Source organism: Streptomyces sp. NPDC006314 (assembly GCF_040613075.1).
Classification (GTDB): Bacteria; Actinomycetota; Actinomycetes; order Streptomycetales; family Streptomycetaceae; genus Streptomyces.
The window spans coordinates 56075-112343 of the sequence record NZ_JBEXRL010000011.1 but is presented as its reverse complement, the minus strand read 5'-3'; the positions used below and the strand labels follow the sequence as shown (position 1 = coordinate 112343).

The 56269-nt window shown below is 71.9% G+C and carries 53 protein-coding genes and 2 pseudogenes (2 of these 55 cut by a window edge); 23 read left to right on the top strand and 32 right to left on the bottom strand.

The features are described from left to right. A protein-coding gene (locus tag ABZ079_RS21620; RefSeq protein WP_356941045.1) for a phage holin family protein crosses the window boundary here: on the bottom strand, nt 1–507 show its beginning. It extends 1707 nt beyond the left edge of the window; the window shows 507 of its 2214 coding nt (coding positions 1–507); its start codon is at nt 505–507; its stop codon lies beyond the left edge, outside the window. A 113-nt stretch (nt 508–620) separates the two neighbouring features. Next, a complete protein-coding gene (locus ABZ079_RS21615; protein ID WP_356941044.1) occupies nt 621–1052 on the bottom strand; it encodes a hypothetical protein in 432 nt (143 codons plus the stop codon). Between the two features lie 84 nt (nt 1053–1136). Between ABZ079_RS21615 and ABZ079_RS21610 the strand changes: the two genes are divergently transcribed. Continuing rightward, nucleotides 1137–1910 (top strand): MBL fold metallo-hydrolase, encoded by a 774-nt coding sequence (locus ABZ079_RS21610; protein ID WP_356941176.1) that lies wholly within the window; start codon nt 1137–1139, stop codon nt 1908–1910. Further along, nucleotides 1907–2539 (top strand): VTT domain-containing protein, encoded by a 633-nt coding sequence (locus tag ABZ079_RS21605; RefSeq protein ID WP_356941043.1) that lies wholly within the window; start codon nt 1907–1909, stop codon nt 2537–2539. Before ABZ079_RS21610 ends, ABZ079_RS21605 begins: the two co-directional genes overlap by 4 nt. A gap of 103 nt (nt 2540–2642) precedes the next feature. Here the strand turns inward: ABZ079_RS21605 and ABZ079_RS21600 are convergent, their stop codons facing one another. The 3 genes from ABZ079_RS21600 to ABZ079_RS21590 all read right to left on the bottom strand — a co-directional run bounded on the left by ABZ079_RS21600 (nt 2643) and on the right by ABZ079_RS21590 (nt 6468). Next, a complete protein-coding gene (locus ABZ079_RS21600; RefSeq protein ID WP_356941042.1) occupies nt 2643–3728 on the bottom strand; it encodes an MBL fold metallo-hydrolase in 1086 nt (361 codons plus the stop codon). Then, complete coding sequence (locus ABZ079_RS21595; RefSeq protein ID WP_356941041.1) at nt 3725–4981, bottom strand: aminotransferase class I/II-fold pyridoxal phosphate-dependent enzyme; 1257 nt, start codon at nt 4979–4981, stop codon at nt 3725–3727. The genes ABZ079_RS21600 and ABZ079_RS21595 overlap by 4 nt, the downstream gene beginning before the upstream one ends. Nucleotides 4982–5313: 332 nt before the next feature. Continuing rightward, nucleotides 5314–6468 (bottom strand): hypothetical protein, encoded by a 1155-nt coding sequence (locus ABZ079_RS21590; protein ID WP_356941040.1) that lies wholly within the window; start codon nt 6466–6468, stop codon nt 5314–5316. A 440-nt stretch (nt 6469–6908) separates the two neighbouring features. On the opposite strand from ABZ079_RS21590, the gene ABZ079_RS21585 reads away from it, so the two are divergent. From ABZ079_RS21585 to ABZ079_RS21570, 4 genes are all read left to right on the top strand, one after another. Next, nucleotides 6909–8705 (top strand): thiamine pyrophosphate-requiring protein, encoded by a 1797-nt coding sequence (locus ABZ079_RS21585; protein WP_356941039.1) that lies wholly within the window; start codon nt 6909–6911, stop codon nt 8703–8705. 105 nt (nt 8706–8810) lie between these two features. Further along, complete coding sequence (locus ABZ079_RS21580) at nt 8811–9188, top strand: DUF2795 domain-containing protein (protein WP_356941038.1); 378 nt, start codon at nt 8811–8813, stop codon at nt 9186–9188. Next, entirely contained in the window at nt 9185–9838 is a 654-nt protein-coding gene (locus ABZ079_RS21575; RefSeq protein ID WP_356941037.1) for a diguanylate cyclase, read from the top strand. The genes ABZ079_RS21580 and ABZ079_RS21575 overlap by 4 nt, the downstream gene beginning before the upstream one ends. Nucleotides 9839–9843: 5 nt before the next feature. Beyond that, nucleotides 9844–10386 (top strand): type 1 glutamine amidotransferase domain-containing protein, encoded by a 543-nt coding sequence (locus ABZ079_RS21570; protein ID WP_356941036.1) that lies wholly within the window; start codon nt 9844–9846, stop codon nt 10384–10386. Nucleotides 10387–10454: 68 nt separating this feature from the next. On the opposite strand, the gene ABZ079_RS21565 is transcribed toward ABZ079_RS21570, so the two are convergent. Beyond that, a complete protein-coding gene (locus ABZ079_RS21565; RefSeq protein WP_356941035.1) occupies nt 10455–10712 on the bottom strand; it encodes a DUF6158 family protein in 258 nt (85 codons plus the stop codon). 131 nt (nt 10713–10843) lie between these two features. On the opposite strand from ABZ079_RS21565, the gene ABZ079_RS21560 reads away from it, so the two are divergent. After that, nucleotides 10844–10999: a hypothetical protein gene (locus ABZ079_RS21560; protein WP_356941181.1), complete on the top strand. Its 156-nt coding sequence runs from the start codon at nt 10844–10846 to the stop codon at nt 10997–10999. Nucleotides 11000–11092: 93 nt separating this feature from the next. Here ABZ079_RS21560 and ABZ079_RS21555 read toward each other — a convergent pair whose 3' ends face one another. Next, the gene (locus ABZ079_RS21555) at nt 11093–12712 is read right to left on the bottom strand and encodes an ATP-binding cassette domain-containing protein (RefSeq protein WP_356941034.1); all 1620 of its coding nucleotides are present in this window, start codon (nt 12710–12712) and stop codon (nt 11093–11095) included. 390 nt (nt 12713–13102) lie between these two features. Next, nucleotides 13103–13759, bottom strand: coding sequence for a histidine phosphatase family protein (locus ABZ079_RS21550; protein ID WP_356941033.1), 657 nt, complete (start codon nt 13757–13759; stop codon nt 13103–13105). Nucleotides 13760–13841: 82 nt separating this feature from the next. Here ABZ079_RS21550 and ABZ079_RS21545 point away from each other — a divergent pair, with 82 nt between their 5' ends. Then, complete coding sequence (locus ABZ079_RS21545) at nt 13842–15335, top strand: phosphatase PAP2 family protein (protein ID WP_356941032.1); 1494 nt, start codon at nt 13842–13844, stop codon at nt 15333–15335. A 122-nt stretch (nt 15336–15457) separates the two neighbouring features. Continuing rightward, nucleotides 15458–16285 carry a class I SAM-dependent methyltransferase gene (locus ABZ079_RS21540; RefSeq protein WP_356941031.1) on the top strand — a complete coding sequence of 276 codons (828 nt, stop codon included), beginning with the start codon at nt 15458–15460 and terminating at the stop codon, nt 16283–16285. 31 nt (nt 16286–16316) lie between these two features. On the opposite strand, the gene ABZ079_RS21535 is transcribed toward ABZ079_RS21540, so the two are convergent. The 13 genes and pseudogenes from ABZ079_RS21535 to ABZ079_RS21475 form a co-directional block, all read right to left on the bottom strand. Continuing rightward, nucleotides 16317–16607 (bottom strand): gas vesicle protein K, encoded by a 291-nt coding sequence (locus tag ABZ079_RS21535; protein WP_356941030.1) that lies wholly within the window; start codon nt 16605–16607, stop codon nt 16317–16319. Then, nucleotides 16604–16792, bottom strand: a complete 189-nt coding sequence (locus tag ABZ079_RS21530) for a gas vesicle protein (RefSeq protein ID WP_356941029.1) — start codon at nt 16790–16792, stop codon at nt 16604–16606. Before ABZ079_RS21530 ends, ABZ079_RS21535 begins: the two co-directional genes overlap by 4 nt. Before the next feature lie 13 nt (nt 16793–16805). Continuing rightward, entirely contained in the window at nt 16806–17561 is a 756-nt protein-coding gene (locus ABZ079_RS21525; RefSeq protein WP_356941028.1) for a GvpL/GvpF family gas vesicle protein, read from the bottom strand. Next, complete coding sequence (locus ABZ079_RS21520) at nt 17558–17896, bottom strand: gas vesicle protein (RefSeq protein ID WP_356941027.1); 339 nt, start codon at nt 17894–17896, stop codon at nt 17558–17560. Before ABZ079_RS21520 ends, ABZ079_RS21525 begins: the two co-directional genes overlap by 4 nt. Beyond that, nucleotides 17893–19062: an SRPBCC family protein gene (locus tag ABZ079_RS21515; RefSeq protein WP_356941026.1), complete on the bottom strand. Its 1170-nt coding sequence runs from the start codon at nt 19060–19062 to the stop codon at nt 17893–17895. The genes ABZ079_RS21520 and ABZ079_RS21515 overlap by 4 nt, the downstream gene beginning before the upstream one ends. Beyond that, the gene (locus tag ABZ079_RS21510) at nt 19059–19670 is read right to left on the bottom strand and encodes a DNA primase (RefSeq protein ID WP_356941025.1); all 612 of its coding nucleotides are present in this window, start codon (nt 19668–19670) and stop codon (nt 19059–19061) included. The genes ABZ079_RS21515 and ABZ079_RS21510 overlap by 4 nt, the downstream gene beginning before the upstream one ends. A gap of 1 nt (nt 19671) precedes the next feature. Continuing rightward, nucleotides 19672–19929, bottom strand: coding sequence for a gas vesicle protein GvpG (locus ABZ079_RS21505; RefSeq protein WP_356941024.1), 258 nt, complete (start codon nt 19927–19929; stop codon nt 19672–19674). A 30-nt stretch (nt 19930–19959) separates the two neighbouring features. Further along, complete coding sequence (locus ABZ079_RS21500; RefSeq protein ID WP_356941023.1) at nt 19960–20730, bottom strand: GvpL/GvpF family gas vesicle protein; 771 nt, start codon at nt 20728–20730, stop codon at nt 19960–19962. Beyond that, nucleotides 20727–21149, bottom strand: coding sequence for a gas vesicle structural protein GvpA (locus ABZ079_RS21495; RefSeq protein ID WP_356941022.1), 423 nt, complete (start codon nt 21147–21149; stop codon nt 20727–20729). Before ABZ079_RS21495 ends, ABZ079_RS21500 begins: the two co-directional genes overlap by 4 nt. A gap of 58 nt (nt 21150–21207) precedes the next feature. Next, a complete protein-coding gene (locus ABZ079_RS21490) occupies nt 21208–21588 on the bottom strand; it encodes a gas vesicle protein (protein ID WP_356941021.1) in 381 nt (126 codons plus the stop codon). Nucleotides 21589–21692: 104 nt separating this feature from the next. After that, nucleotides 21693–22350, bottom strand: a pseudogene (locus ABZ079_RS21485) (hypothetical protein). Further along, nucleotides 22347–24500 (bottom strand): transketolase, encoded by a 2154-nt coding sequence (locus ABZ079_RS21480; RefSeq protein ID WP_356941020.1) that lies wholly within the window; start codon nt 24498–24500, stop codon nt 22347–22349. The pseudogene ABZ079_RS21485 and the gene ABZ079_RS21480 overlap by 4 nt, the downstream one beginning before the upstream one ends. After that, nucleotides 24466–25869, bottom strand: a complete 1404-nt coding sequence (locus tag ABZ079_RS21475; protein WP_356941019.1) for an NAD(P)/FAD-dependent oxidoreductase — start codon at nt 25867–25869, stop codon at nt 24466–24468. The genes ABZ079_RS21480 and ABZ079_RS21475 overlap by 35 nt, the downstream gene beginning before the upstream one ends. Nucleotides 25870–26081: 212 nt before the next feature. Between ABZ079_RS21475 and ABZ079_RS21470 the strand changes: the two genes are divergently transcribed. Beyond that, nucleotides 26082–27038, top strand: coding sequence for an LLM class F420-dependent oxidoreductase (locus ABZ079_RS21470; RefSeq protein WP_356941018.1), 957 nt, complete (start codon nt 26082–26084; stop codon nt 27036–27038). Nucleotides 27039–27323: 285 nt separating this feature from the next. On the opposite strand, the gene ABZ079_RS21465 is transcribed toward ABZ079_RS21470, so the two are convergent. The 10 genes from ABZ079_RS21465 to ABZ079_RS21420 all read right to left on the bottom strand — a co-directional run bounded on the left by ABZ079_RS21465 (nt 27324) and on the right by ABZ079_RS21420 (nt 40576). Further along, complete coding sequence (locus ABZ079_RS21465; protein WP_356941017.1) at nt 27324–27770, bottom strand: phage holin family protein; 447 nt, start codon at nt 27768–27770, stop codon at nt 27324–27326. A gap of 248 nt (nt 27771–28018) precedes the next feature. Beyond that, the gene (locus ABZ079_RS21460) at nt 28019–28570 is read right to left on the bottom strand and encodes a GNAT family N-acetyltransferase (protein ID WP_356941016.1); all 552 of its coding nucleotides are present in this window, start codon (nt 28568–28570) and stop codon (nt 28019–28021) included. A gap of 17 nt (nt 28571–28587) precedes the next feature. Further along, nucleotides 28588–29511 (bottom strand): LD-carboxypeptidase, encoded by a 924-nt coding sequence (locus ABZ079_RS21455; RefSeq protein ID WP_356941015.1) that lies wholly within the window; start codon nt 29509–29511, stop codon nt 28588–28590. Continuing rightward, nucleotides 29508–31475 carry an LpqB family beta-propeller domain-containing protein gene (locus tag ABZ079_RS21450; protein ID WP_356941014.1) on the bottom strand — a complete coding sequence of 656 codons (1968 nt, stop codon included), beginning with the start codon at nt 31473–31475 and terminating at the stop codon, nt 29508–29510. Before ABZ079_RS21450 ends, ABZ079_RS21455 begins: the two co-directional genes overlap by 4 nt. 4 nt (nt 31476–31479) lie before the next feature. Continuing rightward, nucleotides 31480–32784, bottom strand: a complete 1305-nt coding sequence (locus tag ABZ079_RS21445; protein WP_356941013.1) for a M20/M25/M40 family metallo-hydrolase — start codon at nt 32782–32784, stop codon at nt 31480–31482. Next, the gene (locus ABZ079_RS21440) at nt 32777–33610 is read right to left on the bottom strand and encodes a M55 family metallopeptidase (protein WP_356941012.1); all 834 of its coding nucleotides are present in this window, start codon (nt 33608–33610) and stop codon (nt 32777–32779) included. The genes ABZ079_RS21445 and ABZ079_RS21440 overlap by 8 nt, the downstream gene beginning before the upstream one ends. 430 nt (nt 33611–34040) lie before the next feature. After that, on the bottom strand, nt 34041–34763 hold the full coding sequence (locus ABZ079_RS21435; RefSeq protein WP_356941011.1) for a methyltransferase domain-containing protein: 723 nt from the start codon (nt 34761–34763) through the stop codon (nt 34041–34043). Between the two features lie 141 nt (nt 34764–34904). Then, nucleotides 34905–37358 (bottom strand): SpoIIE family protein phosphatase, encoded by a 2454-nt coding sequence (locus ABZ079_RS21430; protein ID WP_356941010.1) that lies wholly within the window; start codon nt 37356–37358, stop codon nt 34905–34907. Nucleotides 37359–37523: 165 nt separating this feature from the next. Next, nucleotides 37524–39980, bottom strand: coding sequence for an MFS transporter (locus ABZ079_RS21425; protein ID WP_356941009.1), 2457 nt, complete (start codon nt 39978–39980; stop codon nt 37524–37526). Nucleotides 39981–40132: 152 nt separating this feature from the next. Then, nucleotides 40133–40576 (bottom strand): SRPBCC family protein, encoded by a 444-nt coding sequence (locus ABZ079_RS21420; RefSeq protein ID WP_356941008.1) that lies wholly within the window; start codon nt 40574–40576, stop codon nt 40133–40135. Nucleotides 40577–40712: 136 nt separating this feature from the next. On the opposite strand from ABZ079_RS21420, the gene ABZ079_RS21415 reads away from it, so the two are divergent. From ABZ079_RS21415 to ABZ079_RS21400, 4 genes and pseudogenes are all read left to right on the top strand, one after another. Beyond that, a complete protein-coding gene (locus ABZ079_RS21415) occupies nt 40713–41765 on the top strand; it encodes an Rv2578c family radical SAM protein (protein WP_356941007.1) in 1053 nt (350 codons plus the stop codon). Between the two features lie 136 nt (nt 41766–41901). Further along, entirely contained in the window at nt 41902–43482 is a 1581-nt protein-coding gene (locus ABZ079_RS21410) for an alpha/beta hydrolase (RefSeq protein ID WP_356941006.1), read from the top strand. 64 nt (nt 43483–43546) lie between these two features. Then, a complete protein-coding gene (locus ABZ079_RS21405; protein WP_356941005.1) occupies nt 43547–43945 on the top strand; it encodes a RidA family protein in 399 nt (132 codons plus the stop codon). Nucleotides 43946–43985: 40 nt separating this feature from the next. Then, nucleotides 43986–44517: pseudogene (locus tag ABZ079_RS21400) on the top strand (GNAT family N-acetyltransferase). A gap of 7 nt (nt 44518–44524) precedes the next feature. On the opposite strand, the gene ABZ079_RS21395 reads toward ABZ079_RS21400, so the two are convergent. After that, complete coding sequence (locus tag ABZ079_RS21395; protein WP_356941004.1) at nt 44525–45109, bottom strand: adenylosuccinate lyase; 585 nt, start codon at nt 45107–45109, stop codon at nt 44525–44527. Nucleotides 45110–45483: 374 nt separating this feature from the next. Here ABZ079_RS21395 and ABZ079_RS21390 point away from each other — a divergent pair, with 374 nt between their 5' ends. From ABZ079_RS21390 to pssA, 9 genes are all read left to right on the top strand, one after another. Then, complete coding sequence (locus ABZ079_RS21390; protein WP_356941003.1) at nt 45484–47298, top strand: 3-hydroxyacyl-CoA dehydrogenase family protein; 1815 nt, start codon at nt 45484–45486, stop codon at nt 47296–47298. A gap of 145 nt (nt 47299–47443) precedes the next feature. Next, nucleotides 47444–48265 carry a TetR family transcriptional regulator gene (locus ABZ079_RS21385; RefSeq protein ID WP_356941002.1) on the top strand — a complete coding sequence of 274 codons (822 nt, stop codon included), beginning with the start codon at nt 47444–47446 and terminating at the stop codon, nt 48263–48265. Nucleotides 48266–48697: 432 nt separating this feature from the next. Continuing rightward, nucleotides 48698–50035 carry a crotonyl-CoA carboxylase/reductase gene (ccrA, locus tag ABZ079_RS21380; protein ID WP_356941175.1) on the top strand — a complete coding sequence of 446 codons (1338 nt, stop codon included), beginning with the start codon at nt 48698–48700 and terminating at the stop codon, nt 50033–50035. A gap of 9 nt (nt 50036–50044) precedes the next feature. Continuing rightward, nucleotides 50045–52072 carry a protein meaA gene (locus ABZ079_RS21375; protein ID WP_356941001.1) on the top strand — a complete coding sequence of 676 codons (2028 nt, stop codon included), beginning with the start codon at nt 50045–50047 and terminating at the stop codon, nt 52070–52072. Further along, nucleotides 52069–53028 (top strand): CoA ester lyase, encoded by a 960-nt coding sequence (locus ABZ079_RS21370; RefSeq protein WP_356941000.1) that lies wholly within the window; start codon nt 52069–52071, stop codon nt 53026–53028. Before ABZ079_RS21375 ends, ABZ079_RS21370 begins: the two co-directional genes overlap by 4 nt. Before the next feature lie 5 nt (nt 53029–53033). Then, a complete protein-coding gene (locus ABZ079_RS21365) occupies nt 53034–53546 on the top strand; it encodes a MaoC family dehydratase (protein WP_189980545.1) in 513 nt (170 codons plus the stop codon). Further along, on the top strand, nt 53546–54751 hold the full coding sequence (locus ABZ079_RS21360; protein ID WP_356940999.1) for an acyl-CoA dehydrogenase family protein: 1206 nt from the start codon (nt 53546–53548) through the stop codon (nt 54749–54751). Before ABZ079_RS21365 ends, ABZ079_RS21360 begins: the two co-directional genes overlap by 1 nt. A 169-nt stretch (nt 54752–54920) precedes the next feature. Then, nucleotides 54921–55577 (top strand): phosphatidylserine decarboxylase, encoded by a 657-nt coding sequence (locus ABZ079_RS21355; protein ID WP_356940998.1) that lies wholly within the window; start codon nt 54921–54923, stop codon nt 55575–55577. Between the two features lie 22 nt (nt 55578–55599). After that, nucleotides 55600–56269 carry the 5' portion of a CDP-diacylglycerol--serine O-phosphatidyltransferase gene (gene pssA / locus ABZ079_RS21350; protein ID WP_356941174.1) on the top strand. It continues 149 nt past the right edge of the window, so only the first 670 of its 819 coding nucleotides appear in the window; its start codon is at nt 55600–55602; the stop codon falls past the right edge of the window.

The following is a 56269-nucleotide window of genomic DNA, read 5'->3' as shown; positions in this document are numbered from 1 at the left end:
GACCAGGCCGGGGGCGGACGGGCAGGGCGGCTGGGCCCGGCGGCTGCGGGTGGCGAGCCGGTGCAGACGCCGCCGGTAGGCCTCGTCGTCCCGTACGGCGAGGGCCGCGCCGGTGGCCGAGGCGACGGCGGACATCACGGCGGCGACGATGACGGCGGTCTCCGGGGCTGCCTCGCCGCGGCCGGAGGGGTTGATGCGCAGGGCGAGCAGCAGCAGGGAGCCGTTGAGGAAGAAGACCAGCAGGCCGAGTACCAGGGCGGGTACGAGCAGCAGCAGCCGGACCAGGACCGGCCAGACGACCGCCGAGAACACACCGAAGGCGCCGGCACCGCAGGCGGCGGTGACGGCGATGCGGGTGGCGCTGTCACCGTCGGCGGACTGAAGCTGGAAGTCGGGCAGGAGCGCGGCGAGGACCAGCATGGTGAGTGCGGAGACCGCCCATACGGCGACGCTCCGTCCGACCTGACTGGCGATCCGCCGCCACCGCACCCCTCGCACGCCCCGCATACCTCACGTCCCGGCCCGCTCGACCAACCGGGCCGGGCTCCACCTTGTCATACCGGGCAGGGCCCGCCGGGGGTCGTACCGGGCAACGCCCGTCAGGGCGGACCACGGGGGCGTCACCGTCCGTCGTAGCCGGCCGTCGGCATGGACAGGCGCCGGTGCACGCGGGCCTTCATCTGCGCGTCGTACAAGGGCTCGGCCCGCCCCACCGTCTCCACGCGCACGCCCCGGCGCGCGCACTCGGCGGTGAACTCCTCCACCGACGACAGGGCCCGCTCCAGCACCCGCAGACTGGGCGCGACGAACACGTCCACACCGGGCCGTACCCCGTCCCACAGGGCGCAGTGGTCGAACCGCAGGCCGCCGACGAGGAGTTCCCGGGCGACCACGTACCCGTGCTCGGCCGCCCAGCGGGCGCACATCGCGTGCTGGCTGCGGGAGTCCACCAGGAAGGGGTCGGCCTCCAGCTCCTCCAGAGGTGTCAGGCTCGCGATGGCGGTGACCCGCACCGGCATGACCGCACCGAAGGCACCCCGCAGCTGTCCCATGGCGTCCCCCTCACCTCAGGGTTTCGCCGCCGACCCTACTCCTGCCCGTAGGCTTCGGGGAGTCGCGTGAAGGAGGCGAAGAAGGTGCCGGTGGAGATCACCTGGTGGGGTCACGCCACCTGCACGGTGGAGGATGCGAACACACGGGTGCTCACCGATCCCCTGTTCGCCCGTCGGCTGGCGCATCTGCGGCGCCGCCGCGGTGCCGTACCGCCGCCCGGGGCCCGCCGTGCCGACGTCGTCCTCGTCAGCCACCTGCACGCCGATCATCTGCATCTGCCCTCGCTGGCGGCCCTGGCCCCGGGCACGCGCCTGCTCGTGCCCCGGGGCGCACCACGGGCGGTACCCGGTCTGCGCCGGCTGCGGCGGCTGCGGATGACCGAGGTGGTCCCCGGGGACGAGGTGCGGATAGGTGACCTGCTGGTGCGGGTGGTGCCCGCGCTGCACGACGGGCGGCGGCTGCCGGTGGGCCCGCACCGCTCACCGGCGCTCGGCTACGTCGTGACGGGCGAGGCACGCACCTACTTCGCCGGTGACACCGGGCTGTTCGACGCCATGGCCGAGCAGGTCGGGCCGGTGGATGTGGCGCTGCTGCCGGTGGGCGGCTGGGGGCCGTATCTCGGTGAGGGACATCTGGACGCGGGGCGGGCGGCACGAGCACTGGCCCGGCTGGCGCCGCGGGTCGCGGTGCCGGTGCACTACGGGACGTACTGGCCGATCGGCATGGACCTGGTGCGCCCGCACGAATTCCACGCGCCCGGCGACGAGTTCGTGCGGCTGGCGGCCGTGGCCGCGCCGCAGGTGGCGGTGCACAGGCTGGGGCACGGGGAGAGTGTCCGGCTGGAGGTCGCGCGGTGAGCCGGCTGGTCTCGGCTGCGGCGCTCGCCGCCGCGTTGCCCGTGTCGCCGGAGACGAGGCAGCAGGCGCTCGGCTGTCCGTCGTTGTTCCTGCTGGTGCTGATCGGCGCGCTGGTGCCGGTGGTGCCGACCGGGGCGCTGGTGAGTTCGGCGGCGGTGGTGGCGTTCCATCAGACGGCGCCGTTCTCGCTTGTCCTGGTGTTCGTGACGGCGTCGCTGGCCGCGTTCCTGGGGGATGCGTCGCTGTACTGGCTGGGGCGGCGCGGAATGCGGTCGAAGAACGGCTCACGGTGGCTGGAGGCGATACGGTCGCGGGCGCCGGAGGAGCGGCTGGCGCAGGCGCGGGAGAAGCTGGCCGGGCATGGGGTCGCGGTGCTGGTGCTGTCCCGGCTTCTCCCTGCGGGGCGGATACCGGTGATGTTGGCTTGTCTGATGGCCGACTGGCCGCTGAGGAGGTTCGCGCGGGGAAACCTGCCCGCGTGTCTGGCGTGGGCGGTCACGTATCAGGTGATCGGGATTCTGGGTGGGTCGCTGTTCAAGGAGCCGTGGGAGGGGGTGGTCGCGGCGGTCGCGCTGACCGTCGTGGTCAGCGCGGCGCCGGGTTTCGTGCGACGCGTCCGTGGGGGCTGACCGGTAGCGCCGCGGGAGACCCGGGCCGTCTTCGGAGTGCGGGTCGCGTGTGGCTCGTCACGCCCACGCGGCGGAGCCGCACCTCGGCACCGTCCCGCGCCCCTTACGTGGCGCTGCACTCCAGCACCTTCGATCCGCCCACCGGTAGATCCCACAGGTCTTCCCTTTCCAGACCGGCCTTCTCCCAGGCCGCCAGCGCCCGCGTGAGCGGTTCCAGGACCGGCTCGGCCGAGAGGATGAAGGTGCCCCAGTGCATGGGGGCCATACGTCGGGCGCCGAGGTCGAGGGTGGCCTGGACCGCTTCTTCCGGGTCGCAGTGAACGTCGCTGAGCCACCAGCGGGGGTCGTAGGCGCCGATGGGCATCAGGGCGAGGTCGATGCCGGGGTAGCGGCGGCCGATGCGGGCGAACCAGTGGCCGTAGCCGGTGTCACCGGCGAAGTACAGGCGCTGTCCGTCGGAAGCGGTGAGGACCCAGCCGCCCCAGAGGCTGTGACAGGTGTCGGTGAGGGTGCGCTTGGACCAGTGGTGCGAGGGCACGAAGTCGAAGCGGACACCGGAGAGTTCGGCGCCTTCCCACCAGTCCAGCTCGGTGATGCAGGTGAACCGGCGGCGGCGGAACCAGCGGCCGAGGCCGGCGGGCACGAACACGGGGGTGTCGCGCGGGAGCCGGCGCAGGGTGGGGGCGTCGAGGTGGTCGTAGTGGTTGTGGCTGATGACGACGGCGTCGACGCGGGGCAGGGTGTCCCAGGCGACGCCGACGGGGGTGATGCGGGCCGGGGTACCGAGGATGCGGCGGGACCAGACGGGATCGGTGAGGACGGTCAGGCCGCCGATTTGGATGACCCAACTGGCGTGTCCCGCCCAGGTGACGGCGAGGGTGCGGCTGTCGACGCGGGGCAGCGGGGCGGGTGCGTACGGGAGCCGGGGGATGTCGGCCAGGCCTTCCGGACCGGGGCGTACGGCACCCTCGCGGGCGAAGCGGGCGAGGGCCTTGAGGCCGGGCAGGGGGGCGGTGAGCCGGTCGTGGAAGCTGCGTGGCCAGACCCGGTGCTCGCCGAGGGGGCGAGGCTCGGCCGGCGGTGGCAGAGGGTGCACGAGTGGGACCGGCGTGTCGGCTGCGCCGACCGCCGCGGTGGTGGTCGCGGCGGTCGTGGTGGTCGATCCGGGCTCATCCGTCTGCTGCGTCATCGAGGAGGCTCCCATCGCTGAGCGTCGTCGCGGAGATCGTCGAGGACCGACCTCAGAGAGACCAACGCCCTTTGCACCTGCGGCAGTTCCAACGGCGTGGGTGACGTGAGGCATTCCGTGCGTTCCTCGTCCGTGCCGCCCAGCAGGGGCCCGGTGGCGAGGCGTACGCGCAGGGCCCCGAGATCGTCGCCGAAGCGGTGGCCGCCGGGCGCGGGCATGCCGAGCCGGGCGGTGAGGAGGTCCTCCAGTTCCTGTGCGTCTCCGACGCCTTGAGCGGCGAGCGGTTCGCGCAGCGGGCCGAGGTCGGCGTACAGGTGACGGCCGGCCTGGGGCGGGCGGGCGAGCGCGCCGGCGGCGACGACCGCGGCGTGCGCGGCGGCGGCTACGCGCGCGTGCAGCCGGACGGTGGCCTCGCGGCGCTCGGTGACGGGCGGGGGTTCGTCGAGGGCGTATCCGGCGGCCGCGGCGACGGGGGCGGCGATCCGGGCGCCGAGCGCGGTGAGGATGTCGAGCACGCGGGCGTGGAGGTGCAGCCCGGTCTCGGTGGCCGGGAAGCGGGCGATGGCGGCGGGCCAGCCGGGGGGCAGCAGGGCGCCGGCCAGGTCGGTGACGACGGTGACCCGGTCGGGCTGCATCTCGGCGGGGCTGAGCAGCACCGTCTCGTGCGGGGAGTGCAGTGTGTCGCGCCAGGTCTCGTCGCTGACCAGGTGCAGGCCCTCGGCCGTGGCGGCCTCGAGGGTCTCGTGCAGCAGTTCGGGCGGGGCGACGGTGGCGGTGGGGTCGTCGGCGACGGACAGCACCAGCAGCCGTGGGTCGCCGCCCTCGGCGCGGACCCGGCGGACGGTCTCCAGGAGGGCGTACGGGTCGGGGACGCCGCCGCTCTCGGGGGGCGTGGGCACGTGGTAGGCGGGCCGGCCGAGCAGGCGGGCGTAGGGGGCCCACCAGGCGGCGCAGGGGCGGGGTACGAGGACGTCGGCGCCGTCCCCGGCGAGGGCGGCGGTGAGGGCGAGCAGCAGTGCCGGGGCGCCGGGGCCCGCGGCCACCCGGTCGGGGGCGCAGGGCAGTCCGCGGCGGGTCCAGTAGCCGCAGGCCGCTTCCAGCAGGGCGGGGGCGCCGCCGACGGGCTGGGCGTCGGCGCGGTGCGCGGCGGCGGCGAGCACGGCGGACAGCTCGGGGAGCACGGGAAGGCCGTCGGCGGGCAGGGGCGGCCCGTAGCGGACGGGTCCGTGGCCCTCGGGGTCCGTCCGCCGCATGTCCGCCTCCGCGCAGTCCGTGGTGCCGGGTGCCGTCCCGTCCGGGCCGTGGTGCCGTCGGGAGCTGCTGTGAGCTGTCGTGTGAGGTGCGTGTGCCCGCCGGCCGCTGTCAGTCGTCGCGCCGGGCGCCGTAGTCGCCGGTTCCGCTGTGTCGGTGCGCCTTCCCGCGTCGGCTGCCGTTTGCCGTCGCGCCCGGATCTGTGCTCTCCTCGCCGTCTGCCGCTGTGCTGCCCCAGGTGCGGTGGTGCGTGTGGTGCCCGTTGCCGGTGTGTCCTCGGGAAGGTGTGTACCCGCCCGACGGCGCTCCATGGCCGGCGCCCCGAGTTTCCGGGTCACATACCCGTGGGCCGGCCCGCCGTGGACCGCCTGCGGAGGTGGAGCCGGTAGACGGCTGCGCCGCAGGCGGCGGCGATGCACACACCGCCGGCGACGAGGGCCGGGACCGAGTCGTTGAAGGTGCCTCCCGCTCCGGCCTCCACGCCGCGCTGCCCGGATTCCTGGGCGCATCCGTCGGTGCCGTGGGACTCACGGCAGGTCTGTCCGTCCGGGCAGGGGGCACCGTGGGACTCCCCGCACTTGTTGCCGCCACCAGTGCAGGGTGCGCCGTGGGACTCCGCCTGGGACTCGCCGTGGGACTCCCCGCACCGGCCGCCGCCGTCGGTGCAGGGTGCGCCGTGGGACTCCCCGCACCGGCCGCCGCCGTCGGTGCACGAGTCGGCTCCGGCGCACTCCCGCGCGGCGCCCTGGCACGGCTCCCCCTCCTTGCGCGGAGACTGGTCCGGGCACGCCTCACCCTTCTGGTAGTGCCCGTCGTCCCCGGGCCGGCAGGACTCCGTCTCCCGGCACTGGCCGCCGTCGCCGCACGGCTCGGCGTCCGCGCAGGCCCGGGTGGTGCCGCACGGCCCCGGTTCGGCGCACGGAACGCCGTCGTCACCGCGGGTGACGCTGTAGGGCGCGTTCCACGGCGTGCCCGTCCCGCCGGTCGCGGGCGGGCAGGTGCCGTCGACGGTCCATGCGGCGTCCGGGCCGGTGCCGGCGGGGTCTTCCTCGGCCGTGACGCCGTCGGGGTGGTCATCGGCCGTGTCACCCACGGGGCGGTCCTCGGCCGCATCAACTACGGGGCGGTCCTCGGCCGTATCACCCACGGGGCGGTCCGCGGCCATGTCACCGACGGAGCGGTAGTGGGCGGTGACGCGGGCGGTGCCCCGGTAGGCGAGGCCGGTCGCGCCGGTCTCATGGTCCGCGTTGCCGGTGACCCGGCTCAGGTGCACGGTGCCGCCCTCGAAACCCGGCGAGGCGGCGTCGAGAGTCTCCGGCACCGGGCCGGCGACGGCATCGCAGATCACGGACACGGCGACGGTGCCGCCGGGCGGGACGGTGCCGGGACGGGCGTCGGCGGCGGGGTCCGCGAAGGCGGCGGGCCCGGCCAGGGCGAGCGCGGCACCGGCGACGAAGGCGACGGACAGGGCACGGGCGGTGCGGCGCATGGGACGGGCTCCTCGACGGCTACGGCGTATCGGCCGGGCGGCGGGACGACCGGGCGGCGCCACGGGTACGGGGCACGGGTCGTGCCCTCACCGCCATCACAGCCCGCGCCGCGGCGTACCGCGCGCGGCCGGAGCCCATTCGCGGGACGCGGACGGCCAGGCGGGTGACAGACCGGCGCTCCGGCAGGCAGGTGACGCGCAGCCGTGCCGGCCGGCAGCGCAACGACAGCCGGCCGCAACGGCGGACGGGTGACCGCACAAGGCGGCGAGCAGGCGCACGCCCGCTGGCGAAGCGGCCGCCGGCCCCCTCCTCCCCTCCCGGGCGAGCAGGTGGCGTCCGGCACCCGGACGGGCCCCCACAGGTTTTCCGTCTGGCCCGCAGGTGACTCGGTATCCGCTGACCGGATCGTCCGTTTCGTACCCCACCGGGGAGGTCCTCCATGAGCACCAAGGTCTCCGACCACATCCTCGAGCGCCTGCGCGCCTGGGGCGTGGAACAGGTCTTCGGCTATCCGGGCGACGGCATCAACGGGCTGCTCGCCGCCTGGGGCCGCGCCGACGACCAGCCGCGGTTCATCCAGTCGCGGCACGAGGAGATGTCCGCGTTCGAGGCCGTCGGGTACGCCAAGTTCAGCGGCAGGATCGGGGTGTGCGTGGCGACGTCGGGGCCGGGCGCGATCCATCTGCTCAACGGCCTGTACGACGCCAAGCTGGACCATGTGCCGGTGCTGGCGATCGTCGGCCAGACCAACCGGACCGCGATGGGTGGTTCCTACCAGCAGGAAGTGGACCTGCACACGCTGTACAAGGACGTCGCGTCGGAGTTCGTGGAGACGGTGACGGTCCCCGAGCAGCTGCCGAACGTGCTGGACCGGGCGATCCGCACCGCTTACGCGCGCCGCTGCCCCACCGCGCTGATCATCCCGGGTGACGTGCAGGAGCTGGATTACTCGCCGCCGTCGCACGAGTTCAAGATGGTGCCCTCCAGCCTGGGCATGAGCGACTACACGGCGACCCCGTCGGACGAGGCACTGCGCCGGGCGGCGGACGTGCTGAACGAGGGCGACAAGGTCGCCGTCCTGGTCGGGCAGGGCGCCGCGAGCGCGGTCGTGGAGGTACAGGAGATCGCCGAGCTGCTCGGCGCGGGTGTCGCTAAGGCACTGCTCGGCAAGGACGTGCTGAGTGACGAACTGCCCTACGTCACCGGGCCGATCGGTCTGCTGGGCAGCAGGCCGTCGTACGAGATGATGCGTGACTGCGACACGCTGCTGACCATCGGTTCCTCGTTCCCGTACACGCAGTTCTTGCCGGACTTCGGCAAGGCGCGGGGCGTGCAGATCGACATCGACCCGCACATGATCGGCATGCGCTACCCCTACGAGGTGAATCTCGTCGGTGACGCCAAGGCGACCCTGCAGCGGCTGATTCCGCTGCTGAAGGCCGATCGGAGCGGGCGCGAGTGGTACGACACGGTGTGCGCGAACGTGCGCCGCTGGCACGAGACGATGGAGCGGCGGGCCGGTCTGTCGGCCGATCCGATCAACCCCGAGTACGTGGCCCGCGCCCTCGATCCGCTGTTGCCGGACAACGCGATCCTCACCTCCGACTCCGGATCGGTCGCCAACTGGTACGCCCGGCACATCACCATGCGGCCGGGCATGCGCGGTTCGCTGTCCGGGACGCTGGCGACGATGGGGCCGGGTGTGCCGTACGCGATCGGCGCGAAGTTCGCGCATCCGGACCGGCCGGTGGTCGCTCTGGTCGGGGACGGTGCGATGCAGATGAACGGGCTGGCGGAGATGATCACGGCGGCTAAGTACCAGGACCGCTGGTCGGATCCGCGGCTGGTGGTGGGCGTGTGGAACAACCGCGACCTGAACCAGGTGACGTGGGAGATGCGCGCGATGGAGGGTGCGCCCTCGTTCCTGCCGTCACAGGAGATCCCGGACGTGCGGTACGCGGCGTTCGCCCGTTCGCTCGGCCTGACAGGCATCCGGGTGGAAAAGCCCGAGGAGGTGGAGGCGGCCTGGCGGGCGGCCCTGAAGGCCGACGGGCCGGCCGTGGTGGAGTTCCTCACCGACCCCGCCGTACCGCCGATCCCGCCGCACGCCACCTGGGAGCAGATGGAGGCGACGGCCGCCTCGATCCTCAAGGGCGATGCCGACCGGGGTTCGATGATGAAGCAGGGGCTGAAGGCGAAGGTGCAGGAGTTCCTGCCGGGCCGGGGCAAGCAGTAGGCGAAGCGACCGGAAGTGAAACGGCCGGTTTCCGGCGGACGGAGCGGGTGTCGGTCTCTGGACGCCGGGTACGCGGTGCGGACCTTCGACCCTCTGGAGGGAGACATGCAGCGAGGCAGTGACCGGCTGAGCGTCCACCGGGACGACGAGATGAAGCACGAGCTGCAGGGCCTGCTGAGGTCCGGGCATCCGACGCGCGTCGAGGAGTGGCACGATCCGGAGCCGGCCGCGGACGACGACCCGGAGGTCTGGAGCGGGCCGGTGGGCGGCCTGGGATCGCCGGCGTCGCTGGAGCGGCTCCGGCTGGAACTGGCCCGGAACCTGAGCCGGCACGCGTTTCCGGCGACGGCGGGCGAGCTCGCACGGGTGCTGCGCCGGAGCAACGCGCCCGGCGGGCTGATCGACGCGGTGGCGGGTCTGCCGCGCCAGGACCGGTACGAGAACGTGCAGCAGCTGGCGAAGACGCTGGCGGGCGGCGAGTGAGCCGGGATCAGGCGGCCGAGATCGCGCGTGACGCGACCGTCGACGTCGGGGACGCCACGACGCGGTTCCTGCTGTACGGGCTGCTGCCCGGGTGGTTCGTGCCGGGGCTCGCCGACTGGGCGATGCACCGGCACACCCGGATCGAGGAAACGGCGGGGACGAAGGAGTCCCTGATCCACTCTCTGATGATGGCCGAGGTCGGCCTGCCGATCGCGCTGACCCTGCGCTACGAGATCAATCCGCTGCTGCTGACCGTGCAGCTGGGCGCGGCGGCGGTGCACGAGGCGACGGCGCTGTGGGACGTGCGCACGGCCGTCGACAGCGACCGTGAGGTCAAACCCGTCGAGCAGCACATCCACAGCTTTCTGGAGTCGCTGCCGTTCGGCGGGCTGGTCTCGCTGATGTGTCTGCACGCCGATCAGGTGCGGTCGCTGCTGCGGGGCGGGCGCGGGGACCCGGACGCGTGGCGTCTGGTGCCCCGCCGGCGCCCGCTGTCGCCGGGCTATCTCGCGGGCATCGGCCTCGCGATCGGCGCGTGCGTGCTCCTGCCGTACGGCGAGGAGATGCTGCGCTGCCGGCGGGCGGCGAGGGACAGGAAACGACGCGCCCGGGCGGCGAAGGCGGCTGTGCGTGCCGGGAAAGGAAGCTGAGGATCATGCGTATCGCGTTTCTGGTGGCGCCCGAGGGCGTGGAACAGGTCGAGCTGACCGAGCCGTGGAAGGCGGCCTCGGACGCCGGGCACGAGCCGGTGCTGGTCTCCACGGAGTCCGGGAAGGTCCAGGCGTTCAACCATCTCGACAAGGCGGACACGTTCCCCGTGGACGAGGTGGTCGGCGAGACGTCGGCCGGTTCGTTCGGTGCTCTGGTGCTGCCGGGCGGGGTGGCCAACCCCGACTTCCTGCGGATGGACGAGAAGGCCGTCGCGTTCGTGAAGGAGTTCTTCGAGCAGGGCCGTCCGGTCGCGGCGATCTGTCATGCGCCGTGGACGCTGGTGGAGGCGGATGTCGTGCGGGGCCGGGTGCTGACGTCCTGGCCGAGCCTGCAGGCGGACATCCGCAACGCGGGCGGCACCTGGGTGGACGAGCAGGTGAAGATCTGCGACCACGGCTCCAACCAGCTGGTGACCAGCCGCAAGCCGGACGATCTGAAGGCGTTCTGCGACGCGTTCCTGCGCGTGTTCGCCGGCGAGGCCGGCTGAACCCGCCGCACCGCGTGAAGGGCCGGTCCGCACGGGCCGGCCCTTCACGCGTGGGTGCCGGGTGCCGGTCAGGTGCCGGACGTGTCCGGAGTCGCCGTCTCGCCGGAGCCGCGCTCACGGGCGCCCTCGCGGGTGCGGCCCGCGCTCACCGGGCGGCGCGGGTTGCGGCGCAGGTATTCGCCCTCCAGCTGCGCCATGCGCTCGTTGTGCACCCGCAGCGCGTCGTTCGAGCCGTACAGGAGGGTGTCGTGGCGCGTGCGGTGGATCGTCTCCAGCTCCTTCATGAGCTGCTGGTCGTCCAGCCTGCTGGGGTCGACTCCGGTCATGGTGGTCCCCGCTCGTCGTGTTCGTGTCCGCGGTCCGGGTACCCGCCCGGCGTCCACTGCCCCCCGAGCGGTTTCCGGGAGGAATCCATGGAGCTCGCGTTTCTGCATCCACTGTACGAACATCCGGGATCGTGGGCCTCCGCATACGTCGAGCCGTCCAGGCACGACGAGGGCATGGACCACCGCCGCCACCTGACGGCGGAGGCGTGTCGCTGACCCCGGTCCTGGACGAGACCGGCGACGAGATCGCGGCAGGCGGCCTCGGCGCGCTGCTGCGCTGGAAGTGACGGCCGGGCGGAGTGAGGGCAGGGCGGAGTGGCGGCCGGGGCGGGTGAGTGGATCCGTGCTGACAGGGCCGCTCGTCCCGGCGTTCGTCGCGGCTACCGGGCCCGCTCCACCCGGCGTTCGTCCCAGACCGGTTCCGGGGTCTCGCGGACGCGGCCGTCGCTGCCGAAGACGAGGAAGCGGTCGAAGGAGCGGGCGAACCAGCGGTCGTGGGTGACCGCGAGGACCGTGCCGTCGAACGCCTCCAGGCCCTCCTGGAGGGCCTCCGCGGATTCCAGGTCCAGGTTGTCGGTCGGCTCGTCCAGCAGCAGCGCGGTGGCACCGGCGAGTTCCAGCAGCAGGATCTGGAAGCGGGCCTGCTGGCCGCCGGAGAGCCGGTCGAAGGACTGCTCGGCCTGCTGGGTCAGCTCGTAGCGGCGCAGCCGGGACATGGCCGCTCCCCGGTCCTGGGAGTGTTCCTTCCACAGGATGTCCAGCAGCGTGCGGCCCTGGAGTTCGGGGTGGGCGTGGGTCTGCGCGAAGTGGCCGGGCACGACCCGCGCGCCCAGCTTGAACTCGCCGGTGTGTGCCACGTCCTCGCCGGCGAGGAGGCGCAGGAAGTGCGACTTGCCCGATCCGTTGGAACCGAGGACGGCGACCCGTTCACCGTAGAAGACCTCCAGGTCGAAGGGGGTCATCAGGCCGGTCAGCTCGAGTTGTTCGCAGGTGACGGCCCGGACGCCGGTACGGCCGCCCTTCAGGCGCATGGTGATCTCCTGCTCGCGGGGCGGCTCCGGCGGCGGACCGGCCTCCTCGAACTTGCGCAGTCGGGTCTGCGCGGCCTGGTAACGGGAGGCCATCTCATGGCTGACGGCGGCCGCCTGCCGGAGGTTCAGCACCAGCTTCTTCAGCTGGGCGTGCTTCTCGTCCCAGCGGCGGCGCAGCTCCTCGAAGCGGGCGAAGCGTTCGCGGCGGGCGTCGTGGTAGGTGGCGAAGCCGCCGCCGTGCACCCAGGCGTCGGCGCCGGCCGGTCCCGGCTCGACGGAGACGATCTTCTCGGCGGCTCGGGAGAGGAGTTCCCGGTCGTGGGAGACGAAGAGGACCGTTTTCCGGGTCTCCTTGAGCTGTTCCTCCAGCCAGCGCTTGCCGGGCACGTCGAGGTAGTTGTCCGGCTCGTCCAGCAGCAGCACCTCGTCCGTGCCGCGCAGCAGCGCCTCCAGCACGAGGCGTTTCTGCTCGCCGCCGGAGAGGGTGCGGACCTGCCGCCACTGGGCGCGCTCGTAGGGCACGCCGAGGGCTGCGGTGGTGCACATGTCCCACAGGGTCTCGGCCTCGTAGCCGCGGACCTCGGCCCAGTCGGCGAGAGCCTGGGCGTACCGCAGCTGGGCGGCCTCGTCGTCGACGGTCATGATGGCGTGCTCGGCCTCGTCGACCGCCTTCGCCGCCTCGCGGATGCGGGGCGGGGCGACGGACACGAGCAGGTCCCGTACGGTCGTCTCGTCCCGCACGGAGCCCACGAACTGGCGCATCACTCCGAGGCCGCCGCTGACGGTGACGGTGCCGCCGTGCGGCTTCAGCTCGCCGGAGATCAGGCGGAGCAGGGTGGTCTTGCCGGCGCCGTTGGGGCCGACCAGGGCGACGGCGGCGCCTTCGCCGACCCGGAAGGACACGTCCCCGAGCAGGGCCCTCCCGTCGGGGAGGAGGTACTCGAGGTGCGCGGCTTCCAGATGTCCCATGGGCAGGCATTCTCCGGGGCGGCCCGGGCCTGCGGCAAACGCATATCCGACGGCGCCAGTCCGGTGGGGCCCCACCACGGCACCCGGCCACGTGCTCCGCATGGCCACCCGGCGGCATGCTTCCTGCCACCCGACCGCGCGCTCCGCCCCGCCGGGCCGCGTACTCCCCCGCCACCCGGCCCGTGCCCGTGCGCCCGACCACGCGCTCCCCCGGCCACCCGACCGCGCACTCCCCCCGACCCGGCCGCGCACTCCCCGCCGCCGCCCGGCGGCCCATTCCACGCACCGGCCACGCGCTCCCCGGGGCGCCCGACGGCGCACTCCCACACCACCCGGCCGCGCGCCCCCGGGCACCCGCCGCGTCCCACACCGCCCGGCCGCGTGCCCCCGCTACCCGGCCGTGTCCAGTGGTTCCCCCGCCGGGCCGCCCTGCCCCGCCGGTTCCACCGTGTTGCCCTGCCAGGACAGGGCCTTCCAGCCGTCCGACGGGGAGCCCTCGAGGACGACCACGCCGGTGTTCTCCAGGGGGCGGGCGGCGGCGAAGGCCACGTCGACGTTGCCGGCGCGGGCGGCGGTCCACACGCGGATCGCGGCGCCGTGGCTGATCATGGCGACGGTCCGGGCACCGCTGGCGGCGGCCTCGGCGATCACGGCGTCGTACCGCGCGAGGGCCTCCTCGCCGCTCTCCCCGCCGGGGACGCGCAGGGCCGTGTCCCCGGCCGCCCACGCGAACACGGTGCGCAGGTATCGCTCCCCCTCGGGCGAGTGGCCGGGCCGCATCTCCAGTTCGCCGGCGGACAGCTCGCGGATGCCGTCACGAACGATCACCCGGAGACCGCGGGCGGCGGCCAGCGGGGCGGCCGTGAGCTGGGTGCGGGTCAGGGTGGAGGCGTACAGGGCCTCGATGTCCTCGTCGGTGAGCGCCTCGGGCAGGGCGGCTGCCTGCGCCTCGCCGAGCGGGGTCAGTCCCGGGCCGGGTACGGCCGTGTCCAGCAGGTGATCCACATTGGACGGAGTCTGACCGTGGCGGACCAGGAGCAGGCGCATCGGGGGCATCCCCTCACCGCACCGGTCGGCTGCCCGGCGCACGGAAACACAAGAAACGGGCACTTCAGGGTAACCGCACCCCATGAGCCCAGACCTGGACCTGACCGCCCTGCCGACCGGCCGCAACGCCCTGCGCAAGCTGCTCGATCTCGACGCCCGGGTGTTCGAGGCGGCAGCCGCCTGGCACTGGCCCGGCGCCGAGCGGGTGCTGCCCCGCCTGAGCCGCAGCGCGAACCACGGGGTGCTGTGGTTCGCCACGGCCGCCGCGATGGCCGCGATCCGCACGCCCCGGGCTCGCCGGGCCGCGGTGCGGGGGCTGGCCTCGCTCAGCCTGGCCTCGCTGACCATCAACACCCTCGGCAAGCGTTCGGTACGCCGGGCGCGGCCGGTGCTGGACCCGGTGCCGCTGGTGCGGCAGCTCAAGAGGCAGCCGATCACCACCTCGTTCCCGTCCGGGCACGCCGCGTCGGCGGCGGCGTTCGCGACCGGGGTCGCGTTGGAGTCGCCGGCATGGGGGGCGGCGGTGGCGCCGGTGGCGTTCTCGGTGGCGGCCTCCCGCGTCTACACGGGGGTGCACTTCCCGAGCGATGTGCTGGCCGGCGCGGCGCTCGGGGCGGGCGCCGCCTTCCTGGTACGGCGTCTGGTGCCGACCCGGGCGGAGGTCTGGCGGCCCGCCCGGCCGCGTGCCGAGGCCCCGGCGCTGCCCGAGGGCGACGGTCTGGTGATGGTCGCCAACCGGGCCTCGGGCACGGCGGACCGGGTGCGCGCCCTGCACGACGCGCTGCCGAAGGCGGAGGTCGTCGAGTGTGCGCCGGAGGAGATCCGGGACGCGCTGGCGAAGGCGGCGACCCGGGCGCGGGTGCTCGGGGTGTGCGGGGGTGACGGCACCGTGAACGCGGCCGCCGAGGTGGCCCTGCGCCACGGACTGCCGCTCGCGGTGCTGCCGGGCGGCACCCTCAACCACTTCGCCTACGACCTGGGTGTGGAGGACGAACGCGATCTGGCCCTGGCGGTCCGGCACGGCGAGGCGGTCCGGGTGGACGCGGGCCGGTTCGTCACCGCCGACGGCGAGGGACTGTTCCTCAACACGCTGAGCCTGGGCGTCTATCCGGAGCTGGTGCGCGAGCGGGACCGCTGGTCGCACCGGCTCGGCGGCTGGCCGGCCGGAGTGCTCGGCGCGCTGCGTGTGCTGCGCGCGGACGAGCATCCGCTGGAGGTGGAGGTGAGCGGTGAACAGCGGCCGCTGTGGCTGCTCTTCGTCGGCAACGGCGTCTACCACCGCATGGGGCTCGCACCCGGCCGCCGTACCGATCTGGCGGACGGTCTGCTGGATGTGCGGGTGGTGCACGGCAGCCGCCGGCCCGCGCTGAGGCTGCTCGCCGCGGCCGTCGCGGGCCCGCTGTCCCGGTCCCCCGCGCACGCGGCGGTTCAGGTGAACCGGCTGCGGCTGACCGGCGTCGCTCCGGGCACCCCGCTGGCCTACGACGGCGAGGTCACGGCGGTGTCGGGCGAGGTGAGGCTGGAGAAGCTGCCCGAGGCGCTGACGGTCTACCGCCCGCTGCGCACCGCGTCCTGACGAGCCGTCATTCCATTATGCGAAACGCGTGTCTCACCATTTGAGGAGCGCGCGTACCGTGAGGCGTACCGCCGGTCGGTGCCGCAGGACACCGGGACGGTACGACGCGAAGGGGTGCAGCCATGCCGAAAGCGCAGGAGACCGCCGTCTACACACACGGGCACCATGAGTCGGTGCTGCGTTCACACACCTGGCGCACCGCCGCCAACTCCGCGGCCTACCTGCTCGGCTCGCTCAGGCCCCACATGAAGATCCTGGACATCGGCTGCGGTCCGGGGACCATCACCGCCGACCTGGCGGAACTGGTCCCGGACGGCCATGTCACCGGCGTGGACCACGCTCCGGGCATCCTGGAGCAGGCCCGCGCCACCGCCGCCGCACGCGGCCTGGACAACGTCGACTTCGCGGTCGCGGACGTCCACGCCCTGGACTTCCCGGACGACACCTTCTGTGTGGTCCACGCACACCAGGTGCTCCAGCACGTCGGCGACCCGGTGCGGGCGCTGCGCGAGATGCACCGGGTGACCAGGCCGGGCGGGTTCATCGCGGTACGCGACGCGGACTACGCGGCGATGACCTGGTACCCGGCCCTCGACGGCCTGGACCACTGGCTGGAGGTGTACGAGCGGGTGGCCCGCGCCAACGGCGGCGAGCCCGACGCCGGGCGCCGGCTGAAGGCGTGGGCGCTGGCCGCCGGGATCGGGGACGTCACGGCCACCTCCAGCACCTGGACGTTCGCCACCCCCGAGGAGCGGGCCTGGTGGAGCGGTCTGTGGGCGGACCGCACCCTTGCCTCCGGCTACGCCGACCGGGCCACCCAGGGCGGACACGCCACCGCCGAAGAGCTGCGGGCGGTGTCGCGGGCCTGGCGGGAATGGGGCCGGCAGGAGGACGGCTGGTTCGCGGTCCTGCATGGGGAGATCCTGTGCCGTAAAGAAGATGCCCGGTGATCGTTGGTGAGTGCGGCCCCCCACGCTCGGTTCACTCGCGGGGAAGCAGCGGCCCGAGCGGCCCGAGGTCCAGATTCAGGTCCTCGGGCCGCAGTCCGTACCGCTCCCTGAGCTCGGCCATCCGGTCCTCCAGCAGCATCAGGGTGAGCCCGATGCGCTCCTCCTGCTCCTCGGTCAGCTCACCGGTGTCGAAGCGGCGCACCGCCTGCCGTTCCATCAGCTGACGCAGCAGCTCCACCACGGTCAGGACGAGTTTCACCAGGTCACGCTCGACCGTGTCGGGTTCGAGATCGAGCCGGTTGCGCGGGCTGCGCGCGGTCATGCGAGCTCCTCGAAGGGCGAGGGGACCTGCTCGTTGACGGAGCTGATCAGGGCGTTCAGATCGATGCGGACGAGGTCGACGTCCGCGATGCGCAGCGTGAGGTCGCCGGTGATGACGACTCCTCCGGCCAGCAACCGGTCGAGCAGGTCGACGAGTGCGATCTCGCGTCGTTCCACGACGGTCACCGTTGCGCCCCCCTCATGATTCCTCTCCCGTGAAGGAGTAGGCGGCCCAGGGGCCGGTGAGTTCCACCCGGATTCCGGGGGCCTCGTCCTTCGTGCGGTCGACCAGTTCCACGAATTCCTCGGAATGCTCCCGAGGCACCAGATAGGCCCCGTTGAGTATGTTCTGGCCCGGCGTCGCGGACAGCGCGGAATTCTGCGGGGCGTGCAGCCGGGTATCCTCGGCGAGCCGGGAGAGGCGCTCGTTCAGGGACTCCGCGAATTCCTCGGCCCGCTGCCATTTCTCCTCGTGCGCGTGACTGTGCTCGCGCCGCCGGCGCAGATAGTCGCGCCCGCTGGCCGGCTTCGCCACGGCCGGGGCGGGTTCGGCCGGCTCGGGCTCCAGGTACACCTTCACGCCCCACTCCACCCGACCGTGCAGCCGGTCCAGGATGCGCCGGAAGTCGTCCTCGCGGGCCTCGATCATCATGCGGACGCCGCTGTCGTCCCGGAAGACGGTCCCGAGGCGGAGCGGCAGCGGGGTGGTCACGGTGGTGAGCGCGTCGATCACGCCCTGGTGGGCACGGGCGGTCGCGGTCAGCCAGTCCAGGTCCTCCAGGTGGGCCTTGAGGGCGCTCTCGGAGAAATCGGCCTCCGGGACGGTGCTGACGACCGCGACCAGGCCGTGATGGTGCAGCAGCGCCGGCGGGGCGCCTCCTATGCCGGTGAGCTGGGACTGCAGGGGCGTCCCGAAGGGCCGGCAGACGGCGTAGACGTACCGCAGTCCGATCATGATGCCTCCTTCGGCACGCGGCGGCCCGTTTCCAGCTCCTCCAGCCGGGCCAGGCGCTCCCTCAGCTCGGCGTTCTCCCGCGTCAGCTCATCCCGGCGGGCCCGGGAGGAGAGGGCCGGGTCGCTCTCCCACCAGTCGATCCCCATCTCCTTGGCTTTGTCCACCGAGGCGACGATGAGCCTCAGCTTGACGGTGAGCAGCTCTATGTCGAGCAGGTTGATCCGGATGTCACCAGCGATGACGACACCCTTGTCCAGCACACGCTCCAGGATGTCGGCGAGGTTGGCCCCCGAGCCCTGCCCGTAGGGCTCGGGGAAGCGGCTGGGCATCGTCATCGACGGCTCCCGCGCTCGGCGTACTCGGGTTCTTCTTCCTCCTCGTACGCCTCCTCCTCGGCCTCCTCGGGCTCCTCACCCTCCTCTACCTCCTCCTCGTACGGGCCCTCTTCCTCGTCCTCGTACTCTTCCGCCTCCTCGGCGGGCTCGCCCTCTTCCTCGTCCCGGTACTCCTCGGGCTCGCCCTCTTCCTCTTCCTCTTCCTCTTCCTCGTCCTGCTCCTCGGCCTCGCCCTCCGGGGCCTCCTCATCGGATGCCTCGGCGTCCTGCTCCTGCTCCTCCTCGGCCACGGCGTCCTCGTGGCTGCGGACCACCTCGCCGTCGCTGATCTCGCCGCGCCAGCCGTCCTCCGCCTCTCCCTTGAGGGTGATGAAACGGGCGAAGTTCTTCAGGTCCAGCCTGGCCCGGCGGCCCTGGGCCCGCCAGATGTTGCCGGTCTTCTCGAACAGGCCGCTCGGGTAGTACTCCATGACGAGCAGGACCCGGGTGAGGTTGTCGCCCAGGGGGTGGAAGGTGACGACACCCTTGGTGGTGCCCTTCGCGCCCTCCGACGTCCACTGGATGCGGTAGTCCGGTATCTGTTCGGTGGTGTGCGCCTTCCAGCTGCGGTTGGACCAGAAGACCTTCGCCTGCCAGTCGGAGTGGGTGTCGTCGGCGCGGTTCGCGCTCTTGACGCCCTTGGCGAAGGTGGAGAAGTCCTGGTACTGGGTCCACTGGTCGTAGGCGGTGCGCAGCGGCACGCCGACGTCGACGGACTCCATGATGACGGTGGGCTTGTTGCCCCCGCCTCCCTTGCGCTTGCCCTTGCCCCCGCCGAGGTTTCTCACCGCGTCCATGACCTTCTCCTTGGCGCCGGATGCGCCCAGCTCCAGTGCGGAGCGCAGCGGCCCCTTGCCCTCGGCGATCTTGCGTCCGCCGTCGAGCGCGAGCTTGGCGAAGCCCGGGCTGTTGCCCTCGGCGATGTCGTTGAGCTTGACGGTCGTCTCGCCCAGCTTGCGGCCGAGGCCGGTCAGCAGGCGCTGGGCCTGCGCGGACAGGTACTCCTGAGCCTCCGCCTTGAGCCGGTCGGCGGCCTCGCTGTGGGCGAGATCCGTCAGTGGGTTGTTCTTGGCCTCACCCGTGGCCTTGCCTGCCGCGGAGGTGGCGGATCCGAGGGTCTCGGTCATCGGTCGTCGCCGCCCTTCGACTGCCGGGACTCGGCACCGCGAGCGGTGCCGGTCTTCTTGGCCGCCGCCTTCTTCGCAGGAGCGGTCTTCTTCGCCGGGGCCTTCTTGGCCGCGGCCTTCTTGGCGGGAGCCTTCTTGGCGGGGGCCTTCTTGGCCGGCCCATCGCCGCGCGCCTCGCTCTCCCGGCCCTCGTCCCCCCGGTCGTTGTCCTCGCGGTCGTCATCCTCCCGCTCGGCGGACTCCTCCTGGGCGTCCTCGTCGTCCCGCTCCTCCTCGGAGCCGGCGGGCACCGCCCCGGAGAGCTGGTCGCGCACCTGGGTGGTCCGGCCGTGCAGCCGGTCGGCAAGCGTGCTCATCTGCCGCTCCACCATCGCGCCGGTGGCGGCCTTGCCGACACCCCGCAGGTCCTGGCGCAGCTGGTCCCCGATCTCCTTGAACTGCGGGTTGTCCCGCAGCTGCTGCTGCGCCAGCTCCGCGAGCGCCTTCGGGCCGAGGTTCAGCTTCTTCCCGGCCACCAGAGAACCGACGGCGAGTGCCATTTTCAGCTTCTTCGTGCGTCCCAGGAAGTATCCGGCCCCTACGGCGAGGCCCAGTGCCGTTCGGTTCATCTCACGTCCCGTTGCCTGTGGTGTCGCCGGAGCGCAGGGCGGTCTCCAGCCGGTCCAGAAGTTCGTCCTCGCGCTGGTCGAACTCCTCCTCAGTGATCTCGCCCGCCTCCAGTTGCTCTTCGAGGCGGGCGAGTTCGGCCCGTACGGTGGAGGGGTCGTAGTAGATCCGTTCCGCCTCGCGGAGCACCTGTCTGATGGCCCACGCGCTGCCGCGCACGGGTGCGAACGGCAGCATCAGCACCTCGCCGATCAGTCCCACGGTGATCTCCTTCCGCTCGGGCCGGGGGCGCTATTGCGCGCCGGCGTCCGCACCGGCCCTGCTGCCCGCGGGAGTGGCGGGGCCGGGTTCGACGAAGCTGTACGGCGGCAGCGGCCCGTTGACCCGCAGATCCAGGTGGGGGTGGCTCTTGCGGACCTGCTCGACGGCGGCCAGGAAACGGTCGGACGAGTCCCGGGCGACCAGGAACGACACGTTCACCAGCCAGCCGGTGGACTCGGGGCCGACGCTGACCGCCGCGGCGGCCGGTGCCAGCAGGCCCTGCACCTCGTTCGCGTCCTCGGCCTCCTTCGCCTTGACGGCGGCGGCGACCATCTCGCCGAGGCGGATCTTGTCGTCGTAGCTGCCTCCGCCGGATCGGCGGTTGGCCTCGGCGAGGGCGCGCACCTCCGCGTTCTCGGCCATCACGAGATGCAGGACGGCCTCTTCCACGTGGGTGGCCTTGATGTTGTACTCGACCTTGCCGTCCAGCTCCCGCAGCCGCTCGTGGTAGTGCTCCGCCCGTTCGGCGAGCACCTGGGTGACGGCGTCGTCGTCGGGGGCGACGCTGCCGAAGCGCATCGGCAGGATGCAGCCGGCCGCGCCGGCCTCGGCGAGCACGTTCTGGTGCGCGAGCAGGTCCCTGCGCTTGGGACGCAGGTCCTCGGGGGCGTCACTGACCACGGCGGACAGTTCACCGGCCGTGAGGACGCGTACCGTCCGGGCCGGCTCCCCCACACCGGTCATGCCCTCGGGGAGCGCGGGGTGCGACTGGGCGGTGATCCCGTAGACGTACGTGCTCACTCCTGCTCCTCCTTACGGCGCGCCGGGGCCTTACGGGCACGCGGCCGGGACTCGGTCTCCCCTTCACCGCGGGCCTGGTTGAAGGCGTCGGATATGGTCTGCGCGGCGCCGGACAGCGCCCCCTTGGACTTGCCGCGGGCACCGGACTCGGTGACCTCGCCGACGATCTCGGGCAGGCCCGGGCTCTTGTTCGGGCCGGACTCCAGGTCCAGGCGGTTGCAGGCCTCGGCGAAGCGCAGATAGGTGTCGACGCTGGCCACGACGACCCGTACGTCGATCTTCAGGATCTCGATGCCGACCAGGGAGACACGCACGAACGCGTCGATGACGAGTCCCCTGTCAAGGACCAGCTCAAGTACGTCGTAGAGGCCGCTGCTGCCGCCTCCACCTCCGGTCTGCTGTGCCGGAACAACAGTCATGCCGGCGATTCCTCCTTGTGCGTAGGGTGTGTTCGCGGGCGGGTGTGCGGGCGGTGACCTAACGGCCACCGCCGCGCGGGTCCGCCCTCCCGCGTTCGTAGCGGCGGACGCGCCGGTAGCCGGTGAGCTCCCCGTCCGGGTCGAGTTCGACCTGGTAGCTGGCCATCAGGCTCATCGTGTCGGGCACCCTCGCCAGTTCGAGGACCTCGACCTCCAGCGACCACCCGTCCTCCGTCTGCTCGAACGACGACACCGATTCCGGTGTGAGGCCGGTGAGTTCGGCGAGCTGGGCGCGCGCCTGGCGCAGCACCACCATGGGGGTCGGACGGTGGTCGTCCGCCGCGTGCTTGTCTGTGTTCTCCTGTGTTTCCTGGGAGTCCTGATTGTCTTGTGACTCCCGTGAATTGTGTGACTGGGATGTGTTCCTTGTGTTCGACATGGCCACCTCTCCCTGCGTGTGGCCCTCATGTCCTTGGCCAAACCTTCCGGAGCACATGCATCCCCTGGGCCGGTCATCGCCCCTGGTCAGAGGGGACGCATGTGTCAGCCATCCAATGCCGTCAAGCGGCGGCGGGCGGGCCCCAGGGAACGGCCGCGGCGCGGCAGGCCGGCCCAGGGGTCCGTGCGCGCCTGGTCCACCGCGTCGGCGAGGGTCCAGCTACGGGCGTCGAGGCCGGGGTCGTACAGCTGCTCCCAGGCGAGGGGCACGGCGACGGGCGCGCCGGGGCGGGCGCGGACGGTGTCGGGGGCGAAGTCGTCCTCGGCCGGGTCGAGGTCGAACACCAGGCGGTCGGGGTGGTCGGCGCCGCCGGCGCGGTCGGTGCGGGAGAGGCAGCGGTGCAGGGTGAGGCAGGCCTGGTCGGCGAGGTAGAGGAGGGTGGCGGTGTCGTCGCACACGACATGCCTGACCGTGCCGCCCTCCTTGGCGACCTCGGCGCGGGTGATCCAGTCCGGATAGTGCTCCGGAGTGTTCTTCTGCATGAACCGCGGCCCGTCCAGGCCGTCCGGATACCTCTCCAGCATCAGCGGACGGCCGCGCAGGTGCGGCAGCAGATAGGGCGCGACGGACCGGTAGTAGTCGGCGAGATCGCCTTGGTGTACTCCTTGGCGGCGGCGCCGCCGGGGAAGAGCACCTTGCCGGGCCGCTGGATCTCCACCTGCGGCGGCCCTCCCGTATGGTCCGCGCATCACCGCGGCTCATCGCACGACCGCCTCCTCAACCAGCAGCTTGGCGGCCGTGGCGATGCCGACCGCGTCGATGCCGACCGCGTGCAGCTGCTCGTCGGGCGCCGCCGAGCCCGGCATGGTGCGCACCGCGAGCCGGACCAGGCGGGGCACGGGCCGGCCGTCCGCGAACGCCTCCGCGACGGCGTCCCCCAGGCCGCCCTCCGCGTGGTGGTCCTCGACGGTGAGCAGGCAGCCGGTCTCCTCGGCGGCCCGGCGCAGGGTTTCGACGTCGACGGGCTTGATGGAGTACAGGTCGATGACCCGTACCCGGATGCCGTCCTCGGCGAGCCGGTCGGCGGCGGCCAGCGCCTCGTGCACGGTGACCCCGGCGGCCACGACGGTCAGCCGGTCGTCCTCACCCGAGCGCAGCGTCTTGCTGCCGCCCACCGGGAACTCCTCGTCGGGGCCGTAGATCACCGGGGACTTGCCGCGGGAGGTGCGCAGGTAGCGGATGCCGTCGAGGCCGGCCATGGCCGCGACCAGCTTGACGGTCTGGTTGGCGTCACACGGGTAGAGCACGGTCGAGCCGTACACCGCCCGGAACATCGCCAGGTCCTCCAGGCCCATCTGCGAGGGCCCGTCCTGGCCGATCGCGGCACCGGCGTGCGAGCCGACCAGGTTGAGTCCGGAACCGCTGATGGACGCCATGCGCACGAAGTCGTAGGCGCGGCTGAAGAACGCGGCGAACGTGGAGGCGTACGGCACCCAGCCGCGCGCGGCCATGCCGACGGCCGAGGCGACGAGCTGCTGCTCGGCGATGTAGCACTCGAAGAACCGGTCCGGGTGGGCCTTGGCGAACTCCTCGGTCCGGGTGGAGTCGCCGACCTCGCCGTCCAGGGCGACGACATCGCCGCGGGCGCTGCCGAGCGCGGCGAGGGCCTTTCCGAAGGCGTCCCGGGTGGCGGCCTCGTCCCCCTCGTCGTAGCGCGGGAGCTGGAGCGCCTCGGTGGTGACCGAGCGCAGCGCGGCGGCCGCCTGCGGCTCGCTGACGCGGACGTGCAGCTGACGCGGTCCGCCGAGTTCGGCGATGGCCTGCTCGGCCTCGGGCAGCGGCTTGCCGTGCAGGCCCTCGCGGTCCTCGACGGCGGCGACGCCCTTGCCCTTGAGGGTGCGGGCGAGGACCACGGTGGGCTGCCCGGCCGTGGACAGCGCCTCCCCGTACGCCCGGTCGATCTTGTCGACGTCGTGTCCGTCGATCTCGATGGTGTGCCAGCCGAAGGCCTGGAAGCGGCGGGCGTAGGCGTCCAGGTCGTGGCCGTGCCGGGTGGGACCGCGCTGCCCGAGCCGGTTGACGTCCACGATCGCGATCAGGTTGTCCAGGTTCTCGTACCCGGCGTGTTCGGCGGCCTCCCACACCGAGCCCTCCGCCAGCTCGCTGTCGCCGCACAGCACCCACACCCGGTACCCGGTGCGCTCCAGCCGCTTGCCGGCCAGGGCGATACCGACCCCGACCGGCAGGCCCTGGCCGAGGGAGCCGGTGGCCGTCTCCACCCAGGGCAGGCGCCGGGGCGTCGGATGTCCTTCGAGCCGGCTGCCGAGCTTGCGGAACGTGAGCAGCTCGCCGTCCTCGATGGCGCCGGCCGCCTTGTAGGCGGCATACAGCAGCGGCGAGGCGTGTCCCTTGGACAGCACGAAGCGGTCGTTGGCGGGGTGTTCGGGGCGTTCGAAGTCGTAGCGCAGATGGTTCGCCAGCAGGACGGCCACCAGATCGGCCGCGGACATCGAGGACGTGGGATGCCCGGACCCCGCGGCGTCGGCCGCCCGCACGCTGTCCACGCGCAGCTGCTGTCCCAGTTCGGCGAGTTCGGCGGTGTTCATGAGTCTCCTCGATCTCCTTGCACAGAGTCGGGTGAATGGGGGTGGTCGGCGGGGCCGGGCGGATCGGTACGCCTGACCGGGCCGGGTGCGGGGTGCCCGGGGGCGGGGGAACGCTCCGGCCGGCCCTGGGCGGGCTCTTTGCCGGGCTGCCTCTTCGCCGGCTCTCCGCCCGGCTGGTTCTTCGCCGGCTCTCCGCCCGGCTGGTTCTTCGCGGGCTCTCCGCCCGGCTGGTTCTTCGCGGCTTCCTCGCCCCGCTGGTTCGGCTGCTTCGTCATGGTCTCGTCTCCTTGCCGTCGGTACCGGCACCGGGCGCCGGGGGCACCCCGGGGCCCGCCTCCTTGCCTGCGTGCTCCCCCGCCCGCTCCCGGCCACCCGGTACCCGCGCCAGTTCCGGGGAGGCCGTGTCCAGGGGCACCGACCACGCCCGTACGAGGCCCAACTGGACGCCCTGCCGTGGCAGGAAGGCGTCCAGCAGCCAGTCGGCGGCGACCCGGACACGGTTGCCGGGCAGCGCGGCCAGGTGGTAGCCGCGGGTGACCGCGCCGGCCGCCGGGCCGGACAGCGGGATGCCGAGCGGGTTGGCGGCGGCCCGGACCCCGCCCAGGTCGACGGCGAAGCCCAGGTCGCGGTGGCGGTACGGGCGCCCTCGCCGGCCGAGGCCGAGCGAAGCGGCCACGTTCTCCCCGGCCACCCGGCCCTGCCGCCAGGCGTGCTGGGCCGTCATCGACGTGAACTCCCCGGGAAGCCACAGGTTCGGTACGGCGGCCGCGTCCCCGCAGGCGAACACCTCCGAGCGGCCCGGCAACCGCAGAAACGGGTCGACGATCAGCCGGCCGCGCTCCAGCGGCTGCCCGACGGCCTCCACCAGCGGATCGGGCCGTACGCCCACGCACCACACCAGGGTCCGGCACGCGACGAACTCCCCGTCGGTCAGCAGTACCCCGTCGTGGGTGGCCTCCTTCACCGACGTCCCCGTCCGCACGTCCACGCCCCGCGCCCGCAGCACCCGGTCGGCCGTACGGGACATCCGCTCGTCCATCTCCGGCAGCACGCGCGGCGCCACGTCCAGCAGAATCCAGCGGGGGTGCAGGCCGGAGGGCAGCGGGTGGCGGCGGGCCAGCCGGTCGGTGAGCATCTGCAGATGCGCGGCCACCTCGGTACCGGTGTACCCGGCGCCGACCACGACGAAGGTGCACCGGGCTGCGATGGTCTTCGGATCGTCGTCCGCGGCGGCGAGTTCCACCTGCCGGGTCACGTGGTCGCGCAGGTACAGGGCCTCGGGCAGCCCGCGGAACCCGTGCGCGTGCTCGGCGACGCCGGGAACGGGCAGCAGCTTGTTGACGCTGCCCACGGCCAGCACCAGCCGGTCGTAGCCGAGGGCGCGCGTGCCGCCCTCGGGGTCGGTGTAGTGGACGGTGCGGCCGTCGAGGTCGACGTGGTCCGCCTCACCGAGGACCAGCCGCACTCCGCGCAGGGTGCCGGGCAGTGACACGGTGACCCTGCGGGCCTCGAGGATGCCGGCGGCGACCTGCGGCAGCAGGGGCAGGTACAGGAAGTAGTCGGTCGGGTTCAGCAGCGTGACATCGGCCTGGCTCCGGGTGAGACGGGCCAGGGTGCGGGCAGCCCGGTACCCGGCGAAACCGGCGCCGACGATCACGACGTGAGGTCGGGTCACGGTGCGCCTCCGGCGGTGTGGCTCGTCCGAGGCTTTCCGCGTAACCGGGGGCGGGGCACCCAAACGCCGGGCATTCACCCGTACGCCGTTCGCAGCCCCGAACGCCGCCCGCTCGGCAACCGCCCGGAGCGGCGTTTCGGCAGGTCGCCCCCGGCTACCCGGCCCGGACCGGATCACACCGAGCTCACCAGCCCCACGCGGAGGTGCCTGCCATGCCCGAGTACGGCTATTTCCTGGCGAGCGAGGAGCACGACCCGGCCGGTCTCGTCGAACAGGCCAGGATGGCCGGGCAGGCCGGGTTCCAGGCACTGTGGATCTCCGACCACTACCACCCGTGGAACGACGCGCAGGGACAGAGCGCGTTCGTGTGGTCGGTGATCGGCGCGCTGTCGCAGGCGGTGTCGCTGCCCGTCGAGACCGCGGTGACCTGCCCGACCGTGCGGATGCACCCGGCGGTGGTGGCGCAGGCCGTGGCGACGAGCGCGGTGATGACCGGGGGCCGCTTCCGGTTCGGCGTCGGCACCGGCGAGGCACTCAACGAGCACATCCTCGGCGACCGGTGGCCGCCGCTGGACGTGCGCCTGGAGATGCTGGAGGAGGCGATCCAGGTGATGCGCCGGCTGTTCACCGGCGAGGAGGTCAGCCACCACGGGGCGCACTACACGGTGGAGAACGCCCGCCTCTACACCGTCCCCGACGAGCCGGTGCCGATCGACATCTCCGGCTTCGGCCCGAAGGCCACCTCGCTCGCCGCCCGCGTGGGCGACGGCTACATCACGATGATGCCGGAGGAGGAGATGGTCACCCGGTTCCGCACGGGCGGCGGCGGAACCAAGCCGGTCAGCGGCGGCACGAAGGTCTGTTACGGCACCGACCGCGAGGAGTGCGTCCGTACGGTGCACAAGCTCTGGTTCAACGAGCTGCTGCCCGGCGAGATGGGCCAGGTGCTGCCCTCGCCGCGCCATTTCGAGCAGCTGCACGAGCTGGTCACCGAGGACATGGTGCGGGAGAAGACGGTGTGCGGGAACGACGTGGACGAGCATGTCTCGGCGCTGAGGGCCTTCGCCGACGCGGGGTTCGACCGGGTGTACGTGAATCAGATCGGGCCGGACCAGCGGGGGTTCTTCGACTTCTACCGAACGAAGGTGCTGCCGCGGCTTGCCGCGTGAAGGCAGGGCGGTTCCGGGGCGTTGCCGGGTGCGGGTGGTGTGTCCCTGGGCGCGCGGTTCCCCGCGCCCCCGGGTGAGCCGCCCCCGCCCCGGCCGGAATGAGCCCCTGTGCCGCGGCCGGGAGGGGCGGTCGCGCCGCGCTGCCGGATACGGCTTGCCTGTGCCTGGACGCGCAGTCCCCCGCACCCCGGTCGGCGTCGGCTGATGTGTCCCGGCGTCGCACAGAATGCCCCGGCCACGTCGCTGTGTGGCCGGGGCACCTCCGTGGTTGACGCCTCCCGTTCGTCAGGCCCTGTGGTGCGGGGTGTCCGGGCCGATGTCCGGGCGCGGCGGCGCCCCGGAGGGCATCGGGGGGTACGGCAGGCCGAGGCCGCTGGGCGGGGCGGCCGGCGGGGTGCCGCCGACCACGTGCTGCGGAGGGCTCGGGGCGTGGTGCGCGTGGCCCGGGCGGGCGGCACCGCGCAGCAGGTAGGCCACCGCGCCGAGGATCGCCGCGGTGATCAGTGCGGCCGCCCAGCCGGGCAGTCCGATGGCCAGGGCCAGGCCCACGGCGAGCGCGACCGCGCCGCCCGCGTAGAGGGCGGCGGCACCGGAGGCGGCGTAGAGCATGGCGGTGCGGCGCTGCTTGCGGCTCTGCTCACGCAGTTCGTCGCGTACCGTCTCGCGTGCCACCTGTGCCAGCTCTTCGACAAGGTGCTTGTCCAGATGTTCCAGGTGATCCAAACGGTCCATACCGTGCGGGTACCCGCTGGGCACAGCGGGTAACGCCGGGGCCGCCGCGCCGCCACGGCTGCCCCGACTGGGCAGCGGGCAGGGGCCGCTCGTGGACGCCGGGGGAGCGGGAGTCCGAGCCCTTGACGGCGCACTCCGGCGGCGTCGAGTGGAACATCGGCGCCACCGGCCACACCACCCTCTCCCACGCCCCTGCACGCCGCCGCACCCCCGCACCGGACGGCGGCGAGATGCTGCGCCTGCGGGAATCAGCCGCCGGGTCTCATCTCGGCGGTGAGTGCCCAGCGTTCATGGTCCCGCCAGGCTCCGTCGATGTAGATCATGCGGGGCGAGAAGCCCTCCAGCCGGAACCCGGCGCCCCGGGCGAGGGCGATGGAGGCGGTGTTCTCGGGCTGCGCGTTGATCTCGAGCCGGTGCAGCCCCAGCGGTCCGAACGCGTACCCGATCACCAGGTCCAGGCCCTCGCGCATCAGCCCGCGCCCGGCGGCGTGCGCGAAGGCGCCGTAACCGAGGGCGCCGCACTGGAAGCCGCCCCGGACGATGTTGTTGATGTTGATGAACCCGGCGATGTCCCCGCTGTCCTTCTCGCACACCAGGAATCCGGCCTTGGCCGGGTCCTCGATCAGCCGGCCGGCGTAGGCGGCGTAGGCCTCTTCGGTGTCCGGCGGGAACAGCCACGGCCGGTGCAGGTCCTCGCTCTCCCGGGTCCGCGCGGTGAACTCCGGGCCGTCCTCGGGGGTGAAGTGGCGGATGGCCACGCGGGGGCCCTCTGCGAGGTGACGGGACGGGATGTGCGGCATCCGGCCAGCCTACGGCGTCACCGCAGGGCGGGCTGGTCGAGAGTCAGCGTGGACGTGTCCGCGTCGAGCTCGGCCGCGACCCGGAAGGGGATGGTGAGCGCGCCTTCGCAGTGGCCGAAACCGAAGTCCTCCACCACCGGAACGCCCAGCGCGCCGAGCCGGTCGACGAGCAGGGGACGCACCTCGGCGTAGTCGGCGCAGCTCTCCCAGGAGCCGAGCAGCACACCGCGCACGCCGTCCAGCCAGCCGGTGCGCAGGAGTTGGGTGAGATACCGGTCCAGGCGGTAGGTCTCCTCGCCCACGTCCTCCAGGCACAGCAGTCCTCCGTCCGCCGAGGGGCGGGTGTGCGGGGTGCCGAGTTCCGCGGCGAGCAGGCACAGACAGCCACCGAGGGTGACACCCCGGGCCCGGCCGGACACCAGGGGCGTGCCGCCGGAGGCGATCGTGCGGACCGTTTCCGGGGCGAACAGCGTGGCCCGCAGGTGCTCCTGTGCCCGCGCGTTCTTGATGAAGTCGATGCCGGCCGCCATCGGCCCGTACAGCGTGGCGAGCCCCAGACGGGTGGCGAAGGCCTCGTGCAGGACGGTGATGTCGCTGAAGCCGACGAAGACCTTGGGCCCGGCCGCCCGCATCGCCTCCCAGTCGAGCAGGTCGATCATGCGTTGCACCCCGTATCCGCCGCGGGCGCACAGCACCGCGTCCACGGCGGGATCGCACCAGGCGTTCTGGAAGTCGGCGGCGCGGTCGGCATCCGTGCCGGCCAGATAGCCGAACTCGCCGTGCCGGTCCAGGACATGGGGTCCGATCACCGGGTCGAGATCCCAGCCGCGCAGCACGTCGAGTCCCGCCTGCAACCGCTCCTCGGGCACCGGCCCGCTGGGGGCGACGACCGCCACCCGCGCCCCGGGGGCCAGCCGGGCCGGGCGCACCAGTTCCGTCACGTGACCAACTCCACCTTCGGCACGTCCGGCGTCGGGTTCAGCCCGAACACCTGGGCGTACAGGGACAGTTCCGCCTCCAGGGCGCGGACCATCGTCGCGGCCCGCCGGAATCCGTGCCCCTCCCCCGCGAAGGCGAGGTACGCGTGCGGCACGCCCCGGCCCTCGATCCGGGCGAGGAAGCGTTCGCACTGGGCGGGCGGGCAGATGACGTCGTCCAGGCCCTGGAGCAGCAGGAAGGGCACGGTGAGACGGTCGGCGTGCGCGGTCGGCGACCGCTCGGCGTACCGGGCCGGCACCTCGTCGAACGGCCCGATCAGTGACTCCAGGTAACGGGACTCGAAGTCATGGGTCTCCCCCGGGCCCCAGGTGGTCAGGTCCAGGACCGGGTAGACGATGGTGCCGCAGGCGTAGACGTCGGTCGTGGTCAGGGAGGCGGCGGTGGTCCAGCCGCCCGCGCTGCCGCCCCGGATCGCGAGCCGGGCGGGGTCGGCGGTGCCCTCGTCGGCCAGGGCGCGGGCGACGGCCGCGCAGTCCTCGACGTCGACCACGCCCCACTGCTCGCGCAGCCGCTCCCGGTAGGCCCGGCCGTATCCGGTGGAGCCGCCGTAGTTGACCTCCGCGACACCGATGCCCCGGGAGGTGAAGTAGGCGATCTCCAGATCCAGCACGAGCGGCACCCGGCTGGTGGGACCGCCGTGCGCCCAGATGACGTACGGCGGCAACTCGCCGTCGGCTGCGGTCCGCCGGGGGTGGTGCGGAGGGTAGACGTGCGCGTGTACCTCGCGGCCGTCTGGGCCGGTGAAGACGCGGATCTGCGGCTCGGGGTAGTAGGCCGGGTCGACGGGATCGCGGTGCCGGGCTCCGATCGCCCGGGCGCGTCCGCTCCGGGTGTCCAGCTCGACCACCTCGTATGCGGTACGCGGGCTGGCACCGATCGCGACGACCCGTTCGCCGTGCACAGCGAGCGTGGACGCGAACTCGGTCCACGGTCCGGCGGCGTCGACGACCTCGCCGGACTCCGGATCCAGAATCCCGAGTACAGACGCCCCCCGGCCGTGGACGACCGCGATCAGCCCATCGTCCAGCGGAGCGAACCAGCACAGGCCCAGCTTCCACAGCGGGCCGGCGAACTCCTCCTCGCGCGGGCACAGCGGGGCGCCGTCCCGGTACAGGTTCCACCAGCCGCTGCGGTCGCTCGCATACACAAGACGGCCGTCCGCGGACCATTCGGCCTGCGCGACGGCTTCCTCCGGTCCGCCCGCCACCGTGTGGACCGTATGCAGAGTGCCGTCGGCACCGACCTCGCCGACGAGCAGCTCCGTACCGTCCCACGGCATCCGTGGATGGTCCCAGGCGAGCCAGGCGGCCCGGCGGCCGTCGGGCGAGAGACGGGGGCCGGTGACGAAACGGTGCCGGTCGCCGGTGAGTTCACGCACGGCGGCCCGGTCCTCGGCGGCCGAGCCGTCCAGCGGTACGGCGGCCAGGACGCGCCGCACATCGTCCGGGCCCTCTCCGGTGAACTCCTCCAGCACGCACCACACTTCACCACGGGCGAGGTCCACCTGCGGCTCCGCCCAGCGCAGTCCGCCGCCCACCGGCGAGAGCGGGGTGAGGGGGCGCGGCTCGCCACCGGGCTCGTACCGGTACAGCCGCTGGTCGGCGAAGTGCGTGAACACCACCAGGGGCCTGTCGCCCCGCACCACCCCGGTCCAGGGCCGGCCGCCGTACTCGATGACCCGGCTGCGCACGTTCCACGGCTCCGGCAGCACCGACTCCTCGGTGCCGTCGGCCGTCCGGCGTACCAGCGCCCGCCGCCCGCCCTCGGCGGGCCGTGGCTCGGTCCACCACACCTCGTCCCCGACGAATCCCACCCACTCCGGCCGCCCGTCGTGCGCGGCGGCCAGCGCCGCGTCGATGGGCGAGGGCCAGGAACCGTACGCCGACTTCAGCACCTCGTCCCCCACTCTTCTAGGCCGTCCGCAGGAAGCGGTCGAGAACCTGCACGCCGAAGTGCAGCGCCGAAACCGGCACGCGCTCGTCCACGCCGTGGAACAGCGCCTGGTAGTCGAGTCCTTCGGGCAGCTTCAGCGGGGTGAAACCGTACCCGGTGATGCCGAGCCGGGAGAACTGCTTGGCGTCCGTGCCGCCCGACATGCAGTACGGCACCACGTGCCCGTCGGGCGCGAACTCCCCCACCGCGGCCCGCATCTTCGCGTAGGTGGGCGAGTCGACCGGGGCCTGGAGGGCCACCTCGTGGTGCTCGAACTCCCAGGTCACGTCCGGGCCGGTCAGCTGGTCGAGGGTGGCGCGGAACTCGTCCTCGGCGCCCGCCAGATAGCGTCCGTCGACATAGGCGACCGCCTCCCCGGGGACGACGTTCAGCTTGTAACCGGCTTCCAGCATGGTCGGGTTGGCGCTGTTGCGGACGGTCGCCTCGACCAGCTTGGCGGCCGGGCCGAGCTTCTCCAGCAGCCGGTCGACGTCCCTGAAGTCGGGGTCGATGCCGTACAGCACGGCGAGTTCGGTGAGCGCGGCCCGTACGGTCGGGGTGAGCCTGAGCGGCCACTCGTGCTCGCCGATGCGGGTGACGGCGGCGGCGAGCCGGGTCACCGCGTTCTCCTTGTTCACCTTGGAGCCGTGCCCGGCCCGGCCGCGCGCGGTGAGCTTCAGCCAGCCGGTGCCCCGCTCCCCCGCGGCGATCGGGTAGATCTGCCGGCCGGCACCGTCGTGGAAGGTGAAGGCGCCGGACTCGCTGATGCCCTCGGTGCAGCCCTCGAACAGCTCGGGATGGCGGTCGGCGAGGAATCCGGAGCCGTCCTCGGCGCTGGCCTCCTCGTCCGCGGTGAACGCGATGACGAGGTCCCGGCGGGGCCGCACGCCCTGCCGGGCCCAGGACCGGACGACCGCCAGGATCATCGCGTCCATGTTCTTCATGTCGACGGCGCCCCGCCCCCACACGACTCCGTCGCGGATCTCACCGGAGAACGGGTGCACGCTCCAGTCGGCGGCCTCGGCGGGCACCACGTCGAGATGGCCGTGGACCAGCAGCGCGTCGGCGGACGGGTCGGTGCCCTCGATCCGGGCGACGACGTTGGTCCGGCCGGGTGTCCGCTCCAGCAGCAGCGGGTCGAGGCCCGCCCCGGACAGCCGCTCGGCCGCGTACTCGGCGGCGGGCCGCTCCCGGCAGTCCCCGCCGCCCCGGTTGGTGGTGTCGATGCGGATCAGGCCGGAGGTGAACTCCACGACCTCTTCCAGGGCCTGCTGGTCAGCCATACTGTTCCTCCACGGCGGCAGAGACGATCGTGGTGACCGCCTTGAACGTCCTGATCCCCTCGTACATGGTGGCGCTGGTGTACGCCGCCTTCCGCTCCCCGATCCGCGCCACCCCGGGGACGACCGTCGCGGCCATCGCCAGATGCTCGGCGTCGAACTCCACGGCGATCGTGAACGGCCCGGCGTGCGACGGTTCATGACGGATCGCCAGCTGTGCGGCCTCCTTGGCGGCGGCGCGGATGTCGGCCGCCGTGCGGGCCGGGGTGCGGCACACCGCCGCGTACCGCGACACATGGTCCTTGACGGCGACCTTCAGCGCCTCGGGCGCGTACCCGAGCGCGTCCTCGCAGGCCACGTCGTCGCCGGTGACGAGCACGACGGGGACGCCGTACTCGGCGACGACGTGCGCGTTGAGCAGACCCTCACTGGCGCGGACGTCGTTCAGCCAGACCCCGGTGATCTGGTTGGCGAGATAGGTGTGGGCGAGGACGCCCTCCATGCCGGCGCCCGCGTGGTAGCCGATGAACGCGACGCCGTCGACGTCGCCGTGCTGCACGCCCTCCACCATGGACAGCGCCTTGTGCCGCCCGGTGAGCATCTCGGCCCGTTCGTCGAGCCGCTCCAGGAGCAGATTGCGCATGGTCCAGTGGGCCTCGTTGACGAGCACCTGGCCGGCGCCGCCCTCGAAGAATCCCTCCACGGCGGCGTTCACGTCGGAAGTGAACATCACCCGGCACCGCTCCCACTGCGGCGTCCCCGGCAGCACGTCGGCCGGCCAGGTGACGCCCGTGGCCCCCTCCATGTCGGCACTGATGAGGATCTTCATCTGCGTCACGTTACGCGCCGAGGGGCGGACAGGCTACGACCCCGACCTCGTGGGACGGCCCACTACCGGCCGCTCTTCTGCCGAACCCGGATCCCGAAGCGCCCGCTGCCCGGCCGGCAGCCTGCGACACGGCTTCGAGAACTCCTCCGGCGAGGCCATCCTCGTCCGTGTGCCTTGGCCGAGGCTGGGGGCGAACGCCTCCAGGCGCATGGATACGACGAAGCCGGCGACGGCGAGCAGCGGGGTGGGCGGCACACCGGATCCACCCGCTGTGCGTGGCGGTGCCGGCCCGGCAGCCCCCCAGGCGAAGCCGCTGAAGGAGCCGCACGTCTTCGGCACAGTCCGGTGCGACGCTCCGGCGGTGCTCGCGGGGCGGGAGGCCATGGTGGCCGGCCCGCGCCGCGCGGCTGGGCGAAGCCTCGGGCTCCGGTCACTTCCCGGCGAGGACGAACCAGCGCGCCGGCAGGTCGATGCGGGTGCCGTCGGCCAGGTACTCGGTCTGTGCCAGGGCCGTCTCGCCGTCGGCGAGGATCGTGAGGCCCGCCTCGGCGAGCAGCCGCGGTATCTCCTCGTCGTCGGCGTCGGCGGGCTTGAGCCCGTGGTGGTAGACGCGCTGGAGCTTGGGTGGTGGACCGGCCGGGTCGGACGCCGCGCGCCTCAGGACGTCCCGGGAGCCGGCGGTGAGTTCGACGACGAACGCGCGCCCCTCGGTGCCGAGGATCTCGGCGACGGCGGCGGCCACGGCGGGGCGCGCGGCCGGTTCGCTCTGGTGGATGACGGCTCGCATATAGACGTTGCAGTCGCCGAGCCGGTCGTGCAGGGCGCGTACGGCCTCGGTGTCGGTGAGGTCGAGCTGCTGGAACTCGACGGCGGCGCCGTTCTGGGCGCGGCGGGCGTGCTCGACGGCGGCGTGCGAGAGGTCGACGCCGACGGCGCGGGCGAACCGGGTGGCGAGGTATCGGGTCTGGGTGCCGTTGCCGCAGCCGAGGTCGACGATGGTGCGGGACGGATCCGCGTACGGCAGGAGCAGTTCGCTGTGCGGCTCGGCGGTGAGGGAGGGATCGGCGTCCCAGATGGCCTCTCCCCGGGTGTCGGAGGTCTCGCTCCAGTAACTCTCCCACGCATTGCGGTAGTTGTCCGAGACGATGTTCATGCGATCTCCCCACGGTCGGTTCCGTGATCGGGATATCGTGACGGCCCGGCGTTGGGCAAGGGGCGGACGGCCACCTTCACGAGAAGTACCGGCTCCGGCCATGCCTGCGCAGAGGAAAGGCGCACACCGTTGGCTTCGGCGCTACCCGGTGATGGCCTGCTCGAACCAGACGGTCTTGCGGTGCCCGTCGACGCTGGCGCCCCACTCCCGGGCCAGCCGGCTGACCACACGCAGTCCGCGTCCCGACTCGTCATAGGGGCCGGCGCTGAGCAGGGCGGGCAAGGCGGGTTCGTCGTCGGTGACCTCGAACAGCAGCGCGTCGGTGCGGACCACGCGCAGTCCGATCCGGCCGCTCTCCGCGTGCCGGACGGCGTTGGTGACGACCTCGCTGGCCAGCAGTTCGGCCGTCTCCACCGCCTGGGGCAGGCCCCACTGAAGGAGGCGTTCGCGGACCAGGCGGCGGGCCCGGGCCACCTCGCGCGGGTCGGCGTCGAGCCACCAGCGGGCGACGTGCTCATCGGGGATGCCGTTGAGGCGGGCCAGGAGCAGGGCGACGTCGTCCTTGCGGCCCCCGCCGGTGTTGAGGGCGCGGATGATGGTGTCGCAGGCGTCGTCCATCGAGGCGGCGGGGTGCGCGGCGGACTCGCAGAGCGCGGCGAGGCCCTCGCCGATGTCGGAACCGCGCACCTCGACCAGGCCGTCGGTGCACAGCACCAGCCGGTCCCCGGGCGCGACCTTGACCCGGATGGCTTCGAAGGGGACGCCACCGACGCCTATGGGGGCGCCCGTGGGCAGCTCGATGAGTTCGCTGCCGCCGTCCTCGGCGCGGACCAGGACGGGCGGAATGTGTCCGGCGTTGGCGAGGGTCAGCTCGCCGCCGATCGGGTCGTAGACCGCGTACAGGCAGGTGGCGAGGTAGTTGTCGCCCAGCCGGCGGGCCAGGTCGTCGAGGTTGCGCAGCAGCTGGACGGGTGGGGTCTCCATGGCGGCCATGGTCTGCACGGCCGTGCGCAGCTGACCCATCATCGCTGCCGAGTTGAGGCCGTGGCCCATGACGTCGCCGACCACGAGGGCGGTGCGCGAGCCGGGCAGTTTGATGGTGTCGAACCAGTCGCCGCCGATCCGGCCGAGCCGGGTGCCGGGCAGATAGCGGGTGGCGATGTCGCAGCCGGCCATCCGCGGGTTCACCTGCGGCAGCATGCTGTCCTGGAGGGTGTCGGCGACGTTCTCCTGGTACGTGTACATGCGGGCGTTGTCGAGCACGAGGCCCGCGCGGGCGGCGAGTTCGGCGCCGGTGGTGCGGTCCATGTCGTCGAACGCCGGGCGGTCGGGGCGGCGCATCAGCACCATGAAACCGAGGACGACGTTGCGCGCCTTGAGCGGGACGATCAGCAGGGACCGGCCGGTGATCAGCGGCCTGAGATCACGCTTCTCGAACTCGCCGGAGATGCGGTTGCCCAGTTCCTCGGTGACCCGCGGGATGAGGACCGGTTCGCCGGTGCTCATGCACTTGAAGAACGGGGTGTGCTCGGGGAAGGCGAAGGCCTCGCCGACGGGCACGGTGTCGTCCCAGCGGCCCGGTTCGTCGTTGTGCTCGACCCAGACGCGGAACATCACGGTGCTGGCGTCCGGCGGTCCGTCCGGGAAGCCCTCGCCCGCCAGGACCGCGGCGCGCAGGTGGGTGCCGGCGAAGTCCGCGAAGCGGGGGACGGCGGCGCTGGTGACCTCGCGGATGGTCTCGCCGAGGTCGAGGGAGGAACCGATGCCGGAGCTGACCTCGTTGAGGAACTCCAGCCGCTCGCGGACGGCGGCGTACTCGAGGTCCTGTTCGGTGCCGGCCGGGACCGGGGCGGCCGCCGCCCGCCCCTGTGGTACGACGGCCTCGGCGCGGGTGCGTCCGCGACGGCGGGGCACACCCCAGTACGGCGTGACGGGCACCCGGTCGAACTGGCTGAACTCCAGGACGGGGTAGCCGAGTTCGAGGATCTGGGCGACGATGCGGCCGCTGAGCCCCGGGCCCATGTTGGGCAGGATCTCGGGCAGGCGCCGTTCGAGTTCTTCGGAGGCGGGCAGTTCGGTGTGGCGGGCGAAGCCGGGCGAGATGCGCTCGGCGGTCTCGTCGTCGTAGCCCCGCTCGTCGCGCAGCCGGGTGGCGTCGGCGGCGAGCACGAGCAGCCGGAAGGGGCCGGGGCCGACCAGCGGGTAGGCCCACCAGAGCACGTCGAGCCGCTCACCGTCCGGTGTCCGCTCATGCCCGTGCGGGAACAGACGGGCGCGCCCGGCCGTGGCGTACGCGGTGTGGCCGCCGAGCGAGGACTCCAGGTCGGGGCCGAGCCCGTCGTACTCCTCGTAGGCGTCCGGCATCCGGTCGCCGTGCAGGTCCTCGGGCAGGGCGCCGGAGACCGGCAGCAGGTCCGCCGCGAGACGCCCGACGGCGTCGTCCCTGCGCACGCCGAACAGGCGCCGCGCGCCACTGCTCCAGTGGGACACCAGGCCGGCGTGGTCGACGACGACCACGGCCAGCGGAATCCGGCCCGCCGCGGTGTCGCCCGCACCGCGCTCGGGAGCTGTGTCCCGCTCGCTGCCACGGTCCATGGCCCAGGCCCTCTCTCCCCACGGCTGTTCGCAAACGATCTGTGCCGCCGCCACTACGGTACGGCGGTGGCCGATGGCGATGTGTGCCAATCCTGGAATTGGTTTCAGGTGATCGCGCCGGCGCACAGCTCAGCGCCCTGCGGGCGCCCCCACCCGTCGAACTGCTCAGTCCTCGTGTCCCAGTTGCAGGTCCCGCTCGGTGCGGCCGCCGCCCGCGACCTGCAGCACGGTGGCGACCGGTGGGTAACCTGCGGCGATGACGGTGTACTCGCCGGAGGAGAGGTCCACGAACCGGAACATCCCGTCCGCTCCGGTGGTGAGGGTGTCGACGACGTTGCCCGCGGCGTCCAGCAGCGTGACCCGTGCGTCCTCCACGGGGCGGCCGCCGCTCGCCCGGACGGTGCCCTTGAGCACGGCGCCGCCCGCGAGTTCGACGTCCTGCCGGGTCTCCCGGGAGGCCTGCACGGTGACGGGCAGCGCGGCGGGCCGGAAGGCGGGGGCGCTGGCGGCGAGGGTGTACTCGCCGGCGACCAGCTCGGTGATGACATAGCCGCCCTCGCGGCCGCTGCGGGTGGTGGCGACGACCTCGCCGTGCACGTTGGTGAGGGTGACGGTGGCGTCCCTCACGGGGCTGCCGTCGGCGGTGAGGACGCTGCCCGCGAGGCGTCCGGCGCCGCCCAGGACGACGTCGAGTTCGACGGGCCGTTCGCCGACGGTGACGGAGACGGCCTGCGGCTGGTGGCCGCCGGCGGCGGCGATGAGCACGTACGACCCGGAACCGGGCGTGCCGAGCGCGTACCGTCCGTCCTCGCCGCTCGCGCCCCGGCCGATCTGCTGTCCGGCGACGTTGATGAGGGTGAGCGCCGCTCGGGGCACCACGGTGCCGTCCGGGTGCTGCACCGTGCCGCAGACGGGGACCCCGGCGGGGTAGGGCGAGCGATGGGAGATGGGGGTCCCCCCGGCCGAAGGCTGGGGGCGGGCCTGCGGAACGGTGGCGCCTGCCGGCGCGGTCTCCTGGCCGGCGGCGGGGGCGTTGTGGGACACCAGTGGTTTCTCCTTGAGGAAGAAGGCGATGAGCAGGCCGAGGACGAGCACCGGGACGAGGTAGAGGAAGATCCGGGGCATCGCGTCGGCGTAGGCCCGGATGTAGGCGTCGCGCAGCGCCGGGGGCAGCGCGTGGACGAGCTGCGGGGTGATGGAGTCGGCATCGGGCAGCCGGGTGCCCGCGTGCGAGGGCAGCTCCTCGCGCAGGGAGTCGCCGAGCCGGTCGGTGAAGAGGGTGCCGAAGACGGCGGCGCCGACGCTGCCGCCGATCTGCCGGAAGTAGTTGTTGGCGCTGGTGGCGGTGCCGAGGTCGGCGGGGCGTACGGAGTTCTGCACGGCGAGGATCAGCACGGGCATCACCAGGCCGATGCCGGCGCCGAGTACGGCCATCCAGATGCTGTAGTGCAGCCGGGGCGTGTCGGCCTCGAGCCGGGACAGCAGCCACATGCCGACGGCGGAAAGGGCGCCGCCGAGCACGGGGAAGACCTTGTAGCGGCCGGTGTGACTGATGAGCTGTCCGCCGATGATCGAGGCGCCGACGATCCCGGCCATCATGGGCAGCATCAGCAGCCCGGACTCGGTGGCGCTGGCCCCGTCGACCATCTGCAGGAAGGTCGGCAGATAGCTGGCGGCGCCGAACAGGGCGACCCCGATCACGAGGCCCACGATGCCGCTGAGGTTGAAGACGGAGTCGCGGAACAGCCGCAGCGGGACGAGGGGTTCGGCGGCGAAGCGCTCGGCGACGAGGAAGAGGAGGGCGGCGGCGACCGCGCCGGCACCGAGGCCGAGGATCTGCCGCGACCCCCAGGCGTACTCGGTGCCGCCCCAGCTGGTCAGCAGGACCAGGCAGGTGGAGGCGGCGGCGAGCAGCAGCGCGCCCGGCACGTCGAGACGTCCGCGGACCGTGGGCTTCGGCAGTTTCAGGACGACGGTGACGACGGCCAGGGTGACCAGGCCGAAGGGGACGTTGATGTAGAAGCACCAGCGCCAGGAGAGGTGGTCGGTGAAGTAGCCGCCGAGCAGCGGGCCCGCGACGGAGGCGAGGCCGAAGGCGGCGCCGATCAGGCCCATGTAGCGGCCGCGTTCGCGGGGCGGGACGATGTCGGCGATGATCGCCTGCACGCCGATCATGAGCCCGCCCGCACCGACGCCCTGGACCGCGCGGAAGGCGATCAGCTGGTCCATGGTCTGTGCCCGGCCGGCGAGCACTGAACCGACGACGAAGACGCCGATGGCGAACTGGAAGACGCCCTTGCGGCCGACCAGGTCGCCGAGCTTGCCGTACAGGGGCAGGCCGATGGTGGAGGTGAGCAGATAGGCGGTGATCGCCCAGGACATCCTGTCCAGGCCGTGCAGCTCGCCGACGACCTTGGGCAGCGCGGTGGCGACGATCATCTGGTCCAGCGCCGCGAGGAGCAGGGCGAGCATCAGCCCGAAGAACACCAACCACACCCGGCGCGGACCGAGTTCGGCGGCGGAGGCGGACGGCGGTGGCGCTGCGGCGGCGGTCCCCTCGGTCGCCTCCCCCACAGCCGGCGCCACGGCCGGCTCGTGCTCCACCAGAGTCGTCCCGCCCACGTACCGCTCCCCTCGTCGCACCTGTCACAATTCCCGCGTAAGGCGACAACTGCTGACAACTACGGCGAGTTACGGCACCGCTGAGGTCGGGGCGGATATCCACTCGAATCGGTGAAGGGGCACAACACCCCTTCACCGCAGGGAGCTTGGCCCTACTTCTCGACCTCGGCGGCGAGGTTGGCGAGCACGGCGTCGTAGATACGGCCGAGGCCCTTGGGCGCGAAGGTCTTCTCGAAGAAGCCGCCGATGCCGCCGGCACCCTTCCAGGTGGTGGTGACGACGACCCGGGACCTGCCCTCGCCGGCCGGGGTGACGCGCCAGGTGGTGACCATGGAGGAGTTGCGGTCCTTCTCGACCAGTTCGCCGTCGGTGGGCTCGCTGACCTCCAGGAGGCAGTCACGCACCCGCTTGCTGGTGGCCTGGAGCTTCCAGTGGACGAGGGTGCCCTCGCCGTCGCCCCCCTCGCGCACCTCGTACTCGCTGAAGTGCTCGGGCAGCAGCTTCTGCCGCGTTTCACGGTAGTCGGCCAGAGCGTCGAACACCTTCTCCGCGTCCGCCGCGACGACCCGTTCCGTAGTGGCCTCGACCTGCGCCATTGCGTTCCTCCAGGACCTGGTTGCTCGGGGTTGGGGCAAGCCAACCACTCCGGCGTCCGGCCGCCCAAATCGGGGCCCGCACGATCATGGGAACAGATGTTCTATTGTGTGGGGGCAGTGCTAGCGAGGAGGCGTCATGCGCTGGGAGAACCTCACCGTGGAGTCCGGGGAGCCCGCCGAGCACGGGCGGGCGGCCGATGCCGCGCTGTTCGGCGCGGACGCCGTGACCACCCGCACGTTCGACACGCCCGAGTTCCGCGGGATCACCTTCCACGAGGTCCGGGCGCGCTCCGTGCTGAACCGGGTGCCGGGCGCCTCGCGCATGCCGTTCGAATGGACGGTCAACCCCTACCGAGGCTGCGCGCACGCGTGCGTGTACTGCTTCGCGCGCAGGACGCACAGCTATCTGGACCTCGACACCGGTATCGGCTTCGACACCCAGATCGTGGTCAAGGTGAACACGCCCGAGGTGCTGCGCCGCCAGCTGGCCTCCCGCCGCTGGCAGGGCGACCACGTGGCGATGGGCACGAACGTCGACTGCTACCAGCGAGCGGAGGGCCGCTACGGGCTGATGCCGGGCATCATCTCCGCCCTCACCGACCACGCGAACCCGTTCTCCATCCTCACCAAGGGCACCCTGATCCTGCGCGACCTGGACCTGCTGACCCGGGCGGCCGAGGTGACGGACATCGGCATCTCGGTCTCCGTCGGCTTCCTCGACACTGAGCTGTGGCGGACGGTGGAGCCGGGCACCCCCGCGCCGGAGCGCCGGCTGGACGTCGTACGGACCCTCGGCGAACACGGCATCGGCTGCGGGGTGCTGATGGCACCGGTGATCCCGTTCCTCAGCGACGACCCGGCCCACCTGCGGGCCACCGTCCGGGCGATCGCGGCGGCCGGGGCCACCTCCGTGACGCCGCTGGTGCTGCATCTGCGGCCGGGTGCCCGGGAGTGGTTCATGGCCTGGCTCGGGCAGCACCACCCGCACCTGGTGCGCCGCTACGAGCGGCTGTACGCGGAGGGCGCCTACGCGCCCAAGTGGTATCAGCGCCGGATCACCCGTCAGGTTCACGAGCTGGCACAGGAGTACGGGATCGGGCCCACCCGCGCGGGCGCGGCCCGCCGGATCCGCCCGGCGCAGCCGGAAACCCAGGCCGTGTCCGAGCCGACCCAACTCACCCTCATCTGAGAGCGTTCGAGGGCATCCCGCGACCCGATTGGGTCAAGTATCGGTGGAAGGCGTTCTTCGGGCCCCCGTTCCCGGGACGATGCGGCGAGAACCGTGATGGTCGCGGTTCACCGCAACCTCCGTCCCGGGAGTACCCATGAGAACACGCGCAGCCGTGCTGTGCGCGGCCGCGGCCGTGGTGGCGGGTTCGGTCACGGCCGTCCCCGCGCGGGCGACCGCGCCGGCCTCGCCCGAGCCGTCCGCTCCGGCGGCGAAAGCCGCCTGGAAGAAGTGCGGCACGAGGGAGTACCCGACGCTGCAGTGCGCGTCCCTGAAGGTGCCGCTGGACCATGCCGACCCGTCGGGCCGGCAGATCACGCTCGCCCTGTCCCGGGTCCCGCACACCGCGCGGACGTCCCAGGGCCCGCTGCTGGTCAACCCCGGTGGCCCCGGCGGCAGCGGACTGGCGCTCGCCGGGTTCGTCGCCTCGGCGCTGCCCAGGAGCGTGGCGGCCCAGTACGACGTCATCGGCTTCGACCCGCGCGGGGTCGGCAGGAGCACCCCCACCCTGAACTGCGTGCCCGGCCACTTCGCATCGGTACGCCCGGACACCGTGCCGGCCACGCCCGCGCTGGAGCGGGCGAACCTGAAGCGGGCGCGGTCCTTCGCCGCCGCCTGCGGCCGCAAGTACGCCGATGTGCTGCCTTACATCAACACCGTCAGCGCGGCCCGGGACATGGACTCCGTCCGGCGGGCCCTCGGCGCGAAGAAGATCAGCTACTTCGGGTACTCCTACGGCACCTACCTCGGCGCGGTCTACGCCAGGCTGTACCCCCAGCGGGTCCGCCGCCTGGTGCTGGACTCGATCGTCGACCCGACCGGTGTCTGGTACGAGGACAACCTGGGCCAGGACTACGCCTTCAACGACCGCCACCGCGCGCTGATGGCGTGGATCGCCAGGTACGACGCCACGTACAGGCTCGGCAAGGACCCCGCGAAGATCGAGGCCGAGTGGTACGCGATGCGAGCGGCCCTGGCGAGGAAACCGGCCGGGGGCAGGGTCGGCGCCGCCGAGCTGGAGGACACCTTCATCCCCGGCGGCTACTACAACGGCTACTGGCCCTACCTCGCAGAGGCGCTCGCGGCCTACGTCCGCCACAAGGACACCGGGCCGCTCGTGAAGGCGTACGAGAACTTCGCCGCCGTGGCCGCCTCGGGTGACAACGGCTACAGCGTCTACACGGCCGTGCAGTGCCGTGACGCCTCCTGGCGGCGCAACTGGAACCGGTGGAACTCGGACACCTGGCAGGTGTACGCCAAGGCGCCCTTCATGGCCTGGAACAACACCTGGTACAACGCGCCCTGCGCGTTCTGGCCGACCGGCACGCTGAAGCCGGTGAACGTCGCCAACGGCAAGCTGCCGCCGACACTGCTCTTCCAAGCGACCGACGACGCGGCCACCCCCTACCCGGGCGGTGTCACGGCCCACCGTCTGCTGGCCGGCTCCAGCCTGGTGGTCGAGGAGGGCGGCGGCAATCACGGCATCACGCTGAGCGGCAACGCCTGCCTGGACAAGTACCTTTTCGCGTATCTGGCCGACGGCAAGGTGCCGCACGGCGGCAGCGCGGTCGACGCCGTCTGCGAGAAGTCGCCCGATCCGAAGCCGCTCACGACGAAGGCGGCCTCGACATCGTCCCGCGGCTCCGCCCTGCACGGGCTGCTGGGCTTCCGCCGCTAGCCGTTCCGGCCGGCCCGAAGGGGGCGTGTCAATGGGGTCGCCCACCATGGTTCACCATGGAGCCATGAGTGGACCGATCCGTATCTCCGCCCCCGATGGGGTCGCCCCCTCCGCCCACTACAGCCATGTGGTCTCGGCGACGGGTCGCTTCGTCGCCGTCTCCGGCCAGCTCGCCCTGGACGAGGACGGCCATCTGGTCGGGGAGGGAGATCCGGCGGCCCAGGCACGCCAGGTGTTCGAGAACCTGAGGCGCTGCCTGGCCGCCGCCGGGGCCGGATTCGAGGACGTCGTGAAACTGACGTACTTCGTCACGGACATGGCGCACATGCCGGCGATCCGCGCGGCCCGCGCCGCGCACCTGCCCGACGACCGCCTTCCGGCGTCCTCCGCCGTGCGGGTGGCCGGGCTGGTGGCGCCGGAGTTCCTGCTGGAGGTCGAGGCGATCGCGGTGGTGGGCCGGTAGTTCCGGGCATGCCGGAGGGGCCGCCGCCCAGGGTGCCGTCATGGACGACCCGCTCACCCGCATCCGCCCGATGGCACTCGCCGGCTGCGATCGCGTCCCGGAGATCCGCGTGCCCGGCTGGCGCCACGCCTACCAGGGGCTCATCCCGCAGCCCTGCCCGGACGGGCTCGGCATCACGGCGGGCGCCGAGCGGCGGGCCCGGTTCACGCAGCAGGGGAACGGTTCCCTGGTGAACCTGGTCGCCGGGCGGGGCGGTGACGTCCTCGGCCGGGCGGCGTACGGAGCGCAGCGGGACGGTGAGGCGCACACCGGGGACGCCGAGTTGTACGCGATCTGCGTGGACCGGCCCGCCTCGGCAGCGGGATCGGGCTGGCCTTGCCGACCGAGGCGGTCGGGCGGTGCCTGCCGTGCCCGCGCATGTGTCTGTGGGTCCGGAAGGACGACATCCCCCACAAGATCCCCGCCCGCCGGGTCTACGAGCGTGCCGGATTCCGGCCGGACGGCGCCGAGCCCTGCGAGGTGGACGGTGTGCCGTGCCCGAGGTGCGGTACGTCATGGACCTGCCGGACTGACCGGGCGTCATCCGGCCCCCCGCTGCTGCGGGATCCGCGCCAGCGCGTGCACCGCCGCCTCGGCGAGCGCCGGGTGCGCCAGGGCCTCGTTCAGCACCGGCAGGGCGCGGACGTCGCCGAGCGCTCCCAGGCCCTCCACGCAGGCGAGGGCGACCCGCCGGTAGGGGTCGTGCGGGCGCAGCCGCCGCTCCAGGGTGGTGATCAGCGCGGGCACGGACTCCGGGGCGCGCAGGGCGACCAGCAGCCGTACCGGGTGCAGGGCGTAGGCGACGCGCAGTTCGTTGGTGGCGAGGGCGGCGGCCGCGCGGGCCGTGCGTGGGTCGCCGAGCCGGGCGAGGGCGTGGGCGGCGGAGGCGCAGCGCGGTGGGTCGCGGTGGTTGAGCAGCAGCACCAGGGACTCGAAGGCACGCCGGTCGCCCGCGAGACCGAGGCGGAACGCGGCCAGTTCCCTGGCCCACAGCGGCTGCCCGGGAGCGGTGAGGACCTCGGCCAGTTCACTCTGGTCCTCGGTGCCCAGCAGGTACGCGAAGGCCGCCGAGCCGCCCGCCTCCTGCCGTAAGCGTTCCGTGAGCGATCGCAACTCTTCGTCCACGAGCCCCAGCGTAGAGGTGTTGTGCCGACGGAGGGAGCCAGATCACAAAGTCGGGGACTAGCGCGCTCGTTACCCGCCGGTTAAGCTCATACGAGCGAGTAACCCTCTCGCAGTTCCGCTGGCGACGGTTTGGTGACGCAACCGTCGTGAGCGCGTCGGTTCGGTACCCGTGCGTACCGCAGTACGACCCGGCTTCGGGACAGAGCCGGTCGGAAATTCGCCGATCCCGGGCGTGTGCACGCCCGCGGCACCGGCAGCACCGGGCGTGTGCGCTCGCAGCCCGGCAACACCCGCACTCCATTTCCGCACCGTGGTGCGCCCTCGGGCGCACCCGGCGCGTTCCTCGTCGTCACCCTCATTCCTGGAGTCCCGCGATGGCCACTCCCCTGTCCCCCCAGCCCGGCAGCCCCCTGTCCCCGCTCAAGACGATCGCCGTCGTCGGCCTCGGCACCATGGGCACCGGCATCACCGAGGTCCTCGCCAGGGCCGGCCGCCAGGTGATCGGCATCGACATCAGCGAGGCCCAGGCCGCGCGGTCGCTCGCCGCCCTGGAGGCCTCCACCTCCCGCGCCGTGGCACGCGGCCGGCTCACCGAGGCGGAGCGCGCCGGGACGCTGGCCCGGGTCCGCACCTCCACCGACCTGCGCGCGGCGGCCGACGCCGACCTCGTCATCGAGGTCGCCCCGGAGTCGTACGAGATCAAACACCAGATCTTCCGCGAACTGGACGGCATCGTCCGTCCGGAGACGATCCTCGCGACCGGCACCAACGCACTGTCCGTGACCCGGCTGGCCGCCGACTCGGCCCGTCCGGAGCGCGTGCTCGGCCTGCACTTCTTCAACCCGGCACCGGCGATGAAGCTGGTCGAGGTCGTCTCGTCGGTGCTGACCGCGCCGCACGCCGTCGCCGCGGTCACCGACCTGGCGCTCGAGCTGGGCAAGGAGCCGGTCGCGGTCGGTGACCGCCCCGGCTTCGTCGCGGACGGTCTGCTGTTCGGCTACCTCAACCAGGCCGCCGCGATGTACGAGGCCAGGTACGCCTCGCGCGAGGACATCGACGCGGCGATGCGGCTCGGCTGCGGTCTGCCGATGGGCCCGCTCGCCCTGCTGGACCTGATCGGCGTCGACACCGCCCGTACGGTCCTGGAGGCCATGTACGCCGAGTCCCACGACCGGCTGCACGCCCCCGCCCCGATCCTCAAGCAGCTCAGCGAGGCGGGCCTGACCGGCCGGAAGTCCGGGCGCGGCTTCTACACCTACGAGGCGCCGGGCAGCGCCACGGTCGTGCCGGACGCGCTGACCCCGGCTCAGGGCGGCTCGCTCACCGCGGGGCGCGAGATCCGCTCGGTCGGTGTCGCGGGCTCCGGCACAATGGCCTCCGGCATCGTCGAGGTGTTCGCGAAGGCGGGCTACGAGGTCGTCCTGGCCGCCCGCAGCGAGGAGAAGGCGCAGACCGCCAAGGCCCGGATCGGCAAGTCCCTCGCGCGCTCCGTCGACAAGGGCCGGCTGACCGCCGAGGCCGCCGCGCAGATCCTGGACCGGATCACCCCGGCCGGGTCGTACGACGCCTTCGCCGACGTCGACCTGGCCGTCGAGGCGGTCGCCGAGGACCTGGAGATCAAGCAGCAGCTGTTCGCGACGCTGGACAAGGTCTGCAAGCCCGGAGCGGTCCTGGCCACCACCACCTCCTCGCTGCCCGTCGTCGCCTGCGCCCGCGCCACCTCGCGCCCGCAGGACGTGATCGGCATGCACTTCTTCAACCCGGCACCGGCGATGAAGCTGGTCGAGGTGGTGCGTACGGTGTTGACCGCGGACGACGTCCACGCGACGGTCCGCGAGGTCTGCGTCAAGATCAAGAAGCATGCCGTCGACTGCGGGGACCGGGCGGGCTTCATCGTCAACGCCTTGCTTTTCCCGTACCTGAACAACGCGATCAAGATGGTGCAGGAACACTATGCGTCTCTTGACGACATCGACGCGGCGATGAAGCTCGGCGGCGGCTACCCGATGGGCCCCTTCGAGCTGCTGGACGTGGTCGGCCTGGACGTCTCGCTGGCCATCGAGAAGGTGCTGCACCGGGAGTTCCGCGACCCGGGCCTCGCTCCGGCCCCGCTGCTGGAGCACCTGGTGGCCGCGGGCTGCCTCGGCCGCAAGACGGGCCGCGGCTTCCGCGAGTATGCCCGCCGCTGACGGCGTCGGCGACTGGTTCGACGGCGCCTTGGACGGCGCGGACTGGGGCGGACTGCTCGACCCCGCGGACGCTCCCCCGCCCTTCACGGGCGGGGGAGGTCCCGCACCTGCGCGTCGAGCTGCGCACATGCAGTACGTTCGGGTCATGTCCCAGCCCGCCAAGTCCTCACGTACACCAGCTACGCCCGACGCGCCGGAAAGTGCCGCAGGCAGTCGCGCCGCCGCCCAGCGGCTCAAGATGCGCCGAGAACTGGCGGCCGCGGCCATGGAGCTGTTCGCGACCAAGGGGTACGAAGCCACCACCGTCGACGAGATCGCGGCCGCGGCCGGCGTCGCCCGCCGCACGTTCTTCCGCCACTTCCGTTCCAAGGAAGAGGCGATCTTCCCGGACCACGACGACACGCTGATCCGCGCCGAGGCGGTCCTCAACGCCGCCCCCGCGCACGAGCATCCGCTCGACACCGTGTGCCGTGGCATCAAGGAAGTCATGAAGATGTACGCGGCCCGGCCGGAGATCTCGGTGGCCCGTTACAAGCTCACGCGGGAGGTGCCCACCCTGCGCGAGGCCGAGATCGCCTCGGTGGCCCGCTACGAGCGCCTGTTCACCCGGTATCTGCTGGGCCACTTCGACGAGCACGCGCACGCCGACGACGCCAACGACGACCCGCTGCTGGCCGAGGTCGCCGCCTCCGCCGTCGTCACCGCCCACAACCATGTCCTCAGGCGCTGGCTCCGGGCGGGCGGCCAGGGCGACGTGGAGGCCCAGCTGGACCACGCCTTCGCGATCGTGCGGAAGACGTTCGGAACGGGGATCGGAGCCGGGCGCGGCTCGGCCGGCACGCCGGCCACCACCACCGCCCCGGCGACGGCCTCCGCGCACGGCGAGGTGCTGGTGACGGTCGCCCGTACCGACGCGCCGCTGGACGAGGTCATGCGGACCATCGAAGAGGCGCTGAAGGAGCGCTGACGGCGCCCCTCGCTCTGTGATGACGGCCACCCTCCGGGGTGGCCGTTTTGCCATGTCAGAGCCCCTTTTCGAGCACATTTCAGGGGCCCGTTCGATCGATCATCGCTCATGTGTTACGTAAAGATTTCATCTGAGGCCAAGTTCTGGCACTCAGTGCCTTGTCACCTGACACGCGGTGTCATACGTTGAAGATGTCCGGGCGGTCGGCGAGCAGAGACCATTCGCTCGCCGGCTGTCCCCGCAAGCCGACGGCCTGCGCGCCCGGACGCCTGCGTCACAGGCACCCTCCCGCGCCACAAAGCGCTGCCGAAGCACCACCCGCCGAACCGACGGCAACCCTCAGAAAAACCCTCAGCAGCACTCTCAGCAGCACCGACGAATCCCCAGCGCCCCTCCCTCAGGGCGCTCACCGCCGGAGGCAACACCGTGACCGTGAAGGACATCCTGGACGCGATCCAGTCGAAGGACGCCACGTCCGCCGATTTCGCCGCCCTGCCGCTCCCCGAGTCGTACCGTGCGATCACCGTGCACAAGGACGAGACGGAGATGTTCGCGGGCCTCGCGACCCGTGACAAGGACCCGCGCAAGTCGATCCACCTCGACGAGGTGCCGCTGCCCGAGCTCGGCCCGGGCGAGGCCCTGGTGGCCGTGATGGCCTCCTCGGTCAACTACAACTCCGTGTGGACGTCGATCTTCGAGCCCCTGTCGACGTTCGGTTTCCTGGAGCGCTACGGCAAGGTCAGCGAGCTGACCAAGCGCCACGACCTGCCCTACCACATCATCGGCTCCGACCTCGCGGGCGTCGTCCTGCGCACCGGCCCGGGCGTCAACGCCTGGAAGCCCGGTGACGAGGTCGTCGCCCACTGCCTGTCCGTCGAGCTGGAGTCCTCGGACGGCCACAACGACACGATGCTCGACCCCGAGCAGCGCATCTGGGGCTTCGAGACCAACTTCGGCGGCCTCGCCGAGGTCGCGCTCGTCAAGTCCAACCAGCTGATGCCCAAGCCCGACCACCTCAGCTGGGAGGAGGCCGCCGCCCCCGGCCTGGTCAACTCCACCGCCTACCGGCAGCTGGTCTCCCGCAACGGCGCCGGTATGAAGCAGGGCGACAACGTGCTCATCTGGGGCGCCAGCGGCGGCCTCGGCTCGTACGCCACCCAGTTCGCGCTGGCCGGCGGCGCCAACCCGATCTGTGTCGTCTCCTCACCGCAGAAGGCGGAGATCTGCCGGGCGATGGGCGCCGAGGCGATCATCGACCGCAACGCCGAGGGCTACAAGTTCTGGAAGGACGAGCAGACCCAGGACCCGAAGGAGTGGAAGCGCTTCGGCAAGCGCATCCGCGAGCTGACCGGCGGCGAGGACATCGACATCGTCTTCGAGCACCCCGGCCGCGAGACCTTCGGCGCCTCCGTCTACGTCACCCGCAAGGGCGGCACCATCACCACCTGCGCCTCGACCTCGGGCTACATGCACGAGTACGACAACCGCTACCTGTGGATGTCCCTGAAGCGGATCATCGGCTCGCACTTCGCCAACTACCGCGAGGCCTGGGAGGCCAACCGGCTCATCGCCAAGGGCAAGATCCACCCGACGCTGTCGAAGGTCTACTCCCTGGAGGAGACCGGCCAGGCGGCGTACGACGTGCACCGCAACCTCCACCAGGGCAAGGTCGGCGTCCTGTGCATGGCGCCCGAGGAGGGCCTGGGCGTGCGCGACGAGGAGAAGCGCGCCAAGCACATCGACGCCATCAACCGCTTCCGGAACATCTGAGGGCCTTAGATGACAGAGCGTCAGAAGGACCGTCCGTGGCTCATGCGGACGTACGCGGGTCACTCGACCGCGGAGGCGTCCAACGAGTTGTACCGGCGCAACCTCGCCAAGGGCCAGACCGGTCTGTCGGTGGCGTTCGACCTGCCGACGCAGACCGGGTACGACCCCGACCACATCCTCGCCCGCGGCGAGGTCGGCCGGGTCGGCGTGCCCGTCGCGCACCTCGGTGACATGCGCCGGCTGTTCCAGGACATCCCCCTGGAGCAGATGAACACCTCGATGACGATCAACGCCACCGCCATGTGGCTGCTGGCGCTCTACCAGGTCGTCGCGGAGGAGCAGGGCGCGGACATCACCAAGCTCCAGGGCACGACCCAGAACGACATCGTCAAGGAGTACCTGTCCCGGGGCACCCACGTGTTCCCGCCGGGGCCGTCGCTCCGGCTGACGACGGACATGATCGCGTACACGGTCTCCCACATCCCGAAGTGGAACCCGATCAACATCTGCAGCTACCACCTGCAGGAGGCCGGGGCCACGCCGGTGCAGGAGATCGCGTACGCGATGTCCACCGCGATCGCCGTCCTCGACGCCGTCCGCGACAGCGGCCAGGTGCCGCAGGAGCGCATGGGTGACGTGGTCGCCCGGATCTCCTTCTTCGTGAACGCGGGTGTCCGCTTCGTCGAGGAGATGTGCAAGATGCGGGCGTTCGGCCGCATCTGGGACAAGGTCACGCGTGAGCGGTACGGCATCGAGAACCCCAAGCAGCGCCGCTTCCGGTACGGCGTCCAGGTGAACTCCCTCGGCCTGACCGAGGCGCAGCCGGAGAACAACGTCCAGCGGATCGTGCTGGAGATGCTGGCCGTGACCCTCTCCAAGGACGCACGCGCGCGGGCCGTGCAGCTGCCCGCCTGGAACGAGGCCCTGGGCCTGCCCCGGCCCTGGGATCAGCAGTGGTCGCTGCGCATCCAGCAGGTTCTCGCGCACGAGAGCGACCTGTTGGAGTACGAGGACATCTTCGAGGGCTCGCACGTCATCGAGGCGAAGGTGAAGGCCCTCGTGGAGGAGTCCCTCGCCGAGATCGACCGGATCCAGGAGATGGGCGGCGCGATGGCCGCCGTCGAGTCCGGTTATCTCAAGTCGCAGCTGGTCTCCTCGCACGCCGAGCGGCGGGCGCGGATCGAGTCCGGCCAGGAGAAGATCGTCGGCGTCAACATCTTCGAGACGACCGAACCGAACCCGCTCACGGCCGACCTGGACACCGCGATCATGACGGTCGACCCGGCGGTCGAGGCCCGCGTCATCGAGTCCCTGCGGCACTGGCGGGACACCCGCTACCAGCCGCCCTTCAACCACCCGCGCCCCTGCAAGGCGCTGGAGAAGCTGAAGGAGGCCGCCAAGGGCACCGACAACCTGATGGAGGCCACGCTGGAGTGCGCCCGCGCCGGGGTCACGACCGGCGAGTGGGCCGGGGCCCTGCGCGAGGTGTTCGGCGAGTACCGGGCGCCCACCGGGGTCTCCTCCGCGCCGGTGGCCGTCACCGCCGAGGCCGGCTCGGCTCTCGCCGAGGTCCGCGCCAAGGTGGACGCCACCGCGCGTGAGCTGGGCGTCGGCAAGCTCCGCTTCCTGGTCGGCAAGCCGGGCCTGGACGGGCACTCCAACGGCGCCGAGCAGATCGCCGTGCGCGCCCGTGACGCCGGCTTCGAGGTGGTCTACCAGGGCATACGGCTCACCCCGGAGCAGATCGTGGACGCCGCCCTGGCGGAGGACGTCCATGCCGTGGGCCTGTCGATCCTGTCCGGCTCGCACGCCCAGCTGGTGCCGGACGTACTCCAGCGGCTGCGTGTGGCCGGTGCCACAGATATACCCGTGATCGCAGGTGGCATCATCCCGAACGGTGACGCCGAACAGCTCAGGGCCGCGGGAGTGGCCGCGGTGTTCACCCCGAAGGACTTCGACATCACCGGAATCATCGGCCGCATCGTCGACGAGATCCGGAAAGCGAACAAGCTCGACCCCCTGGAGGTCCCCGCATGACCGTCAACCGTCTTCGTCCGCGGCGTTCGTGCCTGGCCGTACCCGGTTCGAACCCCCGCTTCCTGGAGAAGGCGCAGGGCCTCCCGGCGGACCAGGTCTTCCTGGACCTGGAGGACGCGTGCGCGCCGCTCGCCAAGCCCGAAGCACGGCACACCATCGTGAAGTTCCTCAACGAGGGTGACTGGACGGGCAAGACCAGGGTCGTGCGCGTCAACGACTGGACGACCGAGTGGACGTACCGCGATGTCGTGACCGTGGTCGAGGGCGCCGGCCAGAACCTCGACTGCATCATGCTGCCGAAGGTGCAGAACGCCCAGCAGGTCGTCGCCCTGGACCTCCTCCTGACCCAGATCGAGAAGACCATGGGCTTCGAGGTCGGCCGGATCGGCATCGAGGCGCAGATCGAGAACGCCCAGGGCCTGAACAACGTCAACGAGATCGCGCAGGCCTCCCCGCGCATCGAGACGATCATCTTCGGCCCGGCCGACTTCATGGCCTCCATCAACATGAAGTCGCTGGTCGTCGGTGAGCAGCCGCCCGGGTACCCGGCGGACGCCTACCACTACATCCTGATGAAGATCCTGATGGCGGCCCGCGCCAATGACCTCCAGGCGATCGACGGCCCCTACCTGCAGATCCGCAACGTCGAGGGCTACCGCGAGGTCGCCCAGCGCGCCGCGGCCCTCGGCTTCGACGGCAAGTGGGTGCTGCACCCGGGCCAGGTCGAGGCGTCGAACGAGATCTTCTCGCCCTCCCAGGAGGACTACGACCACGCCGAGCTGATCCTGGACGCGTACGACTACTACACGTCCGAGGCGGGCGGCAAGAAGGGCTCCGCGATGCTCGGCGACGAGATGATCGACGAGGCCAGCCGCAAGATGGCCCTGGTCATCTCCGGCAAGGGACGCGCCGCCGGCATGCAGCGCACCAGCAAGTTCGAGATCCCGGAGGCGTGACGGCGATGCAGTTCGGACGCACCTACGAGGAGTTCGAGGTCGGGGCGACGTACAAGCACTGGCCGGGCAAGACGGTCACGGAGTACGACGACCACCTGTTCTGTCTCCTCACCATGAACCACCACCCGCTCCACATGGACACCAACTATGCGGAGAAGACGACGGACTTCGGCAAGAACGTCGTCGTCGGGAACTACATCTACTCCCTGCTGCTCGGCATGTCGGTGCCGGACATCTCCGGCAAGGCGATCGCCAACCTGGAGATCGAGTCGCTCAAGCACGTGGCGCCGACCTTCCACGGCGACACGATCTACGGCGAGACGACCGTCCTGGACAAGTGGCCGTCGAAGTCGAAGAACGACCGCGGGATCGTCTACGTCGAGACCAAGGGCTACAAGCAGGACGGCACCCTGGTGTGCGTCTTCCGCCGCAAGGTCATGGTGCCCACCGAGACGTACACCAAGGAGCGCGGCGGCGAGCAGCCCGGCCGCCCGGAGCTGAAGCAGCAGGAGAAGTAATGGCGCGCCTCGCCCAGACCGCCGGTCTGACCGACGTCCAGCAGGAGATTCTCTCCACCGTCCGGGACTTCGTCGACAAAGAGATCATCCCGGTCGCGACCGAGCTGGAGCATCGCGACGAGTACCCGCAGCAGATCGTGGACGGCCTGAAGGAACTCGGCCTTTTCGGTCTGATGATTCCCGAGGAGTACGGGGGTCTGGGTGAGTCGCTGCTCACCTACGCGCTGTGCGTGGAGGAGATCGCCCGCGGCTGGATGTCCGTGTCCGGCATCATCAACACGCACTTCATTGTGGCGTACATGCTCAAGCAGCACGGCACGCAGGAGCAGAAGGACCACTTCCTGCCGCGCATGGCGGCCGGCGACATCCGCGGCGCCTTCTCGATGTCCGAGCCGGGCCTCGGCTCCGATGTGTCGGCGATCACGTCGAAGGCGGTCAAGGACGGCGACGAGTACGTCCTGAACGGTCAGAAGATGTGGCTGACGAACGGCGGCACGTCCTCGCTCGTGGCCGTTCTCGTCCGTAGTGACGAAGGACACCCCGAGGGCACGGCGCCCCACAAGTCCATGACGACCTTCCTGGTCGAGAAGGAGCCCGGCTTCGGTGAGGTCCGCCCCGGCCTGACGATCCCCGGCAAGATCGACAAGATGGGCTACAAGGGCGTCGACACCACCGAGCTGATCATGGACGGCCTGCGCATTCCGGCCGATCGGGTGCTCGGCGGGGTCACCGGCCGAGGTTTTTACCAAATGATGGACGGCGTGGAGGTCGGCCGCGTCAACGTGGCGGCGCGCGGCTGCGGCGTCGCCCAGCGCGCCTTCGAGCTGGGCGTCCGGTACGCCCAGCAGCGGCACACCTTCGGCAAGCCGATCGCCCAGCACCAGGCCATCCAGTTCAAGCTGGCCGAGATGGCTACCAAGGTCGAGGCCGCGCATGCCATGATGGTCAACGCGGCTCGCAAAAAGGACTCCGGAGAACGAAACGACCTTGAGGCTGGGATGGCGAAGTACCTCGCCTCCGAGTACTGCAAGGAGGTCGTGGAGGACGCCTTCCGGATCCACGGCGGCTACGGCTTCTCCAAGGAGTACGAGATCGAGCGCCTCTACCGGGAGGCCCCGATGCTGCTGATCGGTGAAGGTACCGCCGAAATCCAGAAAATGATCATCGGGCGCAGGCTGCTCGAAGAGTATCGATTCCAGGGCTGATTGTCCGGATACGGGGTGTTTTCTTCGAGAAGAAGATCACACCCCGTCAACACTCTTCGGACGCCGACTCGGCTTCCTGGCTTGCCCAGTTGTGGCCCGCGACCGGTACGATCCCGGAAAGCCGCCGTCCCCCGTCATAGCGCGGCATCGTCCGCTACGAAGGTCATCCATGCCCCACAGCCAAACCTCTGCACCTCGCGACAGCCGAGCCGGCGTACGCCTCGCGCGCGGAGCATCGCCGTGGCTTCTCCCGACCGTCGCCACCGCAGCCCTCAGCCTGGCCCGCGCTCGCCGCTCGGGCGCCGCCAAGGCCGTCGCCGTGCCCGCCACCGCGCTCGCGGCGGGCATGCTGTGGTTCTTCCGCGACCCCGAGCGTGAGATCGCCACGGGCCGGGTCATCTCGCCCGCCGACGGTGTGGTGCAGAGCATCATGCCGTGGAAGGACGGCCGCACCCGGGTCGCGATCTTCATGAGCCCGCTCAATGTCCACGTCAACCGGGCGCCCCTCGCGGGCACGGTGACGTCGGTCGAGCACATCCCCGGCGGCTTTGTTCCGGCTTTCAATAAGGAGAGCGAGAACAACGAGCGCGTAGTCTGGCATTTCGACACCGAACTCGGCGACATCGAGATGATCCAGATCGCCGGCGCGGTGGCCCGCCGCATCGTGCCCTACATCCCCGAGGGCACGAAGGTCGAGCAGGGCGACCGTATCGGTCTGATCCGCTTCGGCTCGCGTGTCGACCTCTACCTGCCCGAAGGCGTGGAGGTCGCGGTCGAGGTCGGCCAGAAGACCGTGGCTGGGGTGACTCGCATTGACCGTGATTGATCCGGAGACCCAGGCGGGCTGGGTGCCCGAGGCCGACGAGGTGGACGACGACGAGGAGATGCCTCTTTCTCTCCGCCTGTCGATAGCGGACACCCTCACGCTCGGCAACGCCACGTGCGGCTTCATGGCGGTGTACTTCACCACCACCGGCATCCTGATCCCGCACCTCACCGGCAGCCAGGAGTCCGGCATGGCCCGCCACAGCGCGGCCACGGCGGTCATTCTGATGCTCTGCGCGGCGGTCTTCGACCTGTTCGACGGCCTGGTGGCGAGAAAGCTGCGCTCCTCCCCGATGGGCGCCGAGCTGGACAACCTCTCCGACCTGATCAGCTTCGGCCTGGCACCGGCGTACTTCGTGCTCGTCTACGGCATGGTCGCGGACGACGCGCACCAGAGAGTGGCGGCGCTCGGGGCAATCGTGGTGCTCCTGGCCGTCGTCCTGCGTCTGGCGCGCTTCTCGTGCGTGACGATGAAAGACGGCGTGTTCCAGGGCATGCCCTCACCGTTCGGCGCGCTGACGGTCGTCTCGATCGTGCTGCTGGAGCTGCCCTTCGTGGCGACGCTGCTGGCGATCCTGGGCACGGCGTGGCTGATGGTCAGCCGGGTGGAGTACCCCAAGCCGCGGGGCCGCCTCGCCGGCGCGATGCTCTCCTGGATCGTCCTGTCCATGGGCCTGCTGGCCGCCTGGGCCT

What these genes read in the sequence shown, in the direction of transcription:
- ABZ079_RS21615 (WP_356941044.1), bottom strand. Translation starts at nt 1,052, where the DNA reads ATGGGACAGCTGCGGGGTGCCTTCGGTGCGGTCATGCCGGTGCGGGTC.
- ABZ079_RS21600 (WP_356941042.1), bottom strand. Translation starts at nt 3,728, where the DNA reads ATGACGCAGCAGACGGATGAGCCCGGATCGACCACCACGACCGCCGCG.
- ABZ079_RS21595 (WP_356941041.1), bottom strand. Translation starts at nt 4,981, where the DNA reads ATGCGGCGGACGGACCCCGAGGGCCACGGACCCGTCCGCTACGGGCCG.
- ABZ079_RS21590 (WP_356941040.1), bottom strand. Translation starts at nt 6,468, where the DNA reads ATGCGCCGCACCGCCCGTGCCCTGTCCGTCGCCTTCGTCGCCGGTGCC.
- ABZ079_RS21585 (WP_356941039.1), top strand. Translation starts at nt 6,909, where the DNA reads ATGAGCACCAAGGTCTCCGACCACATCCTCGAGCGCCTGCGCGCCTGG.
- ABZ079_RS21580 (WP_356941038.1), top strand. Translation starts at nt 8,811, where the DNA reads ATGCAGCGAGGCAGTGACCGGCTGAGCGTCCACCGGGACGACGAGATG.
- ABZ079_RS21570 (WP_356941036.1), top strand. Translation starts at nt 9,844, where the DNA reads ATGCGTATCGCGTTTCTGGTGGCGCCCGAGGGCGTGGAACAGGTCGAG.
- ABZ079_RS21565 (WP_356941035.1), bottom strand. Translation starts at nt 10,712, where the DNA reads ATGACCGGAGTCGACCCCAGCAGGCTGGACGACCAGCAGCTCATGAAG.
- ABZ079_RS21555 (WP_356941034.1), bottom strand. Translation starts at nt 12,712, where the DNA reads ATGGGACATCTGGAAGCCGCGCACCTCGAGTACCTCCTCCCCGACGGG.
- ABZ079_RS21550 (WP_356941033.1), bottom strand. Translation starts at nt 13,759, where the DNA reads ATGCGCCTGCTCCTGGTCCGCCACGGTCAGACTCCGTCCAATGTGGAT.
- ABZ079_RS21545 (WP_356941032.1), top strand. Translation starts at nt 13,842, where the DNA reads ATGAGCCCAGACCTGGACCTGACCGCCCTGCCGACCGGCCGCAACGCC.
- ABZ079_RS21540 (WP_356941031.1), top strand. Translation starts at nt 15,458, where the DNA reads ATGCCGAAAGCGCAGGAGACCGCCGTCTACACACACGGGCACCATGAG.
- ABZ079_RS21535 (WP_356941030.1), bottom strand. Translation starts at nt 16,607, where the DNA reads ATGACCGCGCGCAGCCCGCGCAACCGGCTCGATCTCGAACCCGACACG.
- ABZ079_RS21525 (WP_356941028.1), bottom strand. Translation starts at nt 17,561, where the DNA reads ATGATCGGACTGCGGTACGTCTACGCCGTCTGCCGGCCCTTCGGGACG.
- ABZ079_RS21520 (WP_356941027.1), bottom strand. Translation starts at nt 17,896, where the DNA reads ATGACGATGCCCAGCCGCTTCCCCGAGCCCTACGGGCAGGGCTCGGGG.
- ABZ079_RS21515 (WP_356941026.1), bottom strand. Translation starts at nt 19,062, where the DNA reads ATGACCGAGACCCTCGGATCCGCCACCTCCGCGGCAGGCAAGGCCACG.
- ABZ079_RS21510 (WP_356941025.1), bottom strand. Translation starts at nt 19,670, where the DNA reads ATGAACCGAACGGCACTGGGCCTCGCCGTAGGGGCCGGATACTTCCTG.
- ABZ079_RS21495 (WP_356941022.1), bottom strand. Translation starts at nt 21,149, where the DNA reads ATGACTGTTGTTCCGGCACAGCAGACCGGAGGTGGAGGCGGCAGCAGC.
- ABZ079_RS21490 (WP_356941021.1), bottom strand. Translation starts at nt 21,588, where the DNA reads ATGTCGAACACAAGGAACACATCCCAGTCACACAATTCACGGGAGTCA.
- ABZ079_RS21470 (WP_356941018.1), top strand. Translation starts at nt 26,082, where the DNA reads ATGCCCGAGTACGGCTATTTCCTGGCGAGCGAGGAGCACGACCCGGCC.
- ABZ079_RS21465 (WP_356941017.1), bottom strand. Translation starts at nt 27,770, where the DNA reads ATGGACCGTTTGGATCACCTGGAACATCTGGACAAGCACCTTGTCGAA.
- ABZ079_RS21460 (WP_356941016.1), bottom strand. Translation starts at nt 28,570, where the DNA reads ATGCCGCACATCCCGTCCCGTCACCTCGCAGAGGGCCCCCGCGTGGCC.
- ABZ079_RS21445 (WP_356941013.1), bottom strand. Translation starts at nt 32,784, where the DNA reads ATGGCTGACCAGCAGGCCCTGGAAGAGGTCGTGGAGTTCACCTCCGGC.
- ABZ079_RS21440 (WP_356941012.1), bottom strand. Translation starts at nt 33,610, where the DNA reads ATGAAGATCCTCATCAGTGCCGACATGGAGGGGGCCACGGGCGTCACC.
- ABZ079_RS21435 (WP_356941011.1), bottom strand. Translation starts at nt 34,763, where the DNA reads ATGAACATCGTCTCGGACAACTACCGCAATGCGTGGGAGAGTTACTGG.
- ABZ079_RS21430 (WP_356941010.1), bottom strand. Translation starts at nt 37,358, where the DNA reads ATGGACCGTGGCAGCGAGCGGGACACAGCTCCCGAGCGCGGTGCGGGC.
- ABZ079_RS21420 (WP_356941008.1), bottom strand. Translation starts at nt 40,576, where the DNA reads ATGGCGCAGGTCGAGGCCACTACGGAACGGGTCGTCGCGGCGGACGCG.
- ABZ079_RS21415 (WP_356941007.1), top strand. Translation starts at nt 40,713, where the DNA reads ATGCGCTGGGAGAACCTCACCGTGGAGTCCGGGGAGCCCGCCGAGCAC.
- ABZ079_RS21410 (WP_356941006.1), top strand. Translation starts at nt 41,902, where the DNA reads ATGAGAACACGCGCAGCCGTGCTGTGCGCGGCCGCGGCCGTGGTGGCG.
- ABZ079_RS21405 (WP_356941005.1), top strand. Translation starts at nt 43,547, where the DNA reads ATGAGTGGACCGATCCGTATCTCCGCCCCCGATGGGGTCGCCCCCTCC.
- ABZ079_RS21390 (WP_356941003.1), top strand. Translation starts at nt 45,484, where the DNA reads ATGGCCACTCCCCTGTCCCCCCAGCCCGGCAGCCCCCTGTCCCCGCTC.
- ABZ079_RS21385 (WP_356941002.1), top strand. Translation starts at nt 47,444, where the DNA reads ATGTCCCAGCCCGCCAAGTCCTCACGTACACCAGCTACGCCCGACGCG.
- ABZ079_RS21375 (WP_356941001.1), top strand. Translation starts at nt 50,045, where the DNA reads ATGACAGAGCGTCAGAAGGACCGTCCGTGGCTCATGCGGACGTACGCG.
- ABZ079_RS21370 (WP_356941000.1), top strand. Translation starts at nt 52,069, where the DNA reads ATGACCGTCAACCGTCTTCGTCCGCGGCGTTCGTGCCTGGCCGTACCC.
- ABZ079_RS21365 (WP_189980545.1), top strand. Translation starts at nt 53,034, where the DNA reads ATGCAGTTCGGACGCACCTACGAGGAGTTCGAGGTCGGGGCGACGTAC.
- ABZ079_RS21360 (WP_356940999.1), top strand. Translation starts at nt 53,546, where the DNA reads ATGGCGCGCCTCGCCCAGACCGCCGGTCTGACCGACGTCCAGCAGGAG.
- ABZ079_RS21355 (WP_356940998.1), top strand. Translation starts at nt 54,921, where the DNA reads ATGCCCCACAGCCAAACCTCTGCACCTCGCGACAGCCGAGCCGGCGTA.